Below are 56498 nucleotides of genomic sequence, written 5' to 3'. Positions count from 1 at the left end.
CTTCACAGGGCTCGTCTCGCCCGGCTGCAGCAGGGTTGACGGGGTGACGTCGTCAAAAATACTCTCTTTTTTGAACAACGCTTCATCGCTGAACAGCGTGTCCGGGTCAACGTTCTTCCGCTCAAGCTTCGGTTCGCTGTCGTTGAACATCGCCAGCGGATCTTCGGCGTTACGCTCCGGGGCCGCAGGCTGGGAGAACGGATCGTGCGATGCAGCAGGCTGCGGTTTTGTGCGGTTGCTGGAGATGCTGTCGGAGATGGAGAACTCCTGCATCAGGCTATCCCAGATCTCCGTTGGCACGGCGGTCGGCTCGGCCTTCCCGCGCGGTGCGGCACTCGCCGGTTTCGGTTGTGGAGCGGGCGCGGGGGCGGCTGTCGGACGCGACTGCTGATGCATGCTGGCCGCCATATGGCTCACGGGCTGGGTATCGTGGATCAGTTCGGTGACTTCGATACGGTAGTCATCAATACCGAGAATGTCGCCATCCTGCAGTTCAACCTGACGCCCTCGCTCCAGCGGAATGTCATTTAATACCACGCGGGTGACACTGCCACGGTTGGTCACGCGGCATTCACCCTGGGCGTCCACGTGAACAATGGCCTGCAGACGAGAGATGGTGCGGTCATTATCCGGCAATACCAGATTGTTATCCGTACCGCGCCCAATGGTGCCGCCCGGGGCGTAAAAATCACAGCTGCTTTGCGGCGGCTGATGACCGGGTTTCGTAGAAATAATCGTGAATCGCATGGCGTATTCCTGCTGGTATGATTAGCGCTCAAACGCTGCCGCTCTCGGGACGAGAACGGCGGCGTTTGGGGCCGATTCCATCTGTTCTATTCTGGCGTTTTGAGCAGACGAATCGCGTCGCTATTGGCGATTAAGTTGCACTTCAGTACCTGATAATGACCCGGCTCAGTACCGCCTACTTTCTCTTTCAGTAAAGAAACAATCACCTTGTCGGCTTTTTCAAAATTCTCAGCTGGGAGATTGCTTGCTTCGAGCCAGGCGGCAGCACTGGCCTCTGCATCAGCTTTCAGGGCTTTGCTGTCCGCAATCTTACCGATACACCGGTTTTGCACCCAGTTTTCAAAAATTTGTTGCTGAGAAAAAGCGCTGATATCAGGCAGCGTTTGGGCATAAACAACAGAGGCATTTAATGCCAACACGAGCAGCAGTAAAAGTTTCATTTCAGGCTCCAGAATGTTGCGTTGGTAGGAATAAACGAACCATTTCCCGGAGAACCAAGGAAATGACAGTCATCCGAGCAAATATTTCCATTCCAGAGTGTTACATGCCCGGTTGCATCGCTCCAGCCGTGACCGGTAAAGATGATAATACCTTGCTTGCCAGCAAATTGGGCAGGCGTTGGGGAAGAGACTGACATATCTGCATTGCCCAGTACCGTGGGTAGAAATGCAATCATATCTTTAACGCGGAACATATAGCGCTTTTTGTCGTTTCCGGTCACTGTCGCATATTTACTGTTAGAAGGAATCGGAATACCACAGTAATTTAAAACGTAACTCATACGTATTGGGCAGGCGTTTTTAAAAATACCGGCGTTGATATTATGCTGAACTTTTCCACCCAATAACTTGCCAACCTGCTCTACGTTTACGTTCACTTCTCTGAATCGGTTCCAGGCGGCGCCAAAAGCAGGACGCATATGAGACATCAAGTTCTCCTTGGTAAGATGCTCAGGATGGGGCTGTCGCTCTCGGGGCGAGAACGGCGGTGTTTGGGGTTAACACATTCTATTCAGTCTGCGTAAGCTTAAACTGGCCTGAAGGACCTTCTTGTAAGGTGAAACGGGCCGCATAGCAAATAGAATCGTTTTTCCCTGACACTTTCAGGGCAACATCATATTCTCCGGCTTGCCACGCAATCCCCTTCCACTGGCGACACTGTTGGGTCGTTAATGTCACCTCAGGGCTAAACGTTGACGGCGGCGATATCGCTTTCCATTCATTTCCCGCGCGTTTCATTATGGTGGGCGAATGGCTGATGACAGGCGCGTCTAACCCGGCATTAGCGGGAATAGCAAAGCAGGGTTCGTTGTTCTTTAGCGTAACCGAAAGCGACTGATATTGTGCCGGATGAGATACACAGGCACTCACCGTTAACATGACCGCCAACACACCGAATAGCTGTTTCATAACCATACCCGCCAATCCTTAGGGTTTTTGAAATTCGCTAATAGTGAGAGGACGGGCGCCTCCTTCCTGCAAGCTTGCCATGCTATCTTCCTTCCCGGTTGATAATGACCGGGGAAAACTCCCCGGCCACATTCGCAATTACGATTCTTTGTTCTCTTTGATGTTCCAGCCAGCGCTACTTTCAGCACCTTTACCACCAGACGTGGTCTGCTCCCAGTACTGCTGTTTCACTTTCGCAGCCTGGAATGCGTAGGTCACACCAACGGTATCGCCGTTGTCTGCACCGGTGTACTGAACAGAAGTGACCAGCACATCTTCCAGCGTGATGCGGGAGTATTCCACCTGCTGGCCGCCGGCTTTACAGACGGACAGCTCAACTTTAGTCAGGTGTTTACCGCTGGCGCAGTGTTTCAGGATAGCTGTGGTGGATTTGTCGATCAGCGCGTTAACGTGCAGGTCGTTAAAGTTGACTTTACCGGCACCGCCTCCACCGCCAACGCTCATATTACCTGGCTGGGAAGCGCCCCAGGAGAAGGAGGTAATATCAGTCCAGCCGGTGTGGTTAGAATCTTTAGATTCGCCCGTAACACCCTCGACCTTCAGAAACATATCAATAGCCATAATATCTACTCTTCGTGGATGAACAATATTGCTTTCGAAAAAGCACTTATATGGCAAACAGGAAAGCATGGGGCTGAATAAAACCATCCATATTTTACCTCTGCCTCTAGTCTGACGAATTCGAACTTCGTACAGACTCTTCAGAGTGCCTGCAATTGCAACCACCCTAAATTTTGTAAGTCACACTTCATGGTAACTAAGCGCTAGACAATCATTCGCTGTATCATCTAGAATATTTTCAATCGTCTATCATTGGTCTAAGGCAACAGAACATGAAGAAAATATTGTTATTAATACTTACCGTTATATTTTTGATTATCGCAACTTTCACAACTGTAGATCTTTTTCAATCAGCCTGGTATGTATTTTCATTAGAAAAAATCGCTACAATTTCTGCAGGCTTACTTTTTGGGAAATTAGTTTTCCTGCTGGTCAGCCTTTTGGCATTTTACTTCTCGCTAAAGTTCTTGCGTAAATCAAAGCCTTGACTTTAATTTTTCCGCAAAATAGTAAATAGCGATAGATGCAACTAAAAGAATGATTAATAGAGCTGCATTTATCGTTATTTCTAAGGTAGTTAGCGACCAATCAAAAACAAAAATATAATAGCCAAGAGTTGAGAAAAAAAGCATAAATGAAACAATAAGCATGAGATAGACTATAACGTACTTTGATGCTCTTTCAAACACGAGTAGCTCCTGCTAAAAATTGGCTAAAAATCTCTTTATCTATAGCACCATGACTCTGTTGGAAATTTATAGCTTCAATAAATGGTTTAACATTATCTTCAACGAGAAAATATAATAAATCTAAATCACCCGCACCACGCAACTCATAGTAAACATTTTTGTTTAATTTTAACAGATCGTATGAGGTATAAACTGAGCGAGAAATTGAAGCTCCCACACTTAATACACCAGTAAGTCCTGCAGAAACAAGAAATCGCGGAACAATTTTTGAAACGAATAACGTAATTAATTCATTTACGAAAACCATTTTAAAGGCTATACCACCTACTTGCGCCCCACCCACTTTTAGGAGGAGTTCCTTAGATTGCTCTTCAGATAAACCAGACAGATAACGGTTGACCACTGTATTGATTAACCGACGCACATCTTCTGATGTAAGCCCTTTTTTGATTAGCGTTAACAACCTAATTTTATCTGTTTCATTTCGCCACCGATGGTCTGTATCCAGAAAATCTTTGGTTAACATCCATAAGTCTTCTGGGATTGACATAAAACCATCGACCGCGCTGCGAGCGAAAATTTCTGGGCCACTTTGTTTACGCGTATCAAAAATCTTCAACATGCCATCTGCAATTTCTTTTGGTGAACTCGTTCCCAATGTTGATTCCTCCTGAAGTTAATGAATGTTGATGGTTTTCTATATGAATTATGCCAATGTAGTTTACTTTGCCGACCCTCTTGGGCCGGCACTCATTATCACGAGTCTTTCGTCTTCAGCGACGGCAGTTTAGATACCAGACGCAAAGAAACGGTCAGACCTTCCAGCTGGTAGTGCGGACGCAGGAAGAACTTCGCGGCGTAGTAGCCCGGGTTGTCTTCAATCTCCTGCACCTGCACTTCCGCAGCCGCCAGCGGTTTGCGGGACTTGGTCTCCTGAGAGGAGTTCGCCGGGTCACCGTCCACGTAGTTCATTACCCAGTCGTTCAGCCAGCGCTCCATCTCTTCGCGCTCGCGGAAGGAGCCGATTTTGTCGCGCACGATGCACTTCAGGTAGTGGGCAAAACGGCAGCAGGCGAACAGGTACGGAAGGCGAGAGGCCAGACGCGCGTTAGCGGTCGCATCCGGATCGTGGTACTCCGCCGGTTTTTGCAGCGACTGCGCGCCGATGAAGGCGGCAAAGTCGGAGTTTTTGCGGTGAACTAGCGGCATAAAGCCGTTTTTCGCCAGCTCGGCTTCACGACGATCGCTGATGGCGATCTCGGTTGGGCATTTCATGTCCACACCGCCGTCATCGCTCGGGAAGGTGTGGCACGGCAGGTTTTCCACCGCCCCGCCGGACTCCACGCCGCGAATCGAGGTGCACCAGCCGTACTCTTTGAAAGAGCGGTTGATGTTGGCGGCCATCGCATACGCGGCGTTCGCCCAGGAGTAGCTGTTGTGGTTCGCGCCGTCGGTCTGCTCTTCAAAGTCAAAGCTGTCGACCGGATTGGTGCGAATGCCGTACGGCAGGCGCGACAGGAAGCGCGGCATCACCAGACCCAGATAGCGGGCATCTTCTGATTCACGCAGTGAACGCCAGGCCGCGTATTCGGTGTTCTGGAAGATCTTGGTCAGGTCGCGCGGGTTAGCCAGCTCCTGCCAGGATTCCATCTGCATCACGCCCGGTGCGGTACCGGTGATAAACGGACAGTGCGCCGCAGAGCCGATGCGCGCCATTTCACCCAGCAGCTCAACGTCCTGCGGGCTGTGGTCGAAGTAGTAGTCGCCCACGATGCAGCCAAACGGCTCGCCGCCGAACTGACCGTACTCCTGCTCGTAGATTTTCTTGAAGATCGGGCTCTGGTCCCAGCCCACGCCCTTGAAGCGCTTCAGGGTGCGACCCAGCTCCTGCTTGGAGATGCTCATAAAGCGGATCTTCAGCATCTCGTCAGTTTCAGTGTTGTTCACCAGGTAGCTCAGACCGCGCCAGGCGCTCTCCAGCTTCTGAAACTCTTCGTGGTGAATGATCTGGTTCACCTGCTGTGACAGCTGCTCGTCGATACCGGCAATCAGATTCTGAATGGTGCGGTAGGTGTCGTTGGAGAAAGTGACGGTATTTTCCAGCGCCTGCTGCGCCAGGGTTTTGACCGCGCTTTCTACGGCTGAGCGGGCCTGATCGGTTTTCGGGCGGAACTCTTTGTTCAGCAGCACGCTGAATTCATCCTGGCTGAACGCCTGACCCGCCTGCTGCTCATGTTGTTGAGTCTGGTTACTCATCGATTATTCCTCGCTACCTTTCGCGCTTTCGTCATTTTTCGGCAACTGGCTCAGGGATTTGAGCAGCGTCGGATCCTGCAGAATTTTAGCGATCAGCTCTTCCGCACCGTTTTTGCCGTCCATATAGGTCAGCAGGTTGGAGAGCTGGGTACGCGCTTCCAGCAGCTTGTTCAGCGGCTCAACCTTGCGGGCCACCGCATCCGGCAGGAAGTCGTCCATGCTGTCGAAGGTCAGATCCACGTTGAGCTTACCTTCTCCGGTCAGGGTGTTATCCACCTGGAACGCCACACGCGGCTTCAGCGCCTTCATGCGTTCGTCAAAGTTGTCGATGTCGATTTCGAGGAATTTACGCTCGTCGACGGCCGGCAGATTTTCAACCGGTTTGCCGACCAGATCGGACATAACGCCCATCACAAACGGCAGCTGAATCTTACGTTCTGCACCGTAGATCTCTACGTCGTACTCGATCTGGACGCGGGGGGCACGGTTACGTGCGATGAATTTCTGCCCACTGTTACTCATTGCCATGATGTTCTCCATCAAAGATGCGCGGTGAAGGTGAAACGGCAGGCTCCATGCCTGTCGTCATAATGCCTGGACGCGCTATTCGCGGCGCCCAAAGATGTTTTCCAGTTGGTTAACGCCGTCTGGCGCCAGGTCGCGAATAATGTCCATAAAGTTAAGTTCTGACAGTCGCTGCACCCGTTCAATCATCAGCGGTGCGGGGTGGCTCGGTTCGTACTGCGCAAAATACTGCTTCGCTTTTTCCAGCATCAGCTGCGCGTCGGCGCGGCTGGTGACCTGCACGCTTCGCCAGTCGGTAACCGGCTGAACGGGTTGCGTTGCCGCCGATTGCTGCTCGGCCTGTGGTTCTGCCTGCGCTTCACGGTTCGGCAGCAGCTTGCTGATGTCGGTCACCTGACAGGCGCTGGCCACCAGCCCCACGGTTTTAAGCAGATGTTCCATCTCAGGCACGCCGCTTTCACCGAGATGCCCGGTGAGCAACTCGCGAATCGCCAGCAGACGTTCGTTAATGACGATAACCGCTGCGGTTCCCGGCTGGTCGCCGCGGGCCAGCTCGTCAATCAGCCGTGGACGCCCACCGGGATAGTCCGGACATTCCGTCTTGCTGCCATCCAGCAGGGCCTGGGCATCCCGGAGCGAAATTTCATCGCTGTTTGAACGCAGAAGCGAGGCGTTTCGCACGGCGACGGTCAAGTCAGATTTATCGCTCAGCCCGGCCAAGGCGTTAATGCGATAGAACGGATCGGTTTCGCCATACTCTTCCAGCAGCGGATAGAGCGTCTCCCAGTAACGGGCGATCGCCTCCTGCACCAGCAATAATCCGTCCGCGTAGCCCGTAAGCCCACGGCGGCGCGTCCAGGCATGGGTTAACGCCAGCAGGACGCGAAGATCTTTGGTGCGGGTCAGAAGACTGGTGGCGAATTTTTCTACCGTATTCCAGTCAGCAGGCTCTGCCGGGATAATGGTGTCGCCAAACTGCTGTTCCGCTTTCCCCTGACTGGCCTGATTCATGATCTGGAAGTCGGCGTCGTACTCCAGGTTTTCGCCGCAGGGCTTGTCGGGGCTTATTGGCGCGAGAAATTCTTCGATATTCATGAGATTCCTGCTTATTCAAACATGGGCGGATAGAGACCGTGACGCCCCGGACGGGCGCCCCCTGCCGGGTCGAACAGTAAGGTGAAAAGCTGCCCGGTAAAGTTACCGCTGTGCACGTGGGTGTATAGCGGGTAACCGTCGCAGCGGTTGGTCCACCAGTAGCTGGTCTGACGCAGCGGATCAAAGCACTCCGCCGCCTGAGGCCAGCCCAGCGTGCTCTGGCCGTCCTCGTCATAGCCAATCACATCCAGGATGTCGGAGCGCTTTTGCGGTTCGACCGGCTGCGGCACCGGAATGGTCATCAGTATCTCATCCAGCTGCGAGGCGGAAAAACTGTTGCGCACCGCGTGCAACCCCAGGCGCCCAATCTGCTGGTACCAGCTTTCGGCCTGGCTGAGCAGGCTGATCGACCACTCTGACGGGGCGAAGCTCAGCTGAAGGCAAACCGGATACTGTCGGCCAACGCTGTCGCGGCCGGGCAGCAGACAGCCCATCTGGATCATCTGGCTGCCCAGCATGGGTGGTACCACATAATTCCAGACTGGCGCTTTCCGGAACTGGCGCTCGCCGCTGCGCTGCTCTTCCTGCTGCCAGGCCAACAGACCGACCTGAAACCAGTGTGACCACTGGCGCTGTAAAGTGTCAGGAAAGCGACGCTGCAAAAAATCTCCGGCGCTGGGTAACTTGCCATACCAGCTGTAGCGGTTCATCGCAGGGGTATTCGTCATACGGCTGTCCTTGCGGTTATGGGCATGAGAAACGGGGAAGCTGGAACGGGTTACGAATACTGTTTGGCGCAAACTCCAGCGTGACCTGATGTCCGTCGACGTTGAAGGTGGCCTGACGGCTCAGGCTACCCGCGCCCGGGCTGGTGCTCGCTTTATCGAAGAAGCGGTTGAGCGCCCAGGCGCCGTTGGTGACCAGCGTCGCCGTGCTGCCGTTCGCCAGCCCCAGCTGCATGCGTACCTGGTTGGTGCCGCCCGGCCCCGGCCAGCTCATGATCTGCACGGCCTGCGGACCGTGGCTGTAGCGCAGCAGCTGACCGTCAACGTCAAGCGTCAGGTTCAGAATGGTGTTATCCATTCGCACGGTGCGAACCGTCACCTTGAAGGACGGCGTCGTTGCGCCATTAGCAAAGAAGGCGTCGCGAATCGACTGGGCCTGCTGGAACGGTCTCAGCAGCCCTTCACTTCCCGGCAGCGTTTTCCCGTCGATGCCCGGCATAAAGCGCCAGTTGGCCTGCGTGGTGTCCACTTTATTGGTCAGATTGTCGCGGAAGAAAGCATCCATTAGCCCGGTTCCCGGCGCAAACATGCGCGCGAGATCGTCAGGGGTGACCTCGGTGCTGGCGCTGCGCACCAGCGGGTAGCGACCGGCAATCGCCTGGCGGCAAAATCCGCCCACTTCAACGTTAATTCGCTTACGTACGTTTTCCAGGTCACGACGTTGGGTATCGCTGCTGGCGCCAACCGCCATGTTGCTGAACATGGTTTGCAGCCCGCCCGGCAGACGACCGGCGCTGGCCTGCAGACGGCTGATCACCTCACCGCCCGGTGCTGGCATCCCGCTGTTGGCCGCGTCCTGGACGGCGGTCAGGTAGCGATAGAGTTCATCCACCTGCTTGAGAAAATCATCAAACACGATGGTCTTCCCACCCTTCTCCAGCGGCTGCGCCAGCTCAATCATCGGCGCATAGTGGTCGGTGACCAGTTGTTCCGGCGCCTGGGTGACCACGGCGGCCTGGGTCGGCGCTGCGTCATTGTTGCTGAACAGGGCTTCCAGCGTACGGGTCGCACGGTTGCTCTGCGCCTGCACTTTACCTGCATCTTCTGGCGCTGGCGCATTGCGTGACAGCGTCAGGACCTGGCTCAGGTTCTGCACCAGACGGCGCAGCGGCGAATTGGCGCCGGAGAGCAGGCGCGCGGTGTTGATGCGCTGGGAAAGGTCGGCGCTGTTATTGAGCTGAATGTCGGCGAGGAAGCGATCCCAGTTAGCGATAAAGTCGCGCATGTAGAGCTGACGCACGGCGTTGTCGATCTGCTGTTTATCCTCCTGCGCCATCGCGGCCCCCAGCACCCAGGCGTCGTCCTCGTGCAGGGCGGTGGTGACGCTGTCAATCTGGCCGTTAAAGCTTTTCCAGTAGCCGTCCGGCGTATACAGACCCGGTACGCCTTCGCTCACCGGCTTGCCGCTTTTACGCGAAAACACCAGCTCGCTCTGCGGTCCGCCGAGGTCGGAAAGGGAGACCGGCTTCAGGTTGTCATCATGTTCCAGCAGGCGCTTGAGACGACCGTATACGCGCGTGGAGAGCGGCTGCTGGTTGATCATCGCTCTTTCGCGAGCAACCAGAGATTCATCCTGTGCGTACGGCGAGGCCTGAATCTTCGGCTCCAGCAGCTGCGTCAGGTGCCATTCAAGCTGCTGCAGCTGTGCCTTCGTGACGTTCTGCGGCAGGTTACGCTGCAGATTGAGCATCACCCACGAATGCAGGAATTTGCCGTCATAGTGCTTCGGCTGATACAGCATCTGATAGGCTTTCAACGCTTCATAGCTGTATTCCACATCGCTGCCGTTGTCGTTGCGAAGCCAGGTAGTGATGTGCATGGCGACGGCAGGGAGCAGCATCTGATCCAGCGCTTTCTGGTACAAAGACTGCGCGGCATCGCTGACGTCATCCCCACGATAGAGCCCCATACGGCGGGATACAGGCGGATCGTTCACATCAAACGCGTCGCTTTTCGGCAGGTCGACCAGACCATTCAGCAGCGGCAGCAGATCGAACAGGTCACGCTGCGGCTGGTTCTGTAACGCTTTGTTCTGCTGGTCCAGCATCGGCACCTTCGCATCCACCTCTGCCAGATAAGTTTTGTTTTTGGCATAGCTGGTCAGCCACAGACCGCCGAGGATCACCAGCAGGGCCAGCAGTGCCGCGTAGCCGGACCAGATCACCGCCCGGTTGCGCAACTCCCACCAGCGGTTTTCGCCCGCGATCCCGGCTTCCTGGAAAATGACGTTTTGCAGGAGGTTCTTAATGAAGAAACTCTGACCTTTAGCACCCGGAATAGGCGCTTCTTTGCTGACCGAATCCCAGTTATCCGCCTCGCCCCCTTCCGGCAGCGACAGCGCGCGGTTCAGTTCACCCATCACGCGGTCGAACGGCAAGCCTTCCTGAGTCCCGCTGGCGAAGTAGATCCCGCGCGGAGAGAACTCGGTTTCGAAGTTGGAGCGGGCAAAGACAGTGCTCAGGTAGTCTGCCAGCAGCGGACGCAGCGCGGCGAACTCCTGCGGGAAGAGATACGCTTCTGCGCGGGTTTTCGCGTCATGCTCTTTCAGCATGGTTTCCGGTTGCCCGGCATCGAGGCGCTGCTGTAGCAGAGAAAACTCCTGCTGGAAGTTGCCCATCAGGTCGTAATCGGCGTGTTTGGTTTGCTCCCACGGCAGGGTAAAGCCCCAGATCTGGTCGCGCTGCGCTTTATCGTAGTCGGCAAACCAGGCGCGGAAGCCTTTAAGCAGGTCGGCCTTGGTCACCATCACGTACACCGGGAAGCGGATACCCAGCTGTTCATGCAGCTCGGACAGACGCTGACGCAGGTTCACCGCCTGCTGGCGGGACGCTTCGGCAGACTGAGTGAGCAGGTCAGAAATGCTGATGGTGATGATGACGCCGTTGATCGGCTGGCGACGGCGATACTTACGCAGTAACCCCATGAACTCCAGCCATTCGCCGGCGTCCTGCACCTGCTCGCTCTCCTGGGTGGTATAGCGGCCCGCGGTGTCCAGCAGCACCGCCTGATTGGTGAACCACCAGTCGCAGTTACGCGTGCCGCCAATGCCCCGCAGCGCGGTCTTACCGAAACGATCGGCCAGCGGGAACTGAAGCCCGGAATTGACCAGCGCCGTGGTTTTACCGGAGCCCGGCGCGCCGATAATGACGTACCACGGCAGCTGATAGAGATATTGCGTGCTGAAGCGCTGCGTCCACTGGGCACCCTGGCCCGCTTTGCTAAAGTGCGCTTTTTTCAGCATCTGCGCGGCTTCATCAAAACGGCTGGCGAGGATCTGCGCCTCGCTGTTCAGTCGCTTCTGCGGATCCGCCGCTTCAGGGCTGGCAGTGTTCTCTTTGAGCTTGTCCATCAGCTTGCGGTTCAGCCAGGCGTTGTACAGGCGCGGCAGAATGTGGCCCTGTGCCCAGAGCAGATAGACCACGGCAATGCTGATAATACGGTTCTGTTCAGACTCAAGCGGTCGGGTGTCCACGATGGACAACAGGGGACCAATCATCCAGATCACCGCCGCCAGCGCCGTGACGCCGAGGAAGCTCCACAGAATGCGGTTGGTCAAAATGGAAAGAAGTGTAGTCAGCATTCCTTAGTTTCCTTGCGGCAATCCGTTCAGCTCAGCCTGAGTGTTTTCAGGCGACACCAGCAGAGTAATTTCCACACGGCGGTTACGGGCGCGATTTTCAGGCGTCGTGTTCGGCGCCACCGGGTTAATCTCGCCCCGCCCTTCCGCTTTCACGCGGCCAGGCTGAGAGAGGCTTCCCTGCAACATTTTCTGTACCGAGCGGGCGCGTTCCAGAGAGAGTTCATAGTTAGAGGCAAAGCGCGCGCTGCGGATCGGCACGTTGTCGCTGTAGCCCACCACCAGAATTTTGCCGCTGACGTTATTCATCGCCTGCGCAATGCGGTGGATGACCGGTTCATAGCGGTCACGCACGACGGTAGAGGCAGAAGCAAACAGCCCGTCGCCTTTCAGGATAACGACGCTGCGATCCGCTTCGTCTTTCACCGCGACCAGGCCAGCCTCGATTTCAGGTTTCAGGAAGCCGCGCAGGTTCAGCACAGCCGGAAGCTGACGCGCCGGTTGCTGAATAGTGGTTTCCGGCAATTGGGACTGATAAATCTTCGCCAGCACCGGGTTGGTGTTATCGCCAAGACGCCAGTTAAGCACGATATAAAACAGGCAGGCGATAAACCCGGCCAGCGCCATGCAGGCCCACAGGGGAACCATCGGCCGCCAGAGCTTGCGTAGCACGGGACGATCTTCCGGATGAGGAGAAAGCGGCGGCGGATAGCTACCGCGCACGCCACGGATCATCTGCCACAGCCGCTGCTTGATGGTTTCAAGCTGGGTGCGGCCATTATCCAGCACCCGATAGCGTCCTTCGAAGCCCAGCAGCAGGCAGTAGTTGATCATCTCCAGCAGCAGAATGTGGTCGCGCGGGTTTTGCGACAGGCGCGCTAGCAGTTGGAAGAACTTTTCGCCGCCCCAGGTTTCGTTATGGAACGTCACCAGCAGGCCATTGCTTGACCAGACGCCGCTGCTACCCCAGGGGGTGAGCGCGGCGGCCTCATCGAGCGCCGTACACAGGCAGTAACGTGCCCCGACGATCACTTCGTAGGGCAGCCCCGCCTGCTGGCAGCGGACTTCGAAACGGCGAATCTCATCGATCAGGCGCTGGCGTAACGCCACCTGATCGTCATGGGAGATCGAGTGACGGATCTGCGGAATCGCATTGAGCAGCGGATTGGCGGCCGCCACCAGCTGATTGTTGCTACTGGCTCCGGTAAAGGCGGCATCACTGCCGGTGTCCTGTCGTTCCTGCATATTAAGCGCTCGCTTTATTATTCTGTCGGGCTACGGATGGCCCAAAACTCCATATCCAGCCCCGGGAATTCCCCTGCTAGATGCAGGGCGAATGCACCGGACTTATCCATCTCGTGCCACAGCTCGCTGCCCTTCTCCAGTTCAAAGTAGCTATAGCCGGCATGCCACGGGATCTGCGGCGGCGCGACCGGCATGGCGCGCAGCATAATGCCCGGCAGCTGAAGCTGAACCAGATCGCGGATTTTCGAGACCGGCGCGACCTTCATCTGCGCCGGGAAATGGGTTTGCAGGTGTTCGCCTGGCACGTTGGCTTTAACCGCAAGCACGAAGCCGAACTCACGCACCATGTTGGTTTCAGGCACCGTGGCGATGTTCAGGCCGTGAGAGCGTTCGTTAAGCGGCAGCTGAATCGCGTGGTCTTCCATCACCAGCGACAGCCCCTGACGCAGCATCAGCATCAGCTTGCTGAAGCAGTTTGCCAGATCGTCATGATCGTAAATCGGCAGCACGCTTTCGGCGGCACGCTGGGACGTCCAGGTGGCAAGCTCGGTCGCAAACGGCAGCCAGCTGCGCCAGAGCGTTTCGGGATGCAACAGCGGGAGGGTTTTTAAATGAGAAACCTCGCCCAGATGACGGTTAACCAGCGACAGCAGCGTGAACTCAATCAGTTCAGAGGTGTTAAAGCGGCCAGGCTGGCGCAGACGACCGCCAATTTGCTGGCTGCGCTGCACCAGCAGACCGTGCAGATCGTTGATCATGCTGTAAATCTGCGGGCTGTTGTTGGCGTTGAGCATCGGCGGGATATAGCTGTTGTCGAGCCGCACGTGATTGTCGTTACGCTTCTCTGTCACTAATGCCACGCCGATGGCGGTCCATTCTGCCGTGAGATCTTTTTCCAGCATCAGAGTCAGACGCAGGCGGCCAAACTGGACGGTGGCATCCCCCACCGACATGGCGTTATCGTCTTCCACCTCTTGCTCGAAAGCGATGAAGCGCGCCAGCGAGGCCGGCTCTTCGCTAAAAATCACCTCTTCTCTCTCGCCACGACGTATCGGCAGTGCGAGCACCACCTTTTCGTTGGTGAGATTGTCAGGAATTTTCAGCGGTACAGGACCGTTGCGCCCGTTACGCACCTGGAAAAAGGTGCCGTCCGGCAGCAAGCCAGTGCAGTAGCTCAGGGCAATGCATCCCTGACGAAGCATCGCTTCATCCAGTTCTACGTCAAGAAAGCCCCAGAGATATGATCGCTGTAGCGCACCCCATTCACGAACATGGTTGAGCAGATAACTTTCAGTCCGCTGAAAATGGTGTGGACGCAGGAACATGCCTTCGGTCCAGACGACCTTTTCTGCTTTCGTCATGATGATGTGTTTCCTGTGTTGAAGCGCGTTACTGGCTGATGACCCGAATGCCGTTCACGTCGAGAAAAACGTTGGCCTGAAGTTCATCTGCGGACCATTTCCAGAACTGGTAGATATGATTTTCGCCAGGTACAGGTAGAGGGAGTGAAACGCGCCATTTTTTGCCATCTAGCACCTGATACTCCGCCAACACGCCGATGTAGCGGGCCTCCGGAGAGCTTTGCCCACTGAGGGTTTTGGACAGCTGTCCCGGCATCAGGAAGAACACGTCGCTGTTCAGCAGATTCGCGCCAAGCGTGGCTGACGCGTTGTTCTGCAGGGAGTAGAAGTCGCTGGACATGAAATCCGCATCGGATTTCAGCAAAAGCACCCGGACCTTAAGCGGCGCAGATTCATTGATTTGTGGATGAGCCTGAAACTGCAGATTGTAGCGGGAGGGGGCGCTGTGTGAAGACGACGTACAACCACTGACCAGGGCGAAAATCGCCGCGTAAAAGAATAACCACAGCTTATGAAAATTTGTATTATTCATAAAAATGCGCTCATGAAAGCCGTTTAGTTCAGGATCCAGGTACCGTTAGCGCTGTCTTTACAGGCTTTGCTGTTGCCATCAACATCGACACAGGTCGCTTTTTTACGCGTCTTATGACGAATGGCCTGTTTACGCACGGCGGCATCGTACTGATCGGCCTTGATAACCGCGCGCATCGGGACGTAACCAATCAGCTGATCGTTGCCTTCGTCGGCGAGCGCCACCCAGTAGTGTTCAACCTGCCCCAGCACCACGTACGTTTTTCCGGTCTCGAGATTACGGATAACTTTGCCGCCGAAGTCAGGTCGGCTCATCAGGGAAGCCGGATACATGGCACGATACGGCTCGTTGACCGGCGTGAACTCCGTCGGCGGCGTCACAGCGTGACGGTGGGTTAAGGTAACGCCGTTGACCTGGCTGGTCTCGATCGTATCGTCGTTGATCACAGGTTTTTGCGGCGCTTTACAGCCCGCCACCGCCATTACAAACAGAAGTGAAAACAGTACGCGCATTTTCATATGCTTTTCCGTAGCGATATTTCGATGATGAAGATAAGGGAGTTAAGTTTGACTTAAGTGCTATTGTTAAAATAGCCAGGATATTTTCGGGGCGTTACTATTCTAAGGGCATAGCTACCGCACGAGCCCTTCAGAATAAGGCCCAGTGTCTTCCTGACATATTTTGACAATCAGCCCACAAGTTTACATAAGCCGGCCATCAATTCAATATTGCCTTCCAATTTCCTGGTATTTTATGAGTCGCTCATGAAAATACAGAATTATTCCCACTAAAAACCCATACAAAGCGTGCTATTGAGCCGGCACGATAATGCTTGAATTTTTTGAAATCTCCCACATCATGCTAGGCATGGAAAAAGATGACGCGAGATATTCGACGGTGGAGCAACTGCACGAGCGGCGCAAGCAGGTGGTGCGGCTGCATCGCAAGGGCTATGGTGTGATGCGGACTGTGGAACTGAGCGGGTTGTCGTACCCGGCGGTTCGAGGCACGCTTGATCGTTATGAGGCGGGGGGAATGGCGGCAGTCAAGCCCGGAATGCGTGGCAAGCGCGCCGGTCATGGGCGCACGCTGACGGCGGATCAGGAACACGCCATTCAGCGGATTATTTGTGACAAACGGCCAGAGCAACTGAAGATGGAGTTTCCGCTCTGGAGCCGAGCGGCGGTCATGCAACTGATCGAACGCGAATGCGGCATCAAGCTTTCTGTACGTGGCGTTGGCAACTATACTGTCCCGCAGGGGCTTCACGCCGCAAAAACCCATCAAGAAGGCTTACGAGCAGCGCCCTGAGGCTGTTCAGGCATGGCAGGACGAACAATATCCGGCGATTGAAACCCGCGCCAAAGCTGAAGGTGGCGAGATTCACTGGGGCGACGAAACCGCGCTGGTCAACACCGACGTGCGCGGACGCAGCTACGCGCCAGCGGGCAAGACGCGCTGGATGATCATTGACGAAGCCTTCGATGCCGACAAGCTGATCGAATTTCTGAAAGCCTTAATCAAGGAGGCTGACAAGAAGGTGTTTCTGATCCTTGACAACCTTCGGGTCCATCACAGCAAGCCGGTCAAGGCGTGGGTGGCTGAACGGCAGGACAAGATCGAACTCTTCTATCTGCCCAGCTACAGTCCGGAACTGAATCCGGAAGAACGCCTGAATGCCGATCTCAAACATGCTATCGGCACAAAGGTTCCAGCACGAACGAAAGCAAAACTGAAGCATGCCTCGACTGAACACATGACCTACCTCGAAAAATCCCCCGAACGGGTCAAAAGCTTCTTCCAGGACCCGCGTGTCAAATATGCCGCGTGAAACTTCATACTTCAACTGGCCGAATCAATAAGTTCAATTTGGCTCACCAAAATACACAGCAATAATTTGAATTTAAACAGATTATTCAAAAAAGAGAATGGATCACATCAACGCAATAAACACCGCATTACCACTACCATAATTAGTAGAATTTAAATTATTTATGATAATATGAATATATTATTCGCATCATATTTGTTGCATTTGCGAGATATGTTTCATTCGAATCTTACATGAAGAAACGGTCATTCCCGCCGATATGGATAATATCACTTTTTCAGCCAAAGGGATCAGGGTTTTAATTATCGATGATAATGAAATGGCCTGTGAATCATTGGTGTCAATTCTTCAGCATGAGTTTACAGTCGAGTATACGACCTCCCCAGAGCGGGCTTTGGAGAAATTATATCGAAAAATCATTCGATCTTGTTTTGAGCGATCTGCAGATGCCTATAATGACAGATGATGACTTATATAAGAGAGTCAAAGAGAATAAAGGACCAAATAAAAACACGCCTTTCATATTTATTAGTGCATATACCCGAGATCATTGAAGATGCTTGATTTTGTACAAAATGAGGATCATGCTCAACGCTATGAAAATACATCTGACTTCTGAACAACGAACTGCCCTGAAAGTGCTGCACAAGTGCAGCAGGGACTTGCGCGTTTGTGACAGAATAAGATGCGTTCTCCTTGCTGATGAAGGCTGGTCTGCTGCCATGATCGCCAAATCGCAGTTGATTGATGTAACAACGGTTCGCCGCCACCTCAATGACTGGTTGAGCGAGCAAAAACTGGCGCCAGAAAATGGCGGTTCTCAGAGTCATCTCAGCGAAGAACAGACCCAGAAACTGCGGGGTCATCTTGTCAGTCACCTTCTTCCAACCACACAGAGCATCATTGAGCTGGTTGATGGATGTGGGCATCCGCTATACCATTCCGGGCATGAATAAGTGGCTGTACCGTAACGGATTCAGTTACAGAAAACCGGCTGGCATACCGCATAAATACAGCGCGGAAGCACAGCAGGCGTTCGTGGAAACCTACAATGCACTGAAACAGCAGGCTGGTGACGATGAACCCATTCTGTTCATTGATGGCGTGCATCCGACGCAGGGAACAAAACTCGCTTATGGGTGGATGCCTGCCGGAAAAAAGGCCCATGCGGTAGAAACCACCGGAAGCCGTACCCGTCTGAACCTTATGGGAGCCCTGAACCTGAACGATATCAGTCGGACGGTCATCCGGGAATATGACAAAATTAACAGCCATAATATCGCCCGGTTCTTTATTGCTGTCCGTGAAACGTACCCGATAAAACAGAAGGTTCATATCATCCTTGACGGTGCCGGATATCACCGGACGGAGCAGATAAAAACATGGGCTTATCTGCTGAATATAGAACTTCATTACCTACCGCCATACAGCCCCAATCAGAATCCGATAGAAAGGCTGTGGAAAGTGATGAATGAACAGGTAAGGAACAATCGTTATTTTACCTCACCAAAGGTGTTCCGGGAGGAAATACATCGCTTCTTCAGCGTTAAATTACCTGCTATCACCGGACTCTGGTTGGCCGTATTAATGACAACTTCCCGTTACTGAAAAATGCAATTTCAAGTTAATCAGATATATACGAGTGAAAGCCCAATCAAAGATGTGGCTATTTTAACTAAACCGGTCAGATTAAATGATATCAAAAAAGCTATAGAATCAGTCTTGGCCAATAATACCGCCTCGTAAAACAGACCTCTTAATTAATACGTGTTGAAGATAATCGCCCCAGTCAGGGGCGATTGTTGTCAACTAATCGCTTTAAACTCTCTAAGCGTCTGTAATCGAAGTGGCCATTTTCCCAACCAATGCATCGGGGTACACATCCTGAGGAATCCCCAGAAAAAATGACAGGTACCGGGATTTATGATCTTATTGATTATTTCAATAATTCAATGAGATAACCCTATGCCTGCTCGTTCGTTATGCCGAAAATTCCTTAAAAATGTACTGGAGCCTCTGCATCTGTACCGTCAAAACTCACTGATTGACGCAACCAGTGCTGTAATAAATGGCTCCTCTCTTACGCTTACCAGTATCGGACGTCATTTAACCGGAACTGCATCGGTAAAAAACAAAATAAAGCGTGTGGACCGACTGCTGGGGAACCCCCATTTGCAAAATGAGGTTTCAACCATTTTTCAGCGGGTTACTCAGAGAATTACGCAGGGAATGCCCCGTGCCGTGATACTCATTGACTGGAGCGCTTATCATGCTTCCCGTTTCCAGCTACTGCGGGCAAGCCTGGCATGTGATGGACGTTCTTTACCGCTGATGAGCTGTGTCGTTCCGTCATCTCAGACGGCGAATGCTGAGGTACATGAGCGTTTTCTTGCGTCGCTTTCTGAATGCTTCACAGCTGAAACTGATGTCATTGTTATTACAGACGCCGGTTTTCAGGGGCGGTGGTTTCAGCAGGTCAGTTCCCGTGGCTGGACTTATATTTGCCGGGTACTGGGTAATCACTATTACAATGTTGGTGATGGATGGGAAAAGGTATTGGATTCAGGGACAAAGGCATCAGCAACGGCAATTTATTTAGGTGAAGGTCTGCTGGGGCGAAGTAAAGAAGCACAGCATGAAGGCCATTTCTACCTTTATAAAAGTAAATCCAGAGGCCGTAAATTCAAACGCTCAAAGGACAGAACTGCCAGGGCAGCGGTGACGGCTAAAGCCCGGACTGCAGGGAAATCACCCTGGTTTATTTTCACAAATAACACCGAGTTCTCACCAAAACAGGTAATGAAATTATACAGCCGAAGAATGCAGATTGAGCAAAATTTCAGGGATGAAAAAAATCCTCGCTGGGGATTTGGCCTGAGGCTTGGAACCAGCCATTCACTTGAGCGAGTCGCCGTGTTGAGCCTGATCGCGACTTTAGCCAGTATCATTATGTGGTTAAGTGGTTTTAGTCTTGAAAACAGAGGGATACATCATAAATATCAGGCAAACACAGTGAAAAACAGGCGAGTCATTTCGCTGTTAAAACTGGCGGAGAACGTATTTCGACATTCTCCACTCATATTAAATACCCTGTCGCTTGACTCGGGATTAAAGAAATTACACCAAAGGTATACCGATATGATGTTGGTTTACTATACCCGTGATCATTGAAACTGCTTGATTTCGTCGGTGCTGAGGATCATGCTCAGGCCATGAACGTAAAACTGACCTCCGCACAGATTGCCGCCCTTGAGGCTCAGCACCGGCAGAGTCGTGACCGCCGTGTCTGCGACCGGATACGCTGCGTGCTGCTTTCTGCTCAGGGCTGGTCTCCTGCCATGATTGCGCAGTCTCAGCTCATTCATGAGACCACGGTTCTGCGTCATCTATCGGATTATCTCAGCGACGGTAAGCTCACCTCTGATAACGGCGGTTCGCAGGAGCATCTGACTCCCGGGGAGTCTGCCGAACTTCGTCAGCTTCTGACTGACACTGTTCACATCACGACGGCCAGTATCGTGTCGCTTGTCCGTGACCGCTTCGGTGTGCGCTACAGCATTCCGGGTATGAATAAGTGGCTTCACCGCAACGGGTTCACCTGGAAAAAACCGTCAGGTATTCCCCATAAGTTCTGCCCGGCACAACAGCAGCAGTTCATGACGCATTATGAAGCGCTGAAGCAGGCTGCCGGTGACAGCGAACCCATTCTGTTTATGGATGCGGTACATCCGACGCAGTCAACGAAGCTGAGCTGTGGCTGGATAAGAAAGGGGGAACTGAAAGCGGTGAAAACCACCGGGAGCCGGACCCGCCTGAACATCATCAGCGCCCTCAGCGTGAACGACCTGGCCCGGACGGTGACCCGTGATTATCCGCAGATTAATGCGGATGCTATCTGCCGTTTTTTTATTGCAGTTCGCCAGACTTATCCGGTGTCGCAGAAAGTGCATCTGATACTGGACGGTGCGCCTTATCACCGGGCATCGCTGGTTAAGGACTGGGCCTTCGTGATGAATATTGAACTGCATTATCTGCCGCCGTACAGCCCGAACCTGAACCCGACAGAACGGTTGTGGAAGGTGATGAATGAGCATGTGCGGAATAACCGGTATTTTGCGTCAGCGAAAGCCTTCAGGGACGCGATAAGAGGATTTTTTGAACGAACCCTGCCGGAACTGGGGCAGAAACTGGGCTGTCGTATCAACGACAATTTTCAGGTGCTCAGTTCCGTGTCAGAGACATAACGACGTATAGCGTAAGGTGTTCACCTGTGAACAAAATAACTCTCATTGATCATGTTGCAATAACTGTTGCCGACCTTGAAGTATCTTACTGTTTTTACGATAAATTGTTTGGTGCAAAAATTCATGCAGAGTACGCCCCCTTTGGGAAACTGCTTGTAAGGCAGGTATCGCTGGGTGATATTGTCCTGAGTTTACATCAGGTTGAGAATGGCGTGGAACTTGTAGCTAAAAGGCCAATGCCAGGGAGTGCTGATTTATGCTTCCGGTGGGGAGGGACAATTCTCAGCGTGTTAGAGCTACTTGAGAAAAACGATATCGAAATAATCCATGGCCCGGTGCCCCGTGAAACGAGTTCAGGTCAGCCATCACAATCTGTTTTCTTTCGGGATCCTGATGGAAATCTGCTGGAGTTAATGGCTGCTGATAATAAAGACCAAGGTTAAAATACTCAATAAAGTCAAAAATAAATATTTTCATCTGCAGGACTTAATGTGGCTCCCTGAAACAATCTGCACTTTGAAGTTTATTGAGTATAGATTGTATTAGCTTAGTGTGACATGACACTGCTATGGCACGAGATTAATCTAATCTGACAGGCCGTTCTGTGCCAACAGCGGACATTTGTTACTACTCAACCTAAAATAAATTAATTGTAATCATTAAATAGTGGTAACTCCAAAGATCTTAGGTTCGGCACAAAAAATATGAGAATGGGCTTGATATGCTGCCAGACGGTTAAATTTTTCAAGAAGGCTCATGTTATTGTGATGATGCAGTGCTGAAAAGTTTATTTTGTACGACCCTATTTTTCCATTCATGCTCGCCGGTATTTTTTCAAGGTTCTGCTTTGGCAAGTTCACCACATTGAATATAGCAAACGCACTTCGACTCAAATTGAAAAGAAACGCATTATGATTAGGATCATTAGTTCCTTGGAGGTAGCCGGTATCAGGTACAGCAACTCTCCTGCCCGGAATATTGTCAAAGGTTGCTAGTATCAAATGACACATATTTCCCTCCGACTCAACCATCTCCTCAATAGTCAACTCTAAGATACTTTTCGTTACTTTTGGCGGAGTCATTAAAGCTAGAAAAATAATTTCCAGCCACTGGAAATATTGCTCACTCGTCACCCCAAACATTGCGCAAACCTCGCTTAGGTGAGGTTTTTTTCCCACGCGAATAGCGGAAAAGTTTTTTAGCAAAAGAGGGTCAGTTGGTTGAAAATCCACCGACTGATAAAACATGTCGATTGTTTGAGAAATTAAATATGGGTTTCTAATCATTCCCATGATCTTTGCTTTGAACACTCGTACAGCAGCATCCTTCAACATATCGCTTACAGAATTTACCTTTGATTCGGAGATAAGGATCTTTGTTGCTGGAACTAAGTCCATTTCAAATTTCTGAAAAAAGTCCTCAAAATTTTTTCTTAACTTTGAGCTTTTCACGTCGAAACTAAAAAGATCATAAAAAAAGAGGTTCTTCTTTATTTTAGCACCTTCAGGGTTAATCAAGCGAACAACTCCTTTTTCTCGGTCTTCGATTTCAAATTTGTAGATTCGCTGCATATCTTTTGGTCTGCTCTCGTCAATGCAGTTACTACGCTGCTCTGCTTGAGATATAAAGTGTTGAATTTTAGTTGTATTTTCCATAATCTCTCTTAGTTGCGACGAGCCATCGGTCATGTAATTTTCCTGCCACCATTGATTAATATGCGGTAAGTTAGCATTGCCTCCATATACTTTAAGTCCAACTGTGAACTTCCGCACTTCGCTCAAACCAGACTGTCAGATTTTTAAATCTGAATTGGTATAACTAGATTTTCTGGGGATCCCTCAGGTACACATCACCAATCGCCGTTCATCTGCCAGTGCATTCCCCAACACAATCTCTCCAGGAATGCCAAGCGAAGACAACTGAATATATGCCATCGACATGGCTACCACATCGATATCAACGCAGGAAACCCACATATACTGTGAAGGCATATACCCCAACGCCTGAATCTCGGCCGCAGCGGCGATCATCATGGCGCCGGCACCACACGCAGGCTCACTGATCGTCACGAACGGTTGGGTCAACAACCGTTGCTCCAGTCCGGTGAATTGCAGTTTGGCCATCATGGATGCCACACTCCAAGGTGTAAAAAACTGCCCACGATGTTTATCACCAAGCTCCAGACTCATGAAAGCCATGCCAAAAAAATCACAAGGTTTAGCGGCCAGTGCTATTCGTACCAGAGCAAGTAAGTGCGCCAGGCGTTCGACATCCTCACGTTCATAGCCTGCGCCTGTTTATAGGTCATCCAGCGAGGATCACAGAATCCCTGTTTTGACGCGCTGCACCACAACAACATGATATTCATGCCGCTGTAAGCCGCGCCGGTAGCGTAGTTGGAGGACAAACCGGACATACCCGGCACACGCTGTCAGGGACACGCCCACGGCTTCACTCCGGCCTCCAGCGCCGTAATGATGCTGTCGGTAACGGTCTGATAAAGATCGGTTTTGGGTTTGGAAAATTTCGTTTTTGGGGAGCCTGACGGGTCCAGCGGGGATACGCTGGTCGCCGCTGCGGTGTTAGCGCTAGTCTGGGTATGCAGGGAAATCGTCATGATTTTTTCTCCGTCAATGGTGTGATTTTCGTCTTCGCATCGCCTGACGGTTCGCTTTCCCGGCATCGTTCAGTCCCGCAAGGGCGCAGAATGCGTGCCATTTACCCTTGCGGGACGGGTTGTGCCGGGAAACGATTAACCGGAAGCCGATACAGGAACGAAAAGCGCACAGGAGAAAAATCTGCCCCTGCATAACCGGACGTAGCGCCCCTTGCTCCGCAGCGGTGAAAGGGGTTTGGGGTTTGGGGTTTGGGGTTTGGGGTTTGGGGTTTGGGGTTTGGGGTTTGGGGTTTGGGGTTTGGGGTTTGGGGTTTGGGGTTTGGGGTTTGGGGTTTGGGGTTTGGGGTTTGGGGTTTGGGGTTTGGGGTTTGGGGTTTGGGGTTTGGGGTTTGGGGTGGGAAAATAGCCTGTTAGGAAAGTCGCTATAAACCTGGAGGGATCAGTTTCTGACCATCCAGGCGGCAGCAGACTACTCGGGCAGTTTTTTTATTGGATAAGTAACAAGTGGCTTGATTTCTTTAAGGACAAACATACTCTGCATTTCTTTAATTCCCGGCAGTCTGCGTACAACTGACATTGCGAAATCAGCATAGTAGTCCAGATCAGATGCCACCACTTGCAGCAGAAAGTCGGCATCCCCACCGATGCTATAGCAGGCAACCACATCTTCCAACGCGGTCACTTCTTCTTCAAATTTCTTGGCCTCCGCTTCACTGTGGCTATCAATGGCTACCCGAATGAAAACCATCACCCCCAGACCGATCTTTTTACGGTCAAGGACAGCCCGGTAACCCTGAATCACTTCATCTTCCTCAAGCTTGCGAACTTTTCGCCAGCAAGGAGACGCTGACATGCCTATCTTCTCCGCCAGTACCTGGTTCGTTACACGAGCATCATCTTGTAAAAGTTTGAGGATCTTCATATCTGTCGGACTAAGCGCCATAAGGGAAAAATCCTTTCTTTTTGAAAGCACTAACAGGTAATTATTACCTAAAAACATGAAATAAGTAAATGATATAGGTAACAAATTTCCATTTAGCTGCTGCATAATGTGTCTACTTTTTCAATGAGTTATTACAAACAGCATAAGGGAAGAACTGAATCATATGTTAATGCATATCGTCATGTTTACGTTCAGGAACCCATGGAACTGGTCATCCCTGGAAGCCATTGATGCAGAAAGAGCAACGCGTGCCCACCCAAATCACATTGATGAAATAAAAGGATGGACCTGCGGCAGAAATATCACAATGCGAGATATTGCAGCGGATTTCGTGGTGATTGGCCTGTTTGAAAATAGTGAAAGTCTTAATTCATATATTATCCATCCTGATCACCAGAGAGGTGTTGCAAAATAGAAATCTATCGCGGACTGGAAGGTTTCTGATATTGAACTACCCAGTGACTTTACACTGAACAGTGGTCTGCTCTCTGTATTAAATGACCTTCTCAACGCCCGTTAAATAATTAATATAGAATTGAGGATTAAATATGAAATTTGATGCGAGCCAACATCGCTGTACGATTATTATTGATAAAGGCCTTCCAGCCGGTCTTGCTATGAATGCGGCAAGCGTCATTGGAATTAGTTTTGGACGCACAGTTGAAAATCTCGTTGGTCCAGATATGCAAAGCCTTGACGATGTGAATTACCCTGGCGTGATTTATAGTCCGCTTCCTATTCTGCTGGCGTCAGGTGAATACCTTCATGAAATACAAGCCACTGCAGAAAGTGATAATGAAGTTTATGTTATGCCATTTAGTGCACTGGCACAGTCATGCAAAACGTATGAAGAGTATGGCGAAAAAATATCCTTAGTGAAAAGTGATAATATTGAGCTGGTAGCAATTGGAATCATTGGCCCTAAAAAGAAAGTGACAAAAATGACAGGGAATCTCCCACTCTACAAATGATTCACCTTAAATAATCACTAAGTCAGCAGTGGATATACTGCTGATTGATTCTCCGCACACATTAATATTTTACTCGAAATTTTTCTTAGCTGAGGAAGACAAAATGTATGCTATTTTCAAAGAAAGAATAATCGAGCAAGCAAAAGAAGTTTATCATCAGCACTGTGACTTTAATGCAGGCAATATGGGTTTGGAACAGCTTTTCTCTCACCAGAATAAAAAACTTAGAGAAATCGTTAAGTATGCCTCTGAAAACTCCCCTTTCTATCATGGACATTTAAAGGAATTGACCACTGCTGACATTGAATCATTGTCAATAAATAAAATAAACACTCTTCCATTTACGACCAAAAATGACCAGAGAAATCACGGCGCATCATTAGCATCCGCATCACTCGACCAAAGCTGGATTTATTACGAAACAACCGGTACAACAGGAAAACCGACACCTTATCCCCGTAATGAAACCGATTCAATCCATAATACCCCCCCCTTATTATTCATTACCGGGATATATTTGAACAGCATGGTTCAAAACATATTGTAGGAGTCATGGGGCCAAGTGAGCTTCATTCAACAGGTGATACGTTTGAAGATGTATTTCGCAGCCTTGGTTACAGTGTTGTGAAAATGTGACCTCGTTCGCCTGTAGTAGGAATGAAACGTGTCATGGCGTTGATCAATGAATTGCAGATAACCGCACTGGTCTGCACGCCAGCGGTGGCTATTTCAGTTGCACGTTTTATTAAAGATTTAGGGCAGGCTCCATCCGCTACAAGTGTGAAGCTGATCCTTACTGTTGGTGAACTAACGACGCCGTCGCTGTTAAGGAACATTGGTGAAGTATGGGGGGCACAGGTATATAGCTGTATGTATGCCTCTCAGGAATCATCAATTCTTGCCGTCTGCGCGGAAGACAGTAACCTTTACACTATCCCCCTAAACAACTATTACGAGATTATTGATCCTTCCAATGGTATAGGCTACGACGTAACAAAGGGACAGGTTACCGGCGAATTGGTCATAACACATCTTTATAAGGGGCAGAAGCCACTTATTCGTTACCGTACCGGTTAAAGGTGGTCTCACCACCGATCATCGTTTCAATTGTTTGCCGAAGGGGTGTACTACTATAAATAGGAGCAACAAATGATTTAAGGAGATTGAACAGCCACCATCTAGTTGGAAAGATATCATTCGCTTTATCTAAGAAAACACGTTCCAGTTCGCGAGCACTCTTGCCTTTAGCAAGGCCAAGATCCCACCTATTGATGTCCCAGTGATGAGGTCAAAGTACTCCCCAATTCTGATTTCCTGGTCAGGATGCCTAGAGGCAAGTATCCTCTCAATCTCAGCAAGCACACTGATTGTAAATATCCCTCTGGCCCCACCACCATTCAGGCTGAGTAGCCGTACTCCATGGTCATTGACTACATTCAATTCAGACATTATTACCCCCATCACCAGAGAATATAGCTATAAGATGTGTCTGTTTTTTTCTTTTCAATGTACAAATAATCAGTGCTTTTGTAATTAGTACAAAATCATTTTATTTAGATTTAATCTATTAATTAAAACTAAAAAATTAAAATATTTAAATTTTAATTCCAATTAAAGGGGGGGATTCAATTAAAACGAATAAGAATCTGTCCACGGCGTATGCATAGCTAACTTTTTTCCAGCCCTCCATCCCCCCTGTGTTATAGATAAAAAAAACATCTTTTTTTAAGATGCGTTCTAGCTGATCTTGAGCAGGTCACTAATTTGCGACATTCATGGTCAGAGAATTCGATTCGATAGTCTACTGATGAGGGGCCCGTCATCAGGTCTGTCACATTTCATCAGTTGGTGGTCATTCTGGTGGTCTTGACAGAAAGGTAATCCAGGTTTAGCTTACTTATTAGCCAGTCACTGGCAAAGGCTATCCCAGTCAGAGGATCTATCTCGCGTTATCTGTCCGCAATAATAAACGCTCTCTAACCAAATCACCCCAGTGTTACCATTAGCATCATTGGGTCAATTGGCGAAGAGTCAAACCCCACCCGTAGGTAAAACTCCCGCACTTCATCAGACAGCGCATGGACCAATACCCCTCACCAACCCCTACCTATTCCCTTGACCATGTAATGACTTATCGACCGCCAGACGGCCCAACACGACTGCCGGGATCGGGTCAGGCATATTGCGGCAAAAGTGTCCGAGTGCAGTATTTACCATCACAGCACTTTCGAGCCATCGCAGCAAACAAATGTCCTGGATGAGCCAGCTTGCTGATTTTTTCATCGTCCGTTGTTTCAGCCAGTTTCCCCTAGAATCCACACCTCAGCACTATGCGGATAGCACATGCCCGGCATGGAGTCGCTCGGGAGCTGAAAGTTCCTACGGCGCGCGGATTTGCATGGCTTTACGCAGTGCGTGCAGGGGGATTGATCCTGACGGGCAAGAAACTCCTGATAGGCGTCTGGATCGGCCATAATGATGCGCTGCTCGATCAGCGTTTCCTCTGCGGCAACGCGGGCAGCCTCCAAGACAAAATCAGTACGTTTTTTTCTCTCTGGCTTTCGCCGCACGGTCGATGAAATCACGCTCAGCAGGTTTGATGCGTAGATTTAACGTTTCGCGTTTGAGGGAAACGTTATTCGTCACTGGCATGATGTCATGCCCCTGTGTCTATCTCTGGAGACAAATTATACAGCATGCGTAACGCTAATGTCATTACGATTGACAGACAGTACTAGGAATCGAACCAAAGGAACGAACCGGACTTATCTTCGTGCTACCGACCCACCATTTGATCTACAAAGAAAAATACGGGTCAAACTGCGGGTCTTGACAATCTGCTGGAATGGGTTTTATGATGATTTTCAACTTAATAGATAACTGAATGTTCCCGAGTCCGGGCACCACTATTCAGAGAACCCAGCCTATGGCTGGGTTTTTGCTTTTCTGCAGCCGGACTCTCCATCGAACTGCGTTCGATTATTCGCCGCCAGCGGCTCACCCCTTCGGGGCCGACGCGACAGGCGCGTCATTCAACGCCTCCGGCGTTAGTCCGAGTCCGGGCACCACTATTCAGAGAACCCAGCCTATGGCTGGGTTTTTGCTTTTCTGCAGCCGGACTCTCCATCGAACTGCGTTCGATTATTCGCCGCCAGCGGCTCACCCCTTCGGGGCCGACGCGACAGGCGCGTCGTTCAACGCCTTCGGCGTTAGTCCGAGTCCGGGCACCACTATTCAGAGAACCCAGCCTATGGCTGGGTTTTTGCTTTTCTGCAGCCGGACTCTCCATCGAACTGCGTTCGATTATTCGCCGCCAGCGGCTCACCCCTTCGGGGCCGACGCGACAGGCGCGTCGTTCAACGCCTTCGGCGTTAGTCCGAGTCCGGGCACCACTTATTAAAGAACCCGCCCAAAAGGCGGTTTTTTGCATTTCTACGGCCGGACTCTCCATCGAATACGTTCGATTATGTTTAAGTCATGACATAACAATAAAAATACCAATACCGCTCTTTCTTGCCAGCAAGAGATGATATAGGCAATGGCGGATAGTAGCGTTATTTAGCAGGGTCATTGCGCAAATTGTCATCGCCCAGGCCGCCAATAAACGGCAGACGCATACGTAACGGCGTGAAATCCAGCCCCACGTTCAGTCCCAGCAGGTTGAGTTCAAATCCCTCTTCGGCCCCCAGCGTAACACCGGCAATCCCCAGCACCGACACCTGTATCCCGCGTCCGGATGGCGGGAGGCCGATGGGATTCAGCAGCGAGCGAAAATCTTTTCCCACCGCGTTGGCGGGCATATCCAGCTTGAGTGCAGGCACCTCGCGCCCAATATGGGCAATAAAGGTGTTGCTGTTTGGCCCCGGCCAGGCGTGGTAGGTATTCGGCCAGGGATAGCTGGCAATGGCTGCGACAATCTGCGGAATCATGGCTTCGGCTTCTTGTCCCCGGTGCTCCACCAGCAAACGGGGCTTCGCACCGAACCAGTAGCCATCCGCAGGATTGCGATTGCGACGCACCTTTTCCCCGCCTCCCCAGCTAATCACTTCATAACGACTATATTCCGTCTCGCCGGCGCGTTTATAGATGATCCATGGATGTACCGCCACCACGCCTCTCCATCCCCAGGTCGGTGCAGCGTAAACCTGCACAATGGCCAGCCTGGCGTTTTGCCGAGGATCGGGCGCCAGCCCCGCTGAGTCACGGCGGGCGGACCACCAGCTTTCCTGCGAGCCGTGCTCCCGCTGATGCATCGCCTGGGCCAGGCTGGCGCCAAGAGAGAGCACGATGATGCAAAGAAGACTCAGACAAACGATTTTTACGATCATGGCAGCCTGCATTCAGGGAGGAAACATCCATATGCGCGATTATTGTACTGATTGCGCTGCGCATCAAGGCAGTTCGGCAGCGCCGGACTGCGACGTTCCCACAAAAAACGCTGGCGGCGTGCCTTTCACCGAAACGCCGCGCCAGCGCCTGGCATCACATGGATTTTTTAACTTCGTCCTTTTTTTTCATCGCCATCGCATCTCCGTGCTTTTTCTCCTTTTTCATCATGGCGCCTGAATGCTTGTCACCTTTCATCATCATGGTGCCGGAATGATTATCGCCCTTCATCATTGCGCCGGCGTTAGGGTCCGCTTTCATCATGGTGGTCGATGACGTTTCACTCATTGAATCTGCCGCATAGCTCGCCGCCGCGGAACCCATAGCACAGACGGCTGACAGTGCGAGAATAGCTAATTTTTTCATCCTGTTTTCCTCAGTTATTGTCGATATACCCGCGATACCATCACCGACTATCCGCCACATCTGTTCCCCAAAGCCTCACTCAAGTTTAAATAAAATGTGATATTTCATCGCCAGCAGAGGGAGTTGTGTAAGCTCTAAGGTAGACAGCAAAACGAGGAGCTCAACATGGCTGGCGTAACGGCAAAAAAAATCCTGATCGTCGAAGATGATGCAGATATTGCCGATCTTCTCTCCCTTCATCTGCACGATGAAGGCTTTGACATTACCCATGCTAATGACGGTAATAAGGGCGTCGCCCTGCTGGAAGAAGGCGGCTGGGATGCGCTGATCCTCGATTTAATGCTCCCCGGGATCGACGGGCTGGAGATCTGCCGCCGGGCGCGTAACATGACCCGCTATACGCCGATCATTATTATCAGCGCCCGCTCCAGCGAAATACACCGCGTGCTGGGCCTGGAGCTCGGGGCCGACGACTATCTGGCAAAACCGTTTTCCATGCTGGAGCTGGTCGCCCGCATCAAGGCCCTGTTTCGCCGCCGGAAGCAATGATCGGCGCCATGAAAATGGACGCCGGGATGCTGCGCTTTAACGGCCTGTTAATCGATCCCATCGCCCGGGAGGTGCATCTGGACGGCAAACCGGTGGAGCTCACGCCGCGTGAATTCGATCTGCTCTATTTTTTCGCCAAAAACCCAGGCAAGGTGTTCTCGCGCATGAGCCTGCTCAATCAGGTCTGGGGCTATCAGCATGAAGGCTATGAGCATACGGTCAATACGCATATTAACCGCCTGCGGATCAAGATTGAACGTAACCCGGCGGTGCCGGAGCGCCTGCTAACCGTCTGGGGCATGGGGTATAAATTTGCTCCTGCGCCCGAAAGCGGATCATAACAAACTGGCGATAAAAAATATTACCTCTTCCCGCATCCGCCAGATCCCGGCCGGCAAAAATAGCCTCCCGCACTGAAACGGAAAACCGCGTCCCCTGACGGCGACGCGGTGGGGAATCATTAACCTTTCACCAGCACCGGTTCGCTATTCCACAGCGCCGGGAAGTTCTTTTTCAGCTGCTCAACTTTAGGCTCGTCATTGATCACAATGTACGGATAATCCGGATTGTCGTTGAGGAAGTTCTGATGATATTTCTCCGCCGGATAGAAGCTGGCGCGTTCCTCAACCTTAGTCACCAGCGGCGCGTTGAAACGATGACTGCCATTAAGCTGGTCAATATAGGCCTTCGCCACCCTCTCCTGCGAATCGCTCATCGGAAATATCGCGGAACGATATTGCGTACCGTAGTCCGGCCCCTGCCGGTTCAGCTCCGTCGGATTATGCGCGACCGAGAAGAAAACCTGCAGCAGCTGGCCGTAAGTCACCTGCTTCGGATCAAACGTAATCTGTACCGACTCGGCATGGCCGGTCATCCCGGTGCTCACGCTATCGTAATACGCGGTGCGGGCCTTGCCGCCGGTATAACCGGAAGTCACATTAGTGACGCCCTTAACGTGCTGGAATACGCCCTGCACGCCCCAGAAACAGCCGCCGGCAAGGACGGCGGTTTCCAGGCCCGCCTCAGCAGGCGCCTCATCCTGCAGCGGTGCAGGAATAACTACCGCGGATTCCGCTTCAGACCAGGCGACGTTCTGGAACACCAGCGCGCTCACCACCAGAGCCGAAGCGCCTACGGCACGGATACAACGGGTCATTTTTTTCATCTTCATCACCACCTGTATTAGCCAAATGTGAAAGCGTATGCGCTTACATCCGGATCTTTAAACTCAATGCTGAAGGTGTGTTCACCCACCCCATCAGACCCACGAACTAACTGATACAAACGCTGCTCCGTCACCGTGCCGCTACCGTCGGCGGCCACGTCGGCCCCGCGCATACTGCCCGGAGCCTGACCGTCAACCAGCACCTTAAAGCGAACGGGTTTCCCGTCTTTACCCGGCCCCAGAACCAGATGCAGGTCGCGGGCATGAAACTGATAGGCGATCTTGCCGGTGCTGCCGTTCAGCGTGATGTGCTCGTCGCCAATCGTCCAGCGTCCTTCCAGCCCCCATGAATCGAGGGGCAGCGCCGCAATATGGTAATCAGCAGGCTGGTCTTCGCTGACCTTATCGGAGGCAAAGTTTGCTCCGCGCGAATAGCCGAGATAGGTTTCCGGAGAAATATTGCTCTGACCGCTGGCGGCCTGTTCGACGCCCGTCGCTGAAACCGTACTGACGCTGTTATCGACATCTTTTGCCCCCGCCTGACGCAGCAACTCCTGAATCACGTGTTCAGAGCGGTCATAATCGCCTTCGCCGAAGTGTTCGTAGCGGATATGCCCGCTGGCATCGATAAAGTAGTGAGCTGGCCAGTACTGGTTATTAAAGGCACGCCAGATGCGGTAGTCGTTATCGATCGCAATCGGATACGTGACGCCCAGCTTTTTCGCTTCTTTCGCGACGTTGCCGGTATCTCTTTCAAAGGCGAATTCCGGCGCATGCACGCCAACCACGACCAGCCCCCGATCGCGGTACTTCTCCGCCCAGGCTTTAACATAGGGCAGCGAACGCAGGCAGTTGATGCAGGAGTAGGTCCAGAAGTCCACCAGCACGACTTTGCCGCGCAGCGCTTCCGGGGTCAGCGGCGGCGAGTTCAACCACTGCACGGCGCCGGTCAGCGGCGGCGCCAGCCCATAATCGCTCAACAAAGATGCTGTGCCGCTATCAGCCGTACTGGCTACGGCGCTGGCGGGGGTCACCGCAGGCGCCGCGGCGTTTTTGCCGCTGCCCGGAGAGAATTTTTGTATCAATGCCCGTTCAATACCGCCGGTTGATGCCGTCGAAATCCGCGCCAGCACGCCGGTATCCAGTCCGAAGCCAATCGCCACCACGCCCATCAGCATCCCGACGCCGAGCGCGCGACGGATCCACTCCCCAACCCCCAGCGAGCGCTTCATGGTGGCAAAGACTTTACCGCCAATCAGCAGCGCCAGCGCCAGCGAAGTCGCCGCGCCGGCGGCATAAGCCAGCAGCAGCAAGGTGGAGTTAATATTCGCGCCCTGCAGCGCTGCGCCGGTCAGAACCAGACCGAGGATCGGCCCGGCACACGGCGCCCACAGCAAACCGGTGGCAATACCCAGCAAAAATGAGCTGCCCGCGCCGGAGGATTTACCGGCGGTAATCCGGTTTGACAGGGTGTTCCCGGCAGAAACCAGCGGATGCATGACCCGATCCGCCAGACGGGGAAACAGCAGCGTTATGCCAAACAGCGCCATCAACACCAGCGCGGCGTCACGACCATACTGGTTGGCCGCCACCACCCAGCCACCGCCCACGGCAGCCAGCGTGGCAAACAGCGTAAAGGTTATCGCCATCCCCGCCAGCAGCGGCAGACCGGTACGCATAAACGACCGATCCGAACGGGCGAAAACAAACGGCAGCACGGGTAAAATACAGGGGCTGGCGATGGTCAACAGCCCCCCAAGATAAGCAAGAAAAATAACCAGCATAATCAGCGTCCTTATTGTGGACCGTGGGGCTATATTTTTTCCGGTCTAAACAGCATCGCATCGCCATTCATGCAATAGCGTAGTCCGGTCGGCGCCGGGCCGTCGTTAAACAGGTGGCCCAGATGCCCTCCGCAGCGGCGGCAATGAATTTCGTCGCGCACCATGCCAAATGAGCTATCGCGGCTCTCTGCCACCGCGTCATCCAGCAGCTGCCAGAAGCTGGGCCAGCCGGTGTGGCTGTCAAATTTAGCGGCGGAGGAGAAAAGCGGTAGCTGGCAGCCGGCGCAGACGAAAGTGCCGCGCCGGTGTTCATCGTTCAGCGGGCTGGAATAAGGCCTCTCGGTCCCCGCCTCCCGCAGGATGTAATACTGCTGAGGCGTCAGGAGCTTCTGCCACTCCTGCGGACTATGCGTTATGGCAAACTTTGCCCCCGCCGGAGCGGCGGTCGCTTTGCTATCAGCGGCAAACAAAGAGGGGAAGCGCCCTGCCGCCAGGACGGCAGCTGCGATCGCGCTGCCTCCCAACAGGAAATTTCGTCTGTTTAACATCATCGCCCCGCGTTCTATGAAAAAGGAATGATGTCAATTTACAGAGGGAGTTCTTATCAAATCCTCCCGAAACGTTCACAAATTTGTGATAACTTTCGCCGGGCAGAGAAAGATGGAAGCACAGTCATTTATATTTGTTTAAAAACAATAAATTAGAGAATATTAAAAAGGATACGTTCGCGTAAATTTCGCTGACGGCCGCAGAGGCCGAAGCCGGCAGAGCTTCGGCCCAAATGCGCCAGGAGAGATCGCCCTTCAGGGGAGAGGAGTGTCAACTTATGGCATATCGGCAAGGCTGGCGGTCTGTTTTTGCCGGTTATACAGACAGAGAGATTTCACCGTTTGCGATTTGCCGATATCGACTCTTTTACCGGAAATAATAAGCGCCGAGTAGCCGACATCATCACTAAAATCGACGCGCTGCCCTGTCACCTTTTTATGCAACAGGTCGCTTTTTGCCAGGCAGGAGCGCTGAACGACCGTATCAAATTCCTGCCACGCGGCCGCCGAGGAGGCCAATGCGCTTGCCGGCAGCAGTAATAGAGGAGCCAGGGCGATGAGATGTAATAGTTTCATAGAGATATCTCCGATATCAGGGGAGCGAGTAGCGGTGGCGCAAAGAACGTGACAACAATATAGCTCATCTTTTATTTTCAGCCGCCGCGGGCGTCGGCGTACTGGCTTTTTATCTCGTGACGGAGCGTATCTTTTTCAGGCGTTAATTCCAAATAGTGCCCATATTGGCTGACTATAACGCGACAGTTTGGATAAGCGGGCGGGCGCGCTGGAGCGGTAGACGGAAGCGCCAGCCGACGGTAGCGGTTTACCGCTCCACAGTCTGTCTTGTGGCGCTGCTGCACACGTAGGTCGGAAGCGTTCCCAAAATAAAGAGATAGCTACCGTTCTCCTGTTCATGAATGCGCATATAGATATTTTTTGCCGGGTAGACGAAAAACAGGGGTTCATATTTTTCCAGCCAGCTATCCGCCACGTTATCGTCCGGAAATTTAATATTGTGTTCTGATACCAGGTAGTAAGCGCTGCCTCTGCGCGTCGCCAGAAACGATATTTTACGGTTAATTATTCTGCCAGGTTCCCCCTGCACGTGGCCGTTGATGCTGAGCGTCCCGCTCCTCCCATCGACGGTGTAGTTCATCCATAAAACGAGGGTCGTATCCGGATGATGCTGGACAAAGCTCACCCGACAGGAAAACGGCACAACGTAATAGCGACGCCATAAAAAATAACCGGCCAGCACGGCGCCAAGCAGCAGGCAAAAGCAGGACAGATAAAGCACCTGACGATGATGGGCCATGCTAACGATCCTCAATAAAATAGTCTGAAATACAGCGGCCTGGCTCCTTCATCGACCGATCGCACCGAATAACGGAAGCTCGAGGCAGCCGAGCGTACCGGCTGATATACACCCATGGATAGTTCACGCAGCCATCTTTAAATTGCCCGACGTAGGTCAACGCCCTCGCCCGATCGCTCTGCGCCTGGATGCTGTTTGCCAGATAAACCCGGCACGCTCCCACGGTACTTGCAAAGTAATAGTCATCAATAAAAAGCTTTTCCCGGGAAAGTTCATGATTAATCCCCCCTGCGCTGGCAAATAACAAAACCACAAATAACGCTTTCATCCACCACCGCTGACGCGACGGTGAATAAACCGCTACTGCGGGCGGCGGCGTAGGTTCAGCCGGTGAAACGCTCGCGTCATCCGACGCCGTGGGAGCATATTCTTCATCCTCTGACGCCTGCCGCGGAACCTCTTTAATCGTTATCGTCATTTCGCTGGCCAGCGTTAATCCAATACGCGGAATAGTAACGATCGGATCGTTCTGAAAGCCAATTTTTTTCAATCCCTTACGCAGAACCGAAATATTCTGGTAATAGGTATTAGGTGAAACCAGCATCCCTCGCCTTTGCCAGACGATATCCATACACTCCTGCTGAGTCACAATCGAGCCGGCCCGTTCTATTAATAATAATAAACAGCGCCCCGCGGGTGAATTGAGCACCACCACGCGATCCGGGTTGTTAAGATCGCGCAGCGTACCGTCCACGGGATGGAATTCAACTATTCCGTTGATGATATAATGCTTGTGCATACAGTCGGTGAAAAATCTCCGCTTAAAGCATGTCGGAAGTACCCAGGTCTTATCACCATATGAATAAGAAGAGATGAATCCATCCCTTCTCTGAGGGGCTAATATGGCCGATAAACCAGGCGCTGTATATCACAGCCACTGGCGAAATATCTTATTTTCCTGTCATTGTTCTGCAGGTTAACTGAAGTACAATAAACGCTAACCCCGCCCTTAGCCCGCTATCGGCCGTCGCCTGACGGGCGTCCACGCTCTTGTCTTAACTTTTCTTAAGTTGATCCTATCTTCACTCAACCGACGCAAAAACGCGGCCCTGCAGGCCCATCCTTGCGCTCTTCTCGTTCACTCCATCGCCACGTTCTCCCGCAGAATAAAAAATCAACCTACTGATATTAAAATAAAAAAATAAGATTAACTTCGGCTTCACGCGCGCCGGAAGCGGTGAGAAAAAACGATAAGAAGCGGTCTGAAAAACCGCCCTTCGCGGGGACGCGGGGCCAGCTCGCCCACGATTAAGCCAGTACAGGTCGGCGAACGGGCTCACCGGGCGGCCGCCTTCTCAGCAATTAATATAAATTAAGATTAATTGAGATTACGTATTCATCTCTCAAGGTATAGTAGCACTACAAAGTAAAAGGCTTAATTGCTGCGAAAATACAGCAATACAGGTTGATACCTGTCATACGCATACAGGTTGACCTCATTACTATTATAAATCGAGGGAAAAACATGGCGAATAAACCTGGGCTACAGCATCATTTAAATATAGCGTTAATTGGCGGCGATCGCTTCGCGCGTGGCGGCATTACCGCCTTATTACAAGGAATGTACGCTGATATTCAGATCACAACATCGATCAATGATTACCAGCACCTTGACGATCTTTTAGCCGTAACCAAAATTGACGTCACTTTCATCTCCGGAATAGAAAAACATCATATCGGAATGGATTGCCTGGCATACATAAAAACGATTAAAGCCAGCTACCCGGAGATGCTTATATATATGTATTCCGCCGCGGTAAATTCATCACTGTGGGTACATGGCGATATTGATGCCTATATTTCATTACAGGATCCGCTCTATCGCTGGCGAACCTGTTTATTAAAAATGGCGGAAAACCGCTATCAGCCCAAAAAGAAATCAATGGCACTTTCGCTGACGCCAGGGGAATGGAGGGTATTGAAGAGACTGAGAAAAGGACTGGATATACGTTATATAGCAGAAATAGAGAAGCTTTCATACCGCCGTGTCAGCGCGTTAAAAAGCTCAGCAATAAGAAAACTCGGGCTCAGAAATAAAACAGATTTACTGGTGTTTTTAACCAGCTAGCTCTGCGGCCTTCAGAGTCAATCTCGTCATAACAAAACTATGGAATCAGAACAATGAAAGCTTACTTAACTAGCAAAACTCTGCTGGCGCTCGGCATTGCGGCCCTGCTGCCTGCGGGCTCCTCGCTGGCCGCCACCACCAGCGGCGGCACCGTAAACTTCAGCGGCAGCGTCGTAACCTCGGCCTGCGCCATCAGCGCCAACAGAGCCAATATTGACGTCGATCTGGGGGAAGTTCGTACCGCTACGCTGGCCGCGGCAGGCAGCGAAGCCAGCACGGCGAAGGCGTTCACCATCGTTCTTGAAGATTGTGAAGTCGCCGACACCTCCGCCGGCACCGAGGAAGAGCCGATCCCGGCCACGACGGTTGCCGTGACCTTCACCGGCACGCCGGACAGCACCGATGCCGACGGCCTGGCCGTCGGCTCAAACGGCAGCAGCGCCTCGGCGCAAAACGTCGCCATTCGCCTGTATGACGAACAGGGCAACGTCGTAAGGCTGGGCGAGGCCGCGGCTCCCGTCGAGCTGCGTAGCGGCTCGAACACCCTGAACTTCAGCGCCAAATACTACTCTCCGCAGGGCAACGCCACGGCCGGAGATGCCAGCGCCGTCGCCACCTACACCGTAACCTATTCGTAATCCTCTGGCCCGGCCGCGTCGCCGGGCCAGGCTCAACCTTCAGGGAGAGAGACGCTATGCGCTCATTAATATGGATTTGCCTGTTCGGCTCGCTGTGGTCATCCGTAGCCTGCGCCGGCGGCGTGGGGCTGGGCGCGACGCGAATGGTCTACCTCAGCAGCGCGAACCAGTCGATGCTGCAGGTCAGAAACACGCATCCCGACGCCTCATTCCTCATCCAGTCATGGGTTGAGGATCAGCAAGACAGGCGCTCCAACGATTTCGTCATTACGCCGCCTCTGTATGTCTTAAAACCGGCGACCGAGAGCGTGGTGAAGATTATGTTTAGCGGTAAATCCCTGCCGCAGGATCGGGAAACGCTGTACTGGATTACGGTCAAAGCCATTCCGCAGCAATCCAAAAGCGCTGCCAGCAATTCACTGCAGTTCGCTTCAGCAAACCGCATAAAAGTTTTTTACCGTCCCGAGGGCCTGCGAAGCGGCGCCAGCGAAGGCTGGAAAAAAATAACCGGCGACTACCGTGCGGGCAAAATTACGCTCAATAACCCAACGCCTTATTACCTCACCACCATCAATTTAAAAGTCGACGGCAAGCCGGTGCAGCCGGCGATGGTGCCGCCAAAAGCCAGCGTCACCCTGGCGGGCTCATTCAGTCAGGCAAGTACTTTTAGCTATCAGACCATCAATGATTACGGCGCGTGGACGCCTGCCGTCAGCCTGTCTTTGAACCGGAAATAAAATAAGAAAGGTGTGAGCGCGTGAAAGCAAGAATCGTCTGTGCCCTGATGATCTGCCATGCCGTTCGGTATGTCTCTGCCGCAGAGAACGATTTGCAATTTAACCCGGCGTTCCTCAACGGCGAAAGCGGAAATATTGCCGACCTCTCGTGGGTCAATGCGGGGAGCGCCCTACCGCCGGGCGAATACAACATTAACGTTTACATCAATAAAAACTACGCCTTCACCGGCAACGTGGAATTCAGCGTTGATAAAAGTGCGGCCCGGAAGGAGGCTCAGCCCTGCGTCACGGCGCAGCAGATTGCCGCCCTGGGCATTGATAGCCGCCAGGCCACGCAAGAGCCGCCGCTGACCCGGCAGTGCTATTTTTTAAACCACCAGTTTCCCGACGCCAGCTTTGACTTCGACCAGAAGACGCTGACGCTCAATCTCAGCCTGCCGCAAAGCTATATGCGCAATCTTCCGCGTGGCTACGTCAGCCCTGAGAGCCGGGAGACCGGGATCCCTGCCGCATGGCTGAACTATATCGTTAACGGCGCCAGCAATGAGTACCGGGGCAATAAGCGCACCCGCGCCCGGCAGCTGTTCGTTAGCCTGAACAGCGGCGTAAACCTGGGCGCCTGGCGGCTGCGCGACTACACGACGTGGACCAAAGATGCGAATACGCTTACCCACGTACAGACCTGGCTGCAGCGGGATATCACCGCCCTGGAAGCGCAGGCGTACGCCGGGGAAACCTACACCTCCGCTCAGGTCTTTGACTCCGTTGGCCTGCGCGGCCTCGCGCTGAAAACCGATGATAATATGCTGCCTGCCAGCCTGAACGGCTATGCGCCGGAGGTTCGCGGCATCGCCCGCAGCAGCGCGACCGTCACCGTACAGCAGAACGGCAACACCATTTATCAAACCAGTGTTCCCGCCGGGGAGTTCATACTGAAAGATCTCTACCCCACGTCGTCCGGCGGCGATTTGCGGGTGACGATTGAGGAGAGCGACGGCAGCAAAACGCACTATACCGTGCCGTTTGCCAGCGTGCCGAACCTCGTGCGCAGCGGGCAGATAAAATACGCCCTCGGCGCCGGAAAGCTCCGCCCCATCGGCAGCCAGAACACCCCGACCTTTGCCCAGGGAGAGCTGTTTTTCGGCTGGAAATACGGCTTCACCTTTTACGGCGGCGCCCAGCTTGCAGAGCGCTACAGCGGGCTCGCGCTGGGCATTGGGCAAAATCTCGGGCGCTTTGGCGCCTATTCCGTCGATGTGACCCACGCGCGCAGCGTGCTGGCCGACGATCGGACCTACCGCGGGGATTCCGTGCGTCTGCGCTACAGCAAGCTGCTGAACAGCATCGGCACGCGCTTTAACTTCTACTCGCTGCGCTACTCAACGCAGGGGTTCTATACCCTCAGCGACACCGCCTATAAGGGGATGACGGGCGGTACGACGAAGCAGGTCACCGGGGCCGACGGCACCGTCACCACCAGCTATGAGAACGTGTACAACCTGAATATGTCGCACAAGGCGAAGAATCAGCTGCTGCTGTCGCAGCCAATGGGCCAATTTGGCTCGCTTTCCCTGTCGTGGGATCGGCAAACCTACTGGCGCACCGCCAACAGAACGCAAAGCATGCAGTTTGCGTGGAACGCGATGGTGCGCAACGTCTCCGTTGGCGTGAGCTTTCAGCGCAGCACCAGCCTGTTCGATAGCCGTAAAGATAACATTGTGGCGATGTCGCTTTCCGTACCGTTCGGCAACCCGCAGCTGGCCACCAGGGCGCGCTTTACCACCACCCGGGCGGACTCAACGGGAGCCACCGGCAGCGCGGGGGTAAGCGGCTACGTCCCCGGGCAGGAGAACCTGTTCTACAACGTCAACCAGCGCTACGGCACGCAGCAGCGGTACGGCGGCGATGTCGCGCTGCAGTACGAAGGCCAGCGGGGCGATTACGGCCTGGGCTACAGCTACTCCGGCGACTCCCGCAGCCTCAGCTACGGCATGAGCGGCGGCGCGGTGCTGCATGAAGATGGCCTGACCCTCAGCCAGCCGCTGGGGAATACCAACATCCTCGTCAAGGCGCCGGGAGCGGCGAGCGTGGCGGTGCTTAATCACAAAGGGATCAAAACCGATAGCCGCGGCTATGCCGTCATCCCGTACGCCACGCCCTATCGCGTCAACCAGGTGGCGCTGGACGTCACGACCGCCGGAAACGACGTTGAGCTGGAGAACGCCATCGTCAGTAAAACGCCGACCGATGGCGCGCTGGTGCGCGCCACCATCGTCACCCGCCGGGGCGCAAAGGCCCTGTTCACGCTCCGCTCCCGCAGCGAGGCGCTGCCGTTTGGTACCGTCGTCACGCTCGCCGATGAGCAAACCAGCGGCATCGTGGGCGATGGCGGCAGCCTCTATCTCACCGGCCTGCCGGCGGAAGGCACGCTCAGCGCCGTCTGGGGGCAGGGCAGCGACAAAAGGTGCGTCGCTAAATATCGCCTGAACCCGCAGGGTTACAGCGCCCGTACGGGCCTTTATACCCAGGAGGCAGTATGCCAGTAGCGGCCCGGATATCAGGTATAGCGCTGCTTATCGCCCTCGCCGCTCCGGCCCGCGGCTACGACGTGCTGGTCTCGGTAACCGGAAACCTGATCGGCAATACCTGCGTGGTTTCCACCGAGTCAGCGGAGCAAACCGTCCCCCTGGGCACCATCGGTATGAAGCAGTTTCGCGCGCCGGGAGCGGTAAGCAATATCAAGCGGGCCTTCACGCTCGCCCTGGAAGAGTGCGGCCCAACCTTTGCCGGAGTGAAGATCCGCTTTAGCGGCACGCCGGACGATCTCAACCCGCAGCTGATTAAGGTCGACGGCGGCGGCGCGAGCGGCGTGGCGGTGCAAATCCTCGATAAAGACGGGGTACCGATCCCGCTGGAGGCCCAAACGGCGGCCTACGGCGAGTCGGGAGATGAGCGCGTGCAGATGACATTTTATGCCCGGCTGGCGGCCAACGGCGCCGCCGTCAGCGCCGGAGACGTTTCAGCCATCGCCACCTGGACTACGGAGTATCAATAATGCGTTTTTTACTGCTTATCGGCTGGCTGTGCGCCAGCTTGAACGCTGCGGCGCTGGATTGGAAATCCGATATCGTGCTCTCCCCGCAGCCGATGGACTACGTCGGTCCGGCGGATTCGGTGATCCCGGGCAATATTATCGGCTCGACCTGGAGCGCATCGGTCGACGTGCAGCAGGTGTTCTGGTGCGGATACATCTTTATCTGTACCAAAGGGACCCTCGAACCCAGCGCCAGCGCGGTGTCCGCGGGAATCACCGTCAACGTGGATGGCGTCAACTATGCCGTGTTCGAAACCGGAGTCCCCGGCGTCGGCTATATCATCGGCCTGAAGGATTTTAACGGCACAACCTACGTGCCGCTGCAAACCGGCGTCACCCAAAGCTATCCCGCGGATGGCACTAGCCCCCTCGCCTATGATTTGGGCTGGTCGGCAAAAGTAACCTTTATTAAAACAGGAAGCGCGCTGAAGTCCGGCGTCTATCAAACCTCGGCCATCAGCGCCGCGATCCTGACGGCCTACAATAACGAGGTCAAAACGGCGCAGGTGATCATCAATCCCACCACCATTACGGTGACGGCCAGCGGCTGCACGGTGGGCACCAAAAGCGCCAGCATCGATCTGGGCGAGCCGGATATTCATACGCTGCCCGAGGTGGGTAGCACGTCGCCATCGGGGTCGTTTAACGTCAGCCTGACCTGCGACGATCGGGTAGCGCTGTATGCGGTAATGACCGATCAGACCACTCCGTCTAACACCTCTTCCGTCGTGACGCTGACCAGCGATTCAACCGCCTCCGGTATCGGCGTGCAGTTCTTTTATAACGGCAGCGGCCCGCTGATGATGGGGCCAGACAGCTCCGCAGCGGGTACCGCCAACCAGTTCTTTATCCAGAGCACGACGGCGACCCAAATCCTGTCACTCCCGTTCCAGGCGCAGTACGTCCGCACCGGTGAGCTGGTGCCGGGCAGCGCCAGGGCCCTCGCGAGCATTACCTTTTCCTATCAGTAACGCCGCCGCGCCCTTATTTCGACACGTCGGCGGCGAAATACTCCCTGGAGATCCGCAGCCAGGTACCATCGGATTTAATTCCCGCCAGCGCCGTATTGATAGCCTGACGCAGCTGCGGATTTCCCTTGTGGATTAATACCGCTTCCTGCTCGGCGTCGGGACGTTCGGCCACAATTTTTACCGGCGCGTCGGGTTTATGCTTTTTGAAATCGAGGAATGAGAGGTTGCTGTTAATGGTCGCATCCGCCCGTCCCTGCGCCACCAGCGCAATGGACTGGTCGAAGCCGTCGGTACCCACCACTTCGGCGCCGTTTTCGCGGGCAATCTGCGCGTAGTTGCTGGTCAGGGTATGCGCCGATTTTTTGCCTTTTAAATCGGCAAAGGTGTGGATGTCGGCGTTTTTCTCATTGACGATCAGCACGGCTTTCGGGGAAATGTAGGCATCGGAGAAGTCGTACTTCGCCTGCCGCTCGGGCGTAATGGATACCTGGTTTATCACCGCGTCGTAGCGGTTGGCATCGAGGCCGGCCACCAGACCATCCCACTTGCCTTCAACGAACTCGGCCTTTACGCCGATCCGTTTGGCAATTTCACGCGCGATATCAACGTCAAAACCCACCAGTTTTCCCGCCGTATTGTGGTAAGTAAACGGCGGGAAGGTCCCTTCGGTGCCGACCTTAAACACGCCTGCCGTTTTAATCTTTGCGAGGTCGTCCTGCGCCGCCGCCGCATACGCCACGCCGAGCTGGATCGCGGTGGCCAGTAGTGCCGTCATCAGTACTTTCATCATTAACTCCTTAATCTGCCGTGCCGTATTGTTGTTTTAAATTTCCCAGGAATCGGGAAACGTTTCGGTTAATGTGGAAATAAAAATCTGCGTCCGGGTTTTCCTCGCTCGGGTAAAAATATCCCGCGAGCTGCCGCTCTCAATAATCTGCCCGGACTCAAGGAACACCACCTGGCTGGCGATACTGGCGGCCAGCCGCAGATCGTGAGTGGCGATCAGCATGGTTGTCCCCTCCTGCGCCAGCTGACGCAAAACCGCAATCACCTCCAGCGACAGCTCGGGATCGAGCGCCGAAGTTGGCTCATCGCAGAGCAGCACCTTGGGCGAAGGCGCCAGCGCGCGGGCGATGGCCACGCGCTGCTGCTGGCCGCCTGACAGCATCGCCGGCCAGGCATCACGCTTATGCAGCAGGCCCACCTTCGCCAGCAGCTCTTCGGCGCGGGCCCTCGCGCGTTCGACGGGCCATTTCTGCACCACAATCAGCCCCGCCATAATGTTTTCCAGTACCGACAAATGAGGGAACAGCTGAAAACTCTGGAAAACCATTCCGGTTTGCTGGCAAATACGCCGGATATCCTTTCTCTTCGGCGCGGCATCCGCAGAGAACGTAATATTCTCCTGACCAATAGTTAATTTCCCGGCCTGCGGCAGCTCAAGCAGGTTAATACAGCGTAATAGCGTGCTTTTGCCGCTTCCCGATGGCCCAATAAGCGCGGTGACGCTCCCTTCGGCAATATTTAAAGAGATATCGTGCAGGACCTTTTGCCCGGCAAAACTTTTCTCAAGCCCGGACAGCGTTATCATTATTTTGCTCCTTGCCTGAGGTATTTTTTTCTAACCGGGCCTCCAGCCTCGATTGCAGGTACGACAGCACCGAGCTAATTAATAAATAGATAAGAGCGGCTTCGGTATAGAGTATTAATGGTTGATAGGTCACGGCGGCAATTCTCTGGGCCGCTAAAAATAGCTCCGGAACGGTGATCACCGACGCCAGCGAGGTATCTTTCACCAGCGAAATAAAGGTATTTGATAACGGCGGCACCGCCACCCGCGCGGCCTGCGGCAAAATAATATGGCGCAGCGACTGCCACCAGCCCATCCCGATCGAGTGCGCGGCCTCCCACTGCCCTTTAGCCACGGAAAGCAGCGTCGCCCGGATAACCTCGGAAGTGAAGGCCCCGACGTTCAGCGTAAAGCCGATCACCGCGGCGGGAAAAGCGTCGAGGGTAATGCCGATGCCGGGCAGCGCATAAAAAATCAGGAACAGCTGCACCAGCAGCGGCGTGCCGCGGATAACCCAGACGTAAAAACGCACCAGCAGCCGCAGCGGTCGCGGCCCGTATAGCCTGATAAGCGCCGCGATAAACCCCAGCCCGAGGCCGAGGGCAAACGAAATTAACGTAATGGGGATAGTAAAAACCAGCCCGGCATACAGCATCGGCCAGAATGAACTTATCGCTAATGATATAAATTCAGGCACATCTCACCTTTTCTTCCGCCGCTGGCTAAATAAGCCCGGAGGAAATCGCAAAGCGGTCTAATTTAATAAAAGGTTATCATGCGTCCGAGCCCTGACGTATCTATCAAAAACGGTATTGAATAGCCGGCTTTGTTATTTGTTTTCGGCCACCAGCTATGCATCGGCAGAGTAAAAGACTCGCTCCATCCTGATATTTGCGGCTATGTTTTTTTTAGCCATACTTTGCTGAAAAACGCATTTGCGTCGCCGCAAAAAGGCATTAATCGCTGAAAATTACGCCAAAAAAGCGTTTTTTCAGATATCAATACACCCAGGCGGCTAACAACCTTTCCCTCCGGATGGCTAAATAGCATCTTATATTCCATTTTGCTCTTATGAGCGGTTAAATATTCTTTAATTTGCCAAATTCACAGACCTACCATTCGTCATCTCGATACGAATGGGTAAATCGTTATGTCACTCTTTCATTCTGTTAGCGAACTTATCGGCCACACGCCCCTGCTTCAGCTGCATAAGCTGGAGACCGGCCCTTGTAGCCTGTTTTTGAAGCTGGAAAACCAAAATCCCGGCGGTTCGATTAAGGATCGCGTCGCGCTGTCGATGATTAACGAGGCCGAGCGCCTCGGTAAGCTGAAGCCCGGCGGCACGATTATTGAAGCCACCGCCGGCAATACCGGCCTCGGCCTGGCGCTCATCGCGGCGCAAAAGAACTACCGCCTGATCCTCGTCGTCCCCGACAAAATGAGCCGCGAGAAGATATTCCATCTGCGGGCGCTGGGAGCCACGGTGCTGCTCACCCGCTCCGATGTTAATAAAGGCCATCCGGCCTACTATCAGGATTACGCCCGCCGCCTGGCGGAGGAGACGCCGGGGGCGTTCTATATCGATCAGTTTAATAACGAGGCCAATCCGCTGGCGCACAGCAGCAGCACCGCGCCAGAAATCTTCGCCCAGCTGGATGGCGATATCGACGCCATCGTCGTGGGCGTCGGCTCCGGCGGTACCCTCGGCGGGCTGCAGGCGTGGTTTGCCGAACACTCGCCGAAAACGGAGTTTATTCTTGCCGATCCGGCGGGATCGATCCTCGCCGATCGGGTAGAAACCGGCCGCTCCGGCGAAGCGGGATCGTGGCTGGTCGAGGGGATTGGCGAAGATTTTGTCCCGCCGCTGGCCCATCTCGACGGCGTTCATACCGCCTATCGCGTCACCGACCGCGAGGCGTTTGCGACCGCGCGGGAGCTGCTGCAGACCGAAGGCATTCTTGCCGGCTCTTCAACGGGCACGCTGCTGCACGCCGCCCTGCGCTACTGCCAGGCGCAGACCACCGCCAAACGCGTAGTAACCTTTGCCTGCGACAGCGGCAACAAGTATCTGTCGAAAATGTTCAACGATGACTGGATGCGCCAGCAGGGGCTGCTGACCCGTCCCTCGCGCGGCGATTTAACCGATTTTATCGCCCTGCGTCATGACGAAGACGCCACCGTCACCGCCGCGCCGGACGACACCCTGGCGACCATTCTTGCGCGCATGCGCCTGTACGACATCTCCCAGCTGCCGGTGCTGGAGAACGGCCGCGTCGTTGGCATCGTCGACGAGTGGGATTTGATTAGCCACGTCGAGGGCGACAGCCGGCGCTTTGCGCTGCCGGTCAGAGAGGCCATGACCCGCAACGTCGAAACCCTCGATAAACGCGCGCCGGAAAGCGCGCTAAAAGCCATTTTCGATCGCGGCCTGGTGGCCGTCATCGCCGATAACGATCGTTTTCTCGGCCTGATCACCCGCAGCGACGTGCTGACCACCTGGCGTAACCGACTTGAACACTAAGGATCGACCATGAAAAACTTAAATACATTGAGCGTACACGGCGGCACTTTTAATGATGCGCACGGCGCCGTGATGCCGCCCATTTATGCCACCTCCACCTTCGCACAGCCGGCGCCCGGGCAGCATACCGGCTATGAATACTCGCGCAGCGGCAACCCCACCCGCCATGCGCTGGAAACGGCGATTGCCGAACTGGAGAGCGGCACCCGCGGCTACGCCTTTGCTTCCGGGCTGGCGGCGATTTCCACGGTGCTTGAGCTGCTGGATAAAGACAGCCACCTGGTGGTCGTCGACGACGTGTACGGCGGCACCTGGCGGCTGATCGAAAACGTCCGCCGCCGCAGCGCCGGCCTGCGGGTCAGCTGGGTCAAGCCCGACGACCTGGCGGCGATTGAGGCGGCCATCAGGCCGGACACGCGGATGATTTGGATTGAAACGCCGACCAACCCACTGCTCAAGCTGGCGGATCTCAGCGCCATCGCGGCGATTGCCCGGCGGCATAATCTCATCAGCGTCACCGACAACACCTTCGCCTCACCGGCTATTCATCGTCCCCTCGAGCTGGGCTTTGATATCGTCGTGCACTCGGCGACAAAATATCTCAACGGCCATTCCGACGTGGTGGCGGGCCTCGCGGTGGTCGGCGACAACCGCGAGCTGGCGGAGCGGCTCGGGTATCTGCAAAATGCGGTGGGCGGCGTGCTCGACCCCTTCAGCAGCTTTTTGACGCTGCGCGGCATCCGCACCCTCGCGCTGCGCATGGAGCGCCACAGCAGCAACGCCCTCGCGCTCGCCGAATGGCTGGAGCAGCAGCCGCAGGTGGAAAAGGTGTGGTTCCCGTGGCTGGCGTCGCATCCGCATCATCAGCTGGCGCGCCGGCAGATGGCGCTGCCCGGCGGGATGATTTCGCTGGTGGTGAAAGGCGACGATCGCTATGCCGAGCAGGTTATCGGCAGGCTGCGCCTGTTTACGCTGGCGGAGAGCCTCGGCGGCGTGGAGAGCCTTGTCAGCCAGCCGTTTAGCATGACCCACGCTTCCATTCCTCTGGAGCAGAGGCTGGCAAACGGCATTACGCCTCAGCTCATTCGCCTCTCCGTCGGCATTGAGGACGCGCAGGATCTGATTGCCGACTGGCAGCAGGCGCTGCGGGACTAAAACAATAAACCCGCCGACCGGCGGGTTTTACTTTTGGCGTATCGGCTGCGCGTAACCGCGCTCAGCCAAACAGCTTGCCTTTCAGCAGGTTCACGCCTTCAGACAGCAGATCCTGCTGCGCGGGGGCTTCGCCTTCTGGAGATAAGCCGTCGACAATTTTCGGCAGATACTCGGAGATGAGCGACGAGGCGGTCTGCGGGTCGAGCCCGAGCCTTGCCGCAAGATCCTGCAGCGCAGAGGATCCGAAGACCGAGGTGACCTGGTCGCTTGAGACCGGGATATTGCCCTGCTGGCCGATCCAGGATTCAACGATCTCGCCCAGGCCGCCGCTGCGGAATTTTTCGATGATCCCCTGAACGCCCCCCTGCTGCTGGATCCAGGCCATGATTGCCTGCAGCTGCTCCGCTTTGCCGGCCTGGCCGCCGAGCATGCCGCCAATTTGATCAAGTAGTCCCATTACCGACTCCATAATAATAGATCGTGCATAACGCCAGTTTTCCCGTCTTACTTATTCGGGATAATCAGCACCTGTCCCGGATAAATCTTGTCGGGATGCTTCAACATCGGCTTGTTGGCTTCAAAGATCCGCTGATAGTCGTTCGCCGAGCCGTACACGGTTTTAGAAATAGCGCTCAGCGTATCGCCGGATTTCACGGTGTAGTAGCGGCTCTCGGTGCCGCTCTGCGTGACGCTCACGTTGTCGCTAACCTGGGCAATGCCGGTGACGTTACCCACCGCCACCATAATTTTTTCCTTATCTTCCTGCGAGCCGACGTCGCCGCTGACCGTCGCGGTGCCGTCTTCGGCCACGGTGATGCTGACTTTATCCGCGCCGGGAAGATTAAGCGCATCGATATGCTTTTTCAGCTTATCGGCCTGGCTCTCTTTATCCCCGCCCGATACCGCATCCCAGATTTTCTCGCCCGCTTCTTTCACAAAACTCAATAAACTCATACCAATCTCCTTTTAGCAGAAGTGATCTATGAAGAACGTTCATCAGACCAGACCAGATAATAATAGTTCATAAATAGCGTCCGCCCTCGTTCAGCGCGTGTTCGACAAACCGGGTGAGCTTCGGCAACGGGCGAAGATCCTGACGCCACAGCAGATGCACCGGGCGCGGTTCGGGGGTATAGGCCTCAAGCACGCGGACGAGTTTTCCGCTGGCAAGATCCTCCGTCAGCAGCACTTCCGGCTGTAGCAGCAGGCCAGCTCCGGCGATGGCCGCCATCCTCAGGCCGTAGCCGTCGTTGCAGCGCAGGATCGCATCGCGCCTCCAGCGCACCTCTTCCGCTATTCCCGGCAGCTTCCACTCGTTGCGCGCGGTCCACACCGTATGGGAGAGGCAGAGATGGCCGGCAAGATCGGCCGGGACCGCCGGCGTGCCGTGGCGGCGGAGGTAGTCGGGGGCGGCGCAAATCACCATCCGGTAGGCGCAGAGATATTTCGCCACCAGGTCGGTATGGTGAATATCGCCGATGCGGATCGCCAGATCGAACCCCTCATTCACCAGATCGACCAGCCGGTTGGTCAGATCGAGCTCCACGCGCACGTCCGGCCACTGCTGGAGGAAAGTGGCGGTCAGCGGCGCCATGACGCAGGCGCCAAATGAGGTCGGCGCGCTAATGCGCAGCGTCCCCGCGGGGGCCAGCCGCAGTCGTTCCACCGAGCCTTCAGCGATCGACACCTGCTCCAGAACGCGTTTCGCCTCTTCATAATAGACCCGCCCGGCGTCGGTCAGGCTCTGGCGGCGGGTGTTGCGCTCAAGCAGGCGCGTCGCCAGCTGGCGTTCGATGAGGGCGATATACTTGCCCACCATCACCGCCGACATCTCCAGGTGCGATGCCGCCTCGGTAAAACTGCCGTACTCCACCACGGCGATAAACGTTTCCATTCCGCGCAGCTTATCCATATTCCGAACCTCAGGTTAGTAATCATCTAACTTTTTGCCAGTTTATCCGATATCCATTTCATTAAAGAATAGAGGCTCACAACTTATCAGGAGTCAGCCATGAAAATCGTCGTTATTGGGGCCAGCGGTACCGTGGGCCGTGCGGTCACCGCAGAACTCAGTCGTCAGCATGAAGTCATTCGCGTCGGTCGTACTCAGGGCGACCATCAGGTTGATATCACCTCCCAGCAGAGCGTGCAGGCGCTGTTTGAGAAAATTGGCCAGGTTGATGCGATTGTCTCGGCGAGCGGAAACCTGTTCTTTGGCCCGCTGGCCACTATGACCGACGAGGAGTTCAACCAGGGTCTGCAGGACAAGCTGCTGGGGCAAATCCGCCTGGCGCTCACCGGCCAGCGCTATTTGAACGACGGCGGCTCTATTACCCTTATCAGCGGGATCGTGGCGCATGAGCCGATTTCCCAGGGCGTCAACGCCACCACTGTTAACGCCGGGCTGGAAGGCTTTGTCCGCGCCGCCGCCTGCGAGTTGCCGCGCGGGATCCGCATCAACCTGATCAGCCCCACGGTGCTGACCGAATCGGCCACCGCCTATGACGGCTTCTTCCCGGGCTTTGCCAGCGTTCCGGCCGCCGCGGTGGCCCAGGCATATCGCCGCAGCGTGGAGGGGATCCAGACCGGGCGGATATACAACGTCGGCTACTGATCCCCTGCCAGAAAAGAATAACCCGCCATCCCGGCGGGTTATTCTTTATATATTCAGCGGCCGCTGCTTCTGAATTAATCAGATCAAAACCCGGGCGGCATGTTTTAAATATTGATCCATCGCACACTATGAATAAATGCCGTTTATTGTGAAGAGCCTCGCATATTTTATTTATGCGCAGCGGCTGAATGATTTCAGATCCGCCAGGCAAACCAATGATTTATTTAAAATTAAATTGACCACTCTGCGGATTCATCGTCATTTTATGGCGAATTAATGCGCGCTTTATATTCCCTACAATAAATATGCCTTTCGCATATTTCTGACCATCAATCATTCCGCGCCACACGTTCCTGCACGAATGATTATCTGGCTTAAAACATCCTCCCGGACCGTTAAGTTTAAAACAAGAAGAATAACAGAATAAACGTCTAAAAAATGGCGCGAGATGACCGTCAGTCGACGACAATCAGGCCGCGGGGCCCGGGTAAAGCACTTTTTTATATCGACGTTCGACATTTTTAATAATTTCCAAAATGATACGAGATTGTGAGAATAGTAAACGAAATGTTATGATGAGTAGATTAGCTGTACTCCTCATTGGAATATCAATCTAACGCTGATTTATACCCATGATGCTTCAGACGACCTCGTTGTTGGCTGCGTTCGTTCAGCTAGCGGCCTGCTGTTGCCAGAAGAATTCACGGTATAGACCCACAGTGATGAGAGAGCGCCATGACTAAACATCAACCTGTCAACGTTGAAAATCTCGAAAGTAATACCATCAGACCTATCCCTCTTAATATGCGCCACGGTAAACCGAGCGATCTATTTACCATCTGGTTTGGCTCTAACATCATGCTATTAACCGTTATCACCGGGGCGATGTCGGTAACCATTTTCCATCTCTCTTTTTTCTGGTCTGTCGTTGCGCTATTTATTGGAAGTCTGGTCGGCGGGCTGTTTATGGCCCTGCATTCCGCACAGGGTCCCAGGCTGGGGGTACCGCAAATGGTACAAACCAAGGGCCAGTTTGGCTCCTATGGTTCGGTGCTGGTGGTGTCCATTGTCGTATTAATGTATATCGGCTTTACCGCCTCCAGCCTGGTACTAGGCGGGCAGTCCATGCACGCCATCTATAAGCCGATGAACTCCGATATCGGGATTATTATCGTCGGCGCTCTGAGCCTGTTTGCCACCATTTTCGGCTATAAGATCATTCACTCCTACGCCAGAATTATGTCGTGGATATCCGGTATTGTGCTGGCCGCGACCTTTCTGTGGATCGTCTTTATTCACGGGCTGCCGATCGATTTTCTCGATCGCGGCGGCTTCAATAAGGTCGGGTTCCTCGGCGCGGTCTCTATTGCCGCGCTGTGGCAGCTGGCCTACGCGCCCTATGTCTCTGACTACTCGCGCTATATGCCCTACAGCACCAACGACAAAAGCGTCTTTTACGCCAGCTACTTTGGCTGCATCTTAGGCTCTTATCTGCCGATGGTTCTCGGGGCGCTGGTGGCGATTAGCATTGGCAATGATGATATTATTCAGGGGATTATTGACCTCACCGGCGGCTTCGGCGCGGTAGTCATCGTGGTGCTGGCGTTGGGGATTGCCGCCACGAACTCGATGATGCTGTACTGCGGCGTGCTCTGTACGCTAACCCTGGGCCAGACCTTTATTGACGGCTGGTCGCCGATGGCTCGCGCAAGGATAATCACCGCCATCCTGACGATGCTCCTCGAAATAGCGCTGGCGATCTATGGGCAGGAAAACTTTTTATTAATCTATACCAACTTTATTACCGTTCTGCTGTATGTCCTGGTGCCGTGGACGGCAATTAACCTGGTGGATTATTACCTCGTCGCGCACGGCGAATATGACGTTGCCTCCTTCTTTAAGCGCGACGGCGGAATATACGGCTACTTTAATGCTACCGCCATCTTCTGCTACCTGCTGGGGATATTAGTTGAAGTACCGTTTATGTCGACGGCTATTTATACCGGCCCGATTGCGACCGCATTTGGCGGAGCTGATTTATCGTGGATTATTGGCCTGCTGGTGGTTTCACCGGTCTATTACGCTCTCTCTAAAGCAAAAACGGTGAAGAGTATCAGCCTGGTGAAAGAGAAAGTTTAGCGCTTCGCTTTTAAGACCCTAAATAACCCGAGCGCCAGGAAGGCGGCAGCTTGAGGTATAGCGGGTATATTCAGTCCGTTTTGCTGACTCCGGATAAACTATCCGGAGTTTTTTTATCCGTATACGGCGGCAGAACAGGGCGCAGGGCGGGGATGAAAATAAGCGGAGGGTTAGAGGGGAAAAAACGCGCCTGAACCCAGGCGCGGAAACGTTAAGACAGCATCATCCAGCGGCGCAGATTACCCAGCATCGTCAGGCACTTTTCCAGCTGAGCCACGGCAATAAACTCATCCGCTTTATGCCCTTGATCCATGCTTCCGGGCCCGCAGATAAGCGTGGCGACCCCCGCTTCGTCAAACAGACCACCCTCGGTGCCGAAGGCCACGGTGGAAAACGCCTCGCTTCCCACCCACTGCGCCAGCCAGCCGGCAAATTCCGACTGCGGATCGCTGAGCAGGCCCGGATAGCAGCTGAGCGGGCGAAAGGTAATATCCGCCTGCGCCGCAGTCGCCCGCATCGAGGTCAGCAGCTCGCCCGCGGCATAGCCGTGCAGCTCGGCGAGCGTCGGCTCGATCGAGACGTCCGGCAGATGGCGGATTTCAAAATCAAACTGGCAGCTTTCCGGCACAATATTGAGCGCCGCTCCGCCGTGAATCACCCCAACCTGCAGCGTGCTGTAAGGCGGGTCAAAGCGGCTATCCTGGCTTTGCGCCAGCTTTTCGCCGAGCGTACCTAAACGGGTAATCAGCTTTGCCGCATATTCGATAGCGTTGACGCCGCTGGGCGCGTAGGCCGAATGGCAGGCCTTGCCCTGCACCGTACAGCGCATGGCCAGCTTACCTTTATGGCCGTAGACCGGACGCATCTCGGTGGGTTCGCCGATAATGCACAGCGCCGGCTTATCCTTTGAGGCTTTAAGATGGTCCACCAGGCTGCGTACGCCAAGGCATCCGACCTCCTCATCGTAGGAGAAGGCCAGATGCAGCGGCATGCGTAAAGGTTGGGAGAGAAAGTCGGGAACGGCGGCCAGCACGCAGGCGATAAAGCCTTTCATATCGGTGCTGCCGCGGCCGTAGCACAGGTCGTCGCGCAGGGTGAGTTCAAAAGGGGGCACCGTCCAGCGCTGCCCGTCAACCGGGACCACGTCGGTGTGGCCCGAGAGCATCACGCCTCCTGGCCCCGGGGGGCCAAAGCGGGCGTAGAGGTTGGCTTTTTTGCCTTCCTCATCAAAGAAAAGCCGCGTGGCTATGCCATAACCGCGGAGATACTCATCGATATAATTAATCAGCTGCAGATTCGATTCGCGGCTGGTGGTATCGAATGCCAGCAGCGTTGCCAGGATCTGTTTCAGGTCGCTATTCATCACCGGGTACTCCGTAACTGGGGGCCTCCCGCGGGTCGAGCGCGCGCGTAATATAGGCCTGCATCTGCGGCTCGTACGCCAGCCACAGCGCGGTAAGCTCGCCAATCGGATCCTGCTCATGCCAGTCAACGCGCAGGTCGACCAGCGGCCAGGAGTAATCATCCACCACTTTTACCGCCGCAGAGTGCACCGGCCCGGCCTCGCCGCCGAGGTTCAGCCCCGCCTGCAGAGCGGCCAGCAGGCGCGTCGCCATCTCCCCTTCGGCCTGCTGGAATTCGGCAACCATCGCCTCTACTACCGCGGGGCTGGCCAGCATATTGCCGCCGGCGATACAGTTCACCCCTTCGGCGACGTGATAGATGCCGAGGGTTTTATCGCCGCTAAACGAGGCCGTTTCCCCGCTGGCGTTGATGGCGATAATCTGCCGATAGCGGCTGAAATCATCCTCCGCCAGCGCCTTGCGCAGCGCCTTTTCCGGCGCCAGCCCCTGCTCAAGCTGCGCGAGCGTCAGCTGGCCAAGGGCCGGCAGGGTGATATTCTGGCTGGATACCGCGCCGACTCCCGCCTGCAGCCACGGGCAGCGGGCGCCGACGGCAATGCTCGAGGAGCTTATAGCGATGCCAAACTGCCCGGTTTCCGGGCAGAATGCCGCGATAGAAAACGTCATGGCGACTCCTTATTTCACATAGCCATCGGGGATCACGGCGATCACGTCAATTTCCATCAGCCACTGCGGCTGCGCCAGGGCGGAGATAACCAGCCCGGTGGAGATGGGGAATACGCCCTTCAGCCACCTGCCGACTTCCTGATAGACCGGCTCACGATAGCGCGGGTCGATAATATAGGTGGTGGTTTTCACAATATGCGAAAGGTCGCTTCCGGCCTCTTCCAGCAGCTGCTTGACGTTTTTCATCGCCTGCTCGGCCTGCGCCTGCGGGTCGCCCAGCCCCACCAGATTGCCTTCAAAATCCGTGCCCACCTGGCCACGCACGTAAACGGTGTTACCGGCGCGCACGGCCTGGCACAAATCGTTGTCCAGGGTCTGATTGGGATAGGTCTCTTTGGTGTTAAACATGCGAATACGGGTATGTGTCGGCATCATTTTTATCCTGATTGATAGCTATAGTTCAGCGCTGACCGGCATCCCGGTACTGACTGTATTTCCGCTGGGTGGCGATATGGTCGGCGATATGCTTCGCGTCGTGCCACACGCCCCAGATAAAGGTCGACCCCCGCCGCGACAGCCACGGCAGGCCGAGGAAATAGACCCCCGGCTCGCTGGACACGCCGCGCTGGTGCTGAGGGCGATTCTGCTCGTTAAAGGCATTTACGTTGAGCCAGCCGTAATCGACGGCGTAGCCGGTCGCCCAGATAATGCTCGTCACCCCGGCCTGCGCCAGATCCAGAGAGAGGATCGGCGACGTCATGCACTGCGGATCGGCTAAAAATTCACGCGCCGCGGGCTCTGGCGGTAAATCGAGGCCGTTGGCGGCAACGTAGGCGTCGGCGGCGTCCAGCAGCGAGAGGTAGTTTTCATCGCCGCGGCGGATGTTGTCGCACAGGTCCGGCTGGAAGGTCGCGACGCCGGATGCAAACGCCTTCGTCAGCCCGACCAGGGTGATGCCGCGCTGCGCCAGCTCGCGAAAATCTACCGTCCGCCCGCCGTGGGCGCCGCTCACCGCGATGGTTACGTGCTCTTTCCCCGGCTCGCTGGCGGGAGCGTCCCACAGGCCCAGCACCCCCAGCCACCAGCAGAAATCGCGGTTGCGGTAGGAGCGCGGCGGCCGGTCGTGGGCGCCGACGGAGAGATAGACCTGGCGGCCCGCGCGCTGGAGCTCATCGGCGATCTGCACCCCGGAAGAGCCGGCGCCGACCACCAACACCGCGCCGGCAGGCAGCTGCTCCGGGTTATAGTATTTGGCGGAATGGATCTGATGAATGCTGCCCTCTTTCGGCGCAATCGGCGGAATAACCGGTTTCTGGAATGGCCCGGTCGCGGCAACGATA

53 protein-coding genes and 8 pseudogenes (2 of these 61 only partly in view) are annotated in these 56498 nt (G+C 54.1%); 21 read left to right on the top strand and 40 right to left on the bottom strand.

The genetic code is table 11. The annotated features are described in order from the left end of the window. The 5 genes from tagH to AC1M2H_RS03980 form a co-directional block, all read right to left on the bottom strand. Positions 1 to 747, bottom strand: partial view of a type VI secretion system-associated FHA domain protein TagH gene (gene tagH / locus AC1M2H_RS04000; protein WP_480150384.1) — the 5' portion only. Its footprint begins 1017 nt before the window's first position; only the first 747 of its 1764 coding nucleotides appear in the window; the start codon lies at positions 745 to 747; its stop codon lies off the left edge, out of view. 86 nt (positions 748 to 833) lie between these two features. Then, complete coding sequence (locus AC1M2H_RS03995; protein ID WP_480150383.1) at positions 834 to 1187, bottom strand: T6SS amidase immunity protein Tai4 family protein; 354 nt, start codon at positions 1185 to 1187, stop codon at positions 834 to 836. Continuing rightward, positions 1184 to 1675, bottom strand: a complete 492-nt coding sequence (locus AC1M2H_RS03990) for a type VI secretion system amidase effector protein Tae4 (protein WP_480150382.1) — start codon at positions 1673 to 1675, stop codon at positions 1184 to 1186. Before AC1M2H_RS03990 ends, AC1M2H_RS03995 begins: the two co-directional genes overlap by 4 nt. 79 nt (positions 1676 to 1754) lie before the next feature. Beyond that, positions 1755 to 2162, bottom strand: a complete 408-nt coding sequence (locus tag AC1M2H_RS03985) for a putative T6SS immunity periplasmic lipoprotein (protein WP_480150381.1) — start codon at positions 2160 to 2162, stop codon at positions 1755 to 1757. Positions 2163 to 2294: 132 nt separating this feature from the next. After that, entirely contained in the window at positions 2295 to 2777 is a 483-nt protein-coding gene (locus tag AC1M2H_RS03980) for an Hcp family type VI secretion system effector (RefSeq protein ID WP_480150380.1), read from the bottom strand. A gap of 272 nt (positions 2778 to 3049) precedes the next feature. Here AC1M2H_RS03980 and AC1M2H_RS03975 point away from each other — a divergent pair, with 272 nt between their 5' ends. After that, positions 3050 to 3265 (top strand): hypothetical protein, encoded by a 216-nt coding sequence (locus tag AC1M2H_RS03975; RefSeq protein WP_480150379.1) that lies wholly within the window; start codon positions 3050 to 3052, stop codon positions 3263 to 3265. A gap of 193 nt (positions 3266 to 3458) precedes the next feature. On the opposite strand, the gene AC1M2H_RS03970 is transcribed toward AC1M2H_RS03975, so the two are convergent. The 10 genes from AC1M2H_RS03970 to AC1M2H_RS03925 form a co-directional block, all read right to left on the bottom strand. Continuing rightward, on the bottom strand, positions 3459 to 4124 hold the full coding sequence (locus tag AC1M2H_RS03970) for a hypothetical protein (RefSeq protein WP_480150378.1): 666 nt from the start codon (positions 4122 to 4124) through the stop codon (positions 3459 to 3461). A gap of 98 nt (positions 4125 to 4222) precedes the next feature. Next, entirely contained in the window at positions 4223 to 5722 is a 1500-nt protein-coding gene (gene tssC / locus AC1M2H_RS03965; RefSeq protein ID WP_480150377.1) for a type VI secretion system contractile sheath large subunit, read from the bottom strand. 3 nt (positions 5723 to 5725) lie between these two features. Beyond that, positions 5726 to 6250, bottom strand: coding sequence for a type VI secretion system contractile sheath small subunit (tssB, locus tag AC1M2H_RS03960; protein ID WP_480150376.1), 525 nt, complete (start codon positions 6248 to 6250; stop codon positions 5726 to 5728). Between the two features lie 75 nt (positions 6251 to 6325). Beyond that, positions 6326 to 7342, bottom strand: a complete 1017-nt coding sequence (tssA, locus tag AC1M2H_RS03955) for a type VI secretion system protein TssA (protein ID WP_480150375.1) — start codon at positions 7340 to 7342, stop codon at positions 6326 to 6328. Positions 7343 to 7353: 11 nt separating this feature from the next. Further along, positions 7354 to 8070 (bottom strand): type VI secretion system-associated protein TagF, encoded by a 717-nt coding sequence (gene tagF, locus AC1M2H_RS03950; RefSeq protein WP_480150374.1) that lies wholly within the window; start codon positions 8068 to 8070, stop codon positions 7354 to 7356. A 16-nt stretch (positions 8071 to 8086) separates the two neighbouring features. Beyond that, positions 8087 to 11707 (bottom strand): type VI secretion system membrane subunit TssM, encoded by a 3621-nt coding sequence (gene tssM, locus AC1M2H_RS03945; RefSeq protein ID WP_480150373.1) that lies wholly within the window; start codon positions 11705 to 11707, stop codon positions 8087 to 8089. 3 nt (positions 11708 to 11710) lie between these two features. Further along, a complete protein-coding gene (locus AC1M2H_RS03940) occupies positions 11711 to 12949 on the bottom strand; it encodes a DotU family type VI secretion system protein (protein WP_480150372.1) in 1239 nt (412 codons plus the stop codon). 17 nt (positions 12950 to 12966) lie between these two features. Then, complete coding sequence (gene tssK / locus AC1M2H_RS03935; RefSeq protein WP_480150371.1) at positions 12967 to 14310, bottom strand: type VI secretion system baseplate subunit TssK; 1344 nt, start codon at positions 14308 to 14310, stop codon at positions 12967 to 12969. Between the two features lie 28 nt (positions 14311 to 14338). Continuing rightward, positions 14339 to 14842 (bottom strand): type VI secretion system lipoprotein TssJ, encoded by a 504-nt coding sequence (gene tssJ, locus AC1M2H_RS03930; RefSeq protein ID WP_480150370.1) that lies wholly within the window; start codon positions 14840 to 14842, stop codon positions 14339 to 14341. A gap of 23 nt (positions 14843 to 14865) precedes the next feature. Next, a complete protein-coding gene (locus AC1M2H_RS03925) occupies positions 14866 to 15360 on the bottom strand; it encodes an SH3 domain-containing protein (RefSeq protein ID WP_480150369.1) in 495 nt (164 codons plus the stop codon). A 349-nt stretch (positions 15361 to 15709) separates the two neighbouring features. Between AC1M2H_RS03925 and AC1M2H_RS03920 the strand changes: the two are divergent. The 6 genes and pseudogenes from AC1M2H_RS03920 to AC1M2H_RS03895 all read left to right on the top strand — a co-directional run bounded on the left by AC1M2H_RS03920 (position 15710) and on the right by AC1M2H_RS03895 (position 21360). Continuing rightward, positions 15710 to 16673, top strand: a pseudogene (locus AC1M2H_RS03920) (IS630 family transposase). Between the two features lie 259 nt (positions 16674 to 16932). Then, positions 16933 to 17139: a hypothetical protein gene (locus AC1M2H_RS03915; RefSeq protein ID WP_480152311.1), complete on the top strand. Its 207-nt coding sequence runs from the start codon at positions 16933 to 16935 to the stop codon at positions 17137 to 17139. Between the two features lie 130 nt (positions 17140 to 17269). Next, positions 17270 to 18301: pseudogene (locus AC1M2H_RS03910) on the top strand (IS630 family transposase). Positions 18302 to 18638: 337 nt separating this feature from the next. Beyond that, entirely contained in the window at positions 18639 to 19844 is a 1206-nt protein-coding gene (locus tag AC1M2H_RS03905; RefSeq protein ID WP_480150368.1) for an IS4 family transposase, read from the top strand. Between the two features lie 41 nt (positions 19845 to 19885). After that, complete coding sequence (locus tag AC1M2H_RS03900; RefSeq protein WP_480151833.1) at positions 19886 to 20917, top strand: IS630 family transposase; 1032 nt, start codon at positions 19886 to 19888, stop codon at positions 20915 to 20917. 26 nt (positions 20918 to 20943) lie between these two features. Further along, positions 20944 to 21360 carry a VOC family protein gene (locus AC1M2H_RS03895; RefSeq protein WP_480147914.1) on the top strand — a complete coding sequence of 139 codons (417 nt, stop codon included), beginning with the start codon at positions 20944 to 20946 and terminating at the stop codon, positions 21358 to 21360. A gap of 216 nt (positions 21361 to 21576) precedes the next feature. On the opposite strand, the gene AC1M2H_RS03890 is transcribed toward AC1M2H_RS03895, so the two are convergent. From AC1M2H_RS03890 to AC1M2H_RS03875, 4 genes and pseudogenes are all read right to left on the bottom strand, one after another. After that, a complete protein-coding gene (locus tag AC1M2H_RS03890; RefSeq protein ID WP_480150367.1) occupies positions 21577 to 22698 on the bottom strand; it encodes a hypothetical protein in 1122 nt (373 codons plus the stop codon). A 57-nt stretch (positions 22699 to 22755) separates the two neighbouring features. Next, entirely contained in the window at positions 22756 to 23106 is a 351-nt protein-coding gene (locus tag AC1M2H_RS03885; RefSeq protein WP_480150366.1) for an N-6 DNA methylase, read from the bottom strand. Between the two features lie 98 nt (positions 23107 to 23204). Beyond that, a pseudogene (locus tag AC1M2H_RS03880) lies at positions 23205 to 23534 on the bottom strand (ArdC-like ssDNA-binding domain-containing protein); the annotation flags it as partial. A gap of 469 nt (positions 23535 to 24003) precedes the next feature. Then, a complete protein-coding gene (locus AC1M2H_RS03875; protein WP_480151832.1) occupies positions 24004 to 24477 on the bottom strand; it encodes an Lrp/AsnC family transcriptional regulator in 474 nt (157 codons plus the stop codon). 163 nt (positions 24478 to 24640) lie between these two features. Here AC1M2H_RS03875 and AC1M2H_RS03870 point away from each other — a divergent pair. From AC1M2H_RS03870 to AC1M2H_RS03860, 3 genes and pseudogenes are all read left to right on the top strand, one after another. Then, positions 24641 to 24997: pseudogene (locus AC1M2H_RS03870) on the top strand (Dabb family protein). A 28-nt stretch (positions 24998 to 25025) separates the two neighbouring features. After that, positions 25026 to 25448, top strand: coding sequence for a DUF2000 domain-containing protein (locus AC1M2H_RS03865; protein WP_480150365.1), 423 nt, complete (start codon positions 25026 to 25028; stop codon positions 25446 to 25448). A gap of 103 nt (positions 25449 to 25551) precedes the next feature. After that, a pseudogene (locus AC1M2H_RS03860) lies at positions 25552 to 26522 on the top strand (phenylacetate--CoA ligase family protein); the annotation flags it as partial. Between the two features lie 132 nt (positions 26523 to 26654). Here AC1M2H_RS03860 and AC1M2H_RS03855 read toward each other — a convergent pair. The 5 genes and pseudogenes from AC1M2H_RS03855 to AC1M2H_RS03835 all read right to left on the bottom strand — a co-directional run bounded on the left by AC1M2H_RS03855 (position 26655) and on the right by AC1M2H_RS03835 (position 30200). Then, entirely contained in the window at positions 26655 to 26897 is a 243-nt protein-coding gene (locus AC1M2H_RS03855; protein WP_480150364.1) for a patatin-like phospholipase family protein, read from the bottom strand. 536 nt (positions 26898 to 27433) lie between these two features. Further along, positions 27434 to 27767, bottom strand: a pseudogene (locus tag AC1M2H_RS03850) (hypothetical protein). Next, positions 27743 to 28100, bottom strand: a pseudogene (locus AC1M2H_RS03845) (type II toxin-antitoxin system TacA family antitoxin). Before AC1M2H_RS03845 ends, AC1M2H_RS03850 begins: the two co-directional pseudogenes overlap by 25 nt. A 902-nt stretch (positions 28101 to 29002) precedes the next feature. Further along, positions 29003 to 29776, bottom strand: a complete 774-nt coding sequence (locus AC1M2H_RS03840; RefSeq protein WP_480150363.1) for a DUF3750 domain-containing protein — start codon at positions 29774 to 29776, stop codon at positions 29003 to 29005. A gap of 154 nt (positions 29777 to 29930) precedes the next feature. After that, positions 29931 to 30200, bottom strand: coding sequence for a hypothetical protein (locus AC1M2H_RS03835; protein ID WP_480150362.1), 270 nt, complete (start codon positions 30198 to 30200; stop codon positions 29931 to 29933). Between the two features lie 165 nt (positions 30201 to 30365). On the opposite strand from AC1M2H_RS03835, the pseudogene AC1M2H_RS03830 reads away from it, so the two are divergent. After that, positions 30366 to 31090 (top strand): annotated as a pseudogene (locus AC1M2H_RS03830) (response regulator transcription factor). A gap of 119 nt (positions 31091 to 31209) precedes the next feature. Here AC1M2H_RS03830 and msrA read toward each other — a convergent pair. From msrA to AC1M2H_RS03800, 6 genes are all read right to left on the bottom strand, one after another. After that, on the bottom strand, positions 31210 to 31914 hold the full coding sequence (msrA, locus tag AC1M2H_RS03825; RefSeq protein ID WP_480150361.1) for a peptide-methionine (S)-S-oxide reductase MsrA: 705 nt from the start codon (positions 31912 to 31914) through the stop codon (positions 31210 to 31212). A 17-nt stretch (positions 31915 to 31931) separates the two neighbouring features. Further along, a complete protein-coding gene (locus AC1M2H_RS03820) occupies positions 31932 to 33698 on the bottom strand; it encodes a cytochrome c biogenesis protein DipZ (RefSeq protein WP_480150360.1) in 1767 nt (588 codons plus the stop codon). A 29-nt stretch (positions 33699 to 33727) separates the two neighbouring features. Then, positions 33728 to 34168 carry a peptide-methionine (R)-S-oxide reductase MsrB gene (msrB, locus tag AC1M2H_RS03815; RefSeq protein WP_480152310.1) on the bottom strand — a complete coding sequence of 147 codons (441 nt, stop codon included), beginning with the start codon at positions 34166 to 34168 and terminating at the stop codon, positions 33728 to 33730. A 354-nt stretch (positions 34169 to 34522) separates the two neighbouring features. Continuing rightward, positions 34523 to 34822 (bottom strand): hypothetical protein, encoded by a 300-nt coding sequence (locus tag AC1M2H_RS03810; protein ID WP_480150358.1) that lies wholly within the window; start codon positions 34820 to 34822, stop codon positions 34523 to 34525. A 247-nt stretch (positions 34823 to 35069) separates the two neighbouring features. Further along, positions 35070 to 35561, bottom strand: coding sequence for a hypothetical protein (locus tag AC1M2H_RS03805; RefSeq protein WP_480150357.1), 492 nt, complete (start codon positions 35559 to 35561; stop codon positions 35070 to 35072). A gap of 1 nt (position 35562) precedes the next feature. Continuing rightward, positions 35563 to 36360, bottom strand: a complete 798-nt coding sequence (locus AC1M2H_RS03800; protein WP_480150356.1) for a winged helix-turn-helix domain-containing protein — start codon at positions 36358 to 36360, stop codon at positions 35563 to 35565. A 726-nt stretch (positions 36361 to 37086) separates the two neighbouring features. Here AC1M2H_RS03800 and AC1M2H_RS03795 point away from each other — a divergent pair. From AC1M2H_RS03795 to AC1M2H_RS03770, 6 genes are read left to right on the top strand one after another with little or no spacing between them, the layout of a single operon-like run. After that, positions 37087 to 37689: a helix-turn-helix domain-containing protein gene (locus AC1M2H_RS03795; RefSeq protein ID WP_480150355.1), complete on the top strand. Its 603-nt coding sequence runs from the start codon at positions 37087 to 37089 to the stop codon at positions 37687 to 37689. Positions 37690 to 37742: 53 nt separating this feature from the next. Beyond that, complete coding sequence (locus AC1M2H_RS03790; RefSeq protein WP_480150354.1) at positions 37743 to 38327, top strand: fimbrial protein; 585 nt, start codon at positions 37743 to 37745, stop codon at positions 38325 to 38327. 56 nt (positions 38328 to 38383) lie between these two features. Then, entirely contained in the window at positions 38384 to 39064 is a 681-nt protein-coding gene (locus AC1M2H_RS03785) for a fimbrial biogenesis chaperone (RefSeq protein ID WP_480150353.1), read from the top strand. Positions 39065 to 39084: 20 nt separating this feature from the next. Next, complete coding sequence (locus tag AC1M2H_RS03780) at positions 39085 to 41610, top strand: fimbria/pilus outer membrane usher protein (protein WP_480150352.1); 2526 nt, start codon at positions 39085 to 39087, stop codon at positions 41608 to 41610. Next, positions 41601 to 42119 (top strand): fimbrial protein, encoded by a 519-nt coding sequence (locus tag AC1M2H_RS03775; protein ID WP_480150351.1) that lies wholly within the window; start codon positions 41601 to 41603, stop codon positions 42117 to 42119. The genes AC1M2H_RS03780 and AC1M2H_RS03775 overlap by 10 nt, the downstream gene beginning before the upstream one ends. Beyond that, positions 42119 to 43129 (top strand): fimbrial protein, encoded by a 1011-nt coding sequence (locus AC1M2H_RS03770; protein WP_480150350.1) that lies wholly within the window; start codon positions 42119 to 42121, stop codon positions 43127 to 43129. The genes AC1M2H_RS03775 and AC1M2H_RS03770 overlap by 1 nt, the downstream gene beginning before the upstream one ends. Before the next feature lie 13 nt (positions 43130 to 43142). Here AC1M2H_RS03770 and AC1M2H_RS03765 read toward each other — a convergent pair whose 3' ends face one another. From AC1M2H_RS03765 to AC1M2H_RS03755, 3 genes are read right to left on the bottom strand one after another with little or no spacing between them, the layout of a single operon-like run. After that, positions 43143 to 43916 carry an amino acid ABC transporter substrate-binding protein gene (locus tag AC1M2H_RS03765; RefSeq protein WP_480151831.1) on the bottom strand — a complete coding sequence of 258 codons (774 nt, stop codon included), beginning with the start codon at positions 43914 to 43916 and terminating at the stop codon, positions 43143 to 43145. 36 nt (positions 43917 to 43952) lie between these two features. Beyond that, positions 43953 to 44720 carry an amino acid ABC transporter ATP-binding protein gene (locus AC1M2H_RS03760; RefSeq protein ID WP_480150349.1) on the bottom strand — a complete coding sequence of 256 codons (768 nt, stop codon included), beginning with the start codon at positions 44718 to 44720 and terminating at the stop codon, positions 43953 to 43955. Beyond that, positions 44698 to 45354, bottom strand: coding sequence for an amino acid ABC transporter permease (locus AC1M2H_RS03755; RefSeq protein WP_480151830.1), 657 nt, complete (start codon positions 45352 to 45354; stop codon positions 44698 to 44700). The genes AC1M2H_RS03760 and AC1M2H_RS03755 overlap by 23 nt, the downstream gene beginning before the upstream one ends. A gap of 489 nt (positions 45355 to 45843) precedes the next feature. Between AC1M2H_RS03755 and AC1M2H_RS03750 the strand changes: the two genes are divergently transcribed. Both AC1M2H_RS03750 and AC1M2H_RS03745 read left to right on the top strand, forming a co-directional pair. Continuing rightward, complete coding sequence (locus AC1M2H_RS03750; protein WP_480151829.1) at positions 45844 to 47220, top strand: pyridoxal-phosphate dependent enzyme; 1377 nt, start codon at positions 45844 to 45846, stop codon at positions 47218 to 47220. 9 nt (positions 47221 to 47229) lie between these two features. Next, positions 47230 to 48375, top strand: coding sequence for a trans-sulfuration enzyme family protein (locus AC1M2H_RS03745; RefSeq protein ID WP_480150348.1), 1146 nt, complete (start codon positions 47230 to 47232; stop codon positions 48373 to 48375). 61 nt (positions 48376 to 48436) lie between these two features. Here AC1M2H_RS03745 and AC1M2H_RS03740 read toward each other — a convergent pair whose 3' ends face one another. The 3 genes from AC1M2H_RS03740 to AC1M2H_RS03730 form a co-directional block, all read right to left on the bottom strand. After that, a complete protein-coding gene (locus AC1M2H_RS03740) occupies positions 48437 to 48832 on the bottom strand; it encodes a YidB family protein (RefSeq protein ID WP_480150347.1) in 396 nt (131 codons plus the stop codon). A gap of 47 nt (positions 48833 to 48879) precedes the next feature. Continuing rightward, a complete protein-coding gene (gene lysM / locus AC1M2H_RS03735; RefSeq protein WP_480150346.1) occupies positions 48880 to 49329 on the bottom strand; it encodes a peptidoglycan-binding protein LysM in 450 nt (149 codons plus the stop codon). A gap of 67 nt (positions 49330 to 49396) precedes the next feature. Further along, entirely contained in the window at positions 49397 to 50287 is an 891-nt protein-coding gene (locus tag AC1M2H_RS03730) for a LysR substrate-binding domain-containing protein (protein ID WP_480150345.1), read from the bottom strand. Between the two features lie 99 nt (positions 50288 to 50386). Here AC1M2H_RS03730 and AC1M2H_RS03725 point away from each other — a divergent pair, with 99 nt between their 5' ends. Continuing rightward, entirely contained in the window at positions 50387 to 50989 is a 603-nt protein-coding gene (locus AC1M2H_RS03725) for a short chain dehydrogenase (RefSeq protein ID WP_480150344.1), read from the top strand. Between the two features lie 735 nt (positions 50990 to 51724). Continuing rightward, positions 51725 to 53128, top strand: a complete 1404-nt coding sequence (locus AC1M2H_RS03720) for a purine-cytosine permease family protein (protein ID WP_480150343.1) — start codon at positions 51725 to 51727, stop codon at positions 53126 to 53128. Between the two features lie 211 nt (positions 53129 to 53339). Here AC1M2H_RS03720 and argE read toward each other — a convergent pair whose 3' ends face one another. The 4 genes in view from argE to AC1M2H_RS03700 are tightly spaced (at most 28 nt apart) and all read right to left on the bottom strand, a layout consistent with a single transcriptional unit that may run on beyond the window. Beyond that, positions 53340 to 54491 carry an acetylornithine deacetylase gene (gene argE / locus AC1M2H_RS03715; protein WP_480151828.1) on the bottom strand — a complete coding sequence of 384 codons (1152 nt, stop codon included), beginning with the start codon at positions 54489 to 54491 and terminating at the stop codon, positions 53340 to 53342. After that, complete coding sequence (locus AC1M2H_RS03710; protein WP_480150342.1) at positions 54484 to 55158, bottom strand: DUF1028 domain-containing protein; 675 nt, start codon at positions 55156 to 55158, stop codon at positions 54484 to 54486. Before AC1M2H_RS03710 ends, argE begins: the two co-directional genes overlap by 8 nt. A 9-nt stretch (positions 55159 to 55167) precedes the next feature. Further along, a complete protein-coding gene (locus AC1M2H_RS03705; RefSeq protein ID WP_480151827.1) occupies positions 55168 to 55590 on the bottom strand; it encodes a RidA family protein in 423 nt (140 codons plus the stop codon). A gap of 28 nt (positions 55591 to 55618) precedes the next feature. Then, on the bottom strand, positions 55619 to 56498 hold the 3' portion of the coding sequence (locus AC1M2H_RS03700) for a flavin-containing monooxygenase (RefSeq protein WP_480150341.1). The gene runs 386 nt beyond the window's last position; only the last 880 of its 1266 coding nucleotides appear in the window; its start codon lies off the right edge, out of view; it ends in the stop codon at positions 55619 to 55621.

It is taken from the genome of Klebsiella sp. F11, assembly GCF_056712265.1.
Note: the sequence above shows the minus strand (reverse complement) of the source record. Positions and strands in the feature narration are given on the sequence as shown.

Bases quoted from the DNA above. Each gene is read 5' to 3' on its own strand.
- AC1M2H_RS03995 (WP_480150383.1), bottom strand. From the start codon at position 1,187: ATGAAACTTTTACTGCTGCTCGTGTTGGCATTAAATGCCTCTGTTGTT.
- AC1M2H_RS03990 (WP_480150382.1), bottom strand. From the start codon at position 1,675: ATGTCTCATATGCGTCCTGCTTTTGGCGCCGCCTGGAACCGATTCAGA.
- AC1M2H_RS03985 (WP_480150381.1), bottom strand. From the start codon at position 2,162: ATGGTTATGAAACAGCTATTCGGTGTGTTGGCGGTCATGTTAACGGTG.
- AC1M2H_RS03980 (WP_480150380.1), bottom strand. From the start codon at position 2,777: ATGGCTATTGATATGTTTCTGAAGGTCGAGGGTGTTACGGGCGAATCT.
- AC1M2H_RS03975 (WP_480150379.1), top strand. From the start codon at position 3,050: ATGAAGAAAATATTGTTATTAATACTTACCGTTATATTTTTGATTATC.
- tssC (WP_480150377.1), bottom strand. From the start codon at position 5,722: ATGAGTAACCAGACTCAACAACATGAGCAGCAGGCGGGTCAGGCGTTC.
- tssB (WP_480150376.1), bottom strand. From the start codon at position 6,250: ATGGCAATGAGTAACAGTGGGCAGAAATTCATCGCACGTAACCGTGCC.
- tssA (WP_480150375.1), bottom strand. From the start codon at position 7,342: ATGAATATCGAAGAATTTCTCGCGCCAATAAGCCCCGACAAGCCCTGC.
- tagF (WP_480150374.1), bottom strand. From the start codon at position 8,070: ATGACGAATACCCCTGCGATGAACCGCTACAGCTGGTATGGCAAGTTA.
- tssM (WP_480150373.1), bottom strand. From the start codon at position 11,707: ATGCTGACTACACTTCTTTCCATTTTGACCAACCGCATTCTGTGGAGC.
- AC1M2H_RS03940 (WP_480150372.1), bottom strand. From the start codon at position 12,949: ATGCAGGAACGACAGGACACCGGCAGTGATGCCGCCTTTACCGGAGCC.
- tssK (WP_480150371.1), bottom strand. From the start codon at position 14,310: ATGACGAAAGCAGAAAAGGTCGTCTGGACCGAAGGCATGTTCCTGCGT.
- tssJ (WP_480150370.1), bottom strand. From the start codon at position 14,842: ATGAATAATACAAATTTTCATAAGCTGTGGTTATTCTTTTACGCGGCG.
- AC1M2H_RS03925 (WP_480150369.1), bottom strand. From the start codon at position 15,360: ATGAAAATGCGCGTACTGTTTTCACTTCTGTTTGTAATGGCGGTGGCG.
- AC1M2H_RS03915 (WP_480152311.1), top strand. From the start codon at position 16,933: ATGGATAATATCACTTTTTCAGCCAAAGGGATCAGGGTTTTAATTATC.
- AC1M2H_RS03905 (WP_480150368.1), top strand. From the start codon at position 18,639: ATGCCTGCTCGTTCGTTATGCCGAAAATTCCTTAAAAATGTACTGGAG.
- AC1M2H_RS03900 (WP_480151833.1), top strand. From the start codon at position 19,886: ATGAACGTAAAACTGACCTCCGCACAGATTGCCGCCCTTGAGGCTCAG.
- AC1M2H_RS03885 (WP_480150366.1), bottom strand. From the start codon at position 23,106: ATGAGTCTGGAGCTTGGTGATAAACATCGTGGGCAGTTTTTTACACCT.
- AC1M2H_RS03875 (WP_480151832.1), bottom strand. From the start codon at position 24,477: ATGGCGCTTAGTCCGACAGATATGAAGATCCTCAAACTTTTACAAGAT.
- AC1M2H_RS03865 (WP_480150365.1), top strand. From the start codon at position 25,026: ATGAAATTTGATGCGAGCCAACATCGCTGTACGATTATTATTGATAAA.
- AC1M2H_RS03855 (WP_480150364.1), bottom strand. From the start codon at position 26,897: ATGTCTGAATTGAATGTAGTCAATGACCATGGAGTACGGCTACTCAGC.
- AC1M2H_RS03840 (WP_480150363.1), bottom strand. From the start codon at position 29,776: ATGATCGTAAAAATCGTTTGTCTGAGTCTTCTTTGCATCATCGTGCTC.
- AC1M2H_RS03835 (WP_480150362.1), bottom strand. From the start codon at position 30,200: ATGAAAAAATTAGCTATTCTCGCACTGTCAGCCGTCTGTGCTATGGGT.
- msrA (WP_480150361.1), bottom strand. From the start codon at position 31,914: ATGAAAAAAATGACCCGTTGTATCCGTGCCGTAGGCGCTTCGGCTCTG.
- AC1M2H_RS03820 (WP_480150360.1), bottom strand. From the start codon at position 33,698: ATGCTGGTTATTTTTCTTGCTTATCTTGGGGGGCTGTTGACCATCGCC.
- AC1M2H_RS03810 (WP_480150358.1), bottom strand. From the start codon at position 34,822: ATGAAACTATTACATCTCATCGCCCTGGCTCCTCTATTACTGCTGCCG.
- AC1M2H_RS03805 (WP_480150357.1), bottom strand. From the start codon at position 35,561: ATGGCCCATCATCGTCAGGTGCTTTATCTGTCCTGCTTTTGCCTGCTG.
- AC1M2H_RS03800 (WP_480150356.1), bottom strand. From the start codon at position 36,360: ATGCACAAGCATTATATCATCAACGGAATAGTTGAATTCCATCCCGTG.
- AC1M2H_RS03795 (WP_480150355.1), top strand. From the start codon at position 37,087: ATGGCGAATAAACCTGGGCTACAGCATCATTTAAATATAGCGTTAATT.
- AC1M2H_RS03790 (WP_480150354.1), top strand. From the start codon at position 37,743: ATGAAAGCTTACTTAACTAGCAAAACTCTGCTGGCGCTCGGCATTGCG.
- AC1M2H_RS03785 (WP_480150353.1), top strand. From the start codon at position 38,384: ATGCGCTCATTAATATGGATTTGCCTGTTCGGCTCGCTGTGGTCATCC.
- AC1M2H_RS03775 (WP_480150351.1), top strand. From the start codon at position 41,601: ATGCCAGTAGCGGCCCGGATATCAGGTATAGCGCTGCTTATCGCCCTC.
- AC1M2H_RS03770 (WP_480150350.1), top strand. From the start codon at position 42,119: ATGCGTTTTTTACTGCTTATCGGCTGGCTGTGCGCCAGCTTGAACGCT.
- AC1M2H_RS03765 (WP_480151831.1), bottom strand. From the start codon at position 43,916: ATGAAAGTACTGATGACGGCACTACTGGCCACCGCGATCCAGCTCGGC.
- AC1M2H_RS03760 (WP_480150349.1), bottom strand. From the start codon at position 44,720: ATGATAACGCTGTCCGGGCTTGAGAAAAGTTTTGCCGGGCAAAAGGTC.
- AC1M2H_RS03755 (WP_480151830.1), bottom strand. From the start codon at position 45,354: ATGCTGTATGCCGGGCTGGTTTTTACTATCCCCATTACGTTAATTTCG.
- AC1M2H_RS03745 (WP_480150348.1), top strand. From the start codon at position 47,230: ATGAAAAACTTAAATACATTGAGCGTACACGGCGGCACTTTTAATGAT.
- AC1M2H_RS03740 (WP_480150347.1), bottom strand. From the start codon at position 48,832: ATGGGACTACTTGATCAAATTGGCGGCATGCTCGGCGGCCAGGCCGGC.
- lysM (WP_480150346.1), bottom strand. From the start codon at position 49,329: ATGAGTTTATTGAGTTTTGTGAAAGAAGCGGGCGAGAAAATCTGGGAT.
- AC1M2H_RS03730 (WP_480150345.1), bottom strand. From the start codon at position 50,287: ATGGATAAGCTGCGCGGAATGGAAACGTTTATCGCCGTGGTGGAGTAC.
- AC1M2H_RS03725 (WP_480150344.1), top strand. From the start codon at position 50,387: ATGAAAATCGTCGTTATTGGGGCCAGCGGTACCGTGGGCCGTGCGGTC.
- AC1M2H_RS03720 (WP_480150343.1), top strand. From the start codon at position 51,725: ATGACTAAACATCAACCTGTCAACGTTGAAAATCTCGAAAGTAATACC.
- argE (WP_480151828.1), bottom strand. From the start codon at position 54,491: ATGAATAGCGACCTGAAACAGATCCTGGCAACGCTGCTGGCATTCGAT.
- AC1M2H_RS03710 (WP_480150342.1), bottom strand. From the start codon at position 55,158: ATGACGTTTTCTATCGCGGCATTCTGCCCGGAAACCGGGCAGTTTGGC.
- AC1M2H_RS03705 (WP_480151827.1), bottom strand. From the start codon at position 55,590: ATGCCGACACATACCCGTATTCGCATGTTTAACACCAAAGAGACCTAT.